The sequence below is a fragment of the Streptomyces sp. CB02366 genome (assembly GCF_001905905.1).
Taxonomy (GTDB): domain Bacteria; phylum Actinomycetota; class Actinomycetes; order Streptomycetales; family Streptomycetaceae; genus Streptomyces.
The window spans coordinates 656,652-714,322 of the sequence record NZ_LIVT01000002.1; the positions used below are offsets into that span (position 1 = coordinate 656,652).

Below are 57,671 nucleotides of genomic sequence, written 5' to 3' on the forward strand. Positions count from 1 at the left end.
CCCTGGTCGCCACCGCCCTGGTCGCCACCGCCCTGGTCGCCACCGCCCTGGTCGCCACCGCCCTGGTCGCCGCCGCCCTGGTCGCCACCGCCCTGGTCGCCACCACCCTGGTCGCCACCACCCTGGTCGCCACCGCCGACGTCAGCGCCACCGAGCGGGTTCTCGTTGCCCTCGGAGGCACCGCTGTCGTCCCCGCCCAGCACACCCGCCTGGACCTCGACGTCGGCGATGCCGCTGTCGACGCCGATGCCGACGGCCTGGGCCGCGCCGGCCGCGGTCAGCGAGGCGCCCGCGGCGATGACCGCGCCAGCGGCGATCCGCGCGACGCGCACACGCGTCTTCTTCGTCATGTGTTGCTACCCCCAGTAGCTGAATCTCGTCATGGAGCAGCGGTATGCGGGCCGTGGGCCCTGCGGGGCATCGCTCTCGGCAAGGCCACGTCGTGCCGTGGTCTCTCCGCCCGCCCCCTGGTTCGCACCCGTCCCGGACATACGCATGCTGCTCTAGCACCCTGGCCAGAGTTAAGGACTACGTCAAGGCCGTTCCGTGCACTAGACGCCGGTATGAGGGGTGTTGACGGCTATTCGGAAGCACGACTGTGACGCATCGGGCACCGTTCCTCCCCAACGCGGAAGGGCCCGGACAGTCGCCTGTCCGGGCCCGGCCTCCGTAGCGCGGAGGCTACTTCTCGCTCTGCTTGCGCCAGCGGATGCCGGCTTCGACGAAGCCGTCGATCTCGCCGTTGAAGACCGCTTCGGGGTTGCCCATCTCGAAGTCGGTGCGCAGGTCCTTGACCATCTGGTACGGGTGCAGGACGTACGAACGCATCTGGTTGCCCCAGGAGTTGCCGCCGTCTCCCTTGAGGGCGTTCATCTTGGCCTGCTCCTCCTGGCGGCGGCGCTCGAGGAGCTTCGCCTGGAGGACGTTCATCGCGGACGCCTTGTTCTGGATCTGCGAGCGCTCGTTCTGGCAGGAGACGACGATGCCGGTGGGCAGGTGGGTCAGACGGACCGCGGAGTCCGTGGTGTTGACGCCCTGTCCGCCGGGGCCCGAGGAGCGGTACACGTCCACGCGCAGCTCGGACTCGTCGATCTCGATGTGGTCGGTCTGCTCGACCACCGGCAGGACCTCGACGCCCGCGAAGGACGTCTGGCGGCGGCCCTGGTTGTCGAAGGGCGAGATCCGCACGAGGCGGTGGGTGCCCTGCTCGACGGAGAGCGTGCCGTAGGCGTACGGCACCTCCACCGCGAAGGTGGTCGACTTGATGCCGGCCTCTTCGGCGTACGCGGTCTCGTAGACCTCGGTCTTGTAGTTGTGCCGCTCCGCCCAGCGGAGGTACATGCGCTGGAGCTTCTCGGCGAAGTCCGCGGCGTCGACGCCGCCGGCCTCGGCCCGGATGGTGACCAGGGCCTCGCGCGCGTCGTACTCGCCGGAGAGGAGCGTGCGGACCTCCATCTCGTCCAGCGCCTTGCGGACGGACACCAGCTCGGTCTCCGCCTCCGCGAGCGCATCGGCGTCACCCTCGTCCTCGGCGAGCTCGAACATGATGCCGAGATCGTCGATACGGCTTCGCAGGGCTTCGGCCTTACGGACCTCGGCCTGGAGGTGCGAAAGCTTGCTGGTGATCTTCTGCGCCGCCTCCGGGTCGTCCCAGAGGGACGGCGCCGCCGCCTGCTCCTCGAGCGCGGCGATGTCGGCCCTCAGCGCATCCAGGTCCAGGACGGCCTCGATCGACCCCATGGTCGAGGAGAGGGACTTCAGCTCTTCGGAAATATCGACGACTGCCACGGGACCAGCGTAACGGCATGGCGGCTGAAGCTCGCCCTCCCCCGGGAACAGGTCCGGGAACGGGTGGGGGAACAGGCCCGGGAGCGGGTCCGGGCGCCGGGGGCGCTCACGGGGCCGCGGGGGCCGAGTTCCCGCCGTCCCGGGGGGCCGGGTCGCCGTCGCCGTCGCCGCCGGAGGCCAGCCGGCCGCCGACCGCGATGGCGGCGCAGAGGGCGACGGCGGCGGCGGCGAGGGCGAGGCGGCGCTTGCGGACGGCGGCCGCCTTGTTGCGGGCGGACCCGGGCCGGGGCTTCCCGGGGGCCCGGGGGGCGCGGGCGGTGCCGAGGGGGCCTCCCGCCAGCTCGTCGGGGGCCGGGACGCGCATGCTGGTGTGGGTGTCGCGGTTGGAGTCGGGTGCGGAGCCGGGCACCAGCGGGACCGCGCCGCGGCGGCGGGGCTCCTCGGCGGCCGGGGTGTACTGCTGCTCGTCGTAGGCGTCGGGCCGCTGGTCGTTCTCATCGGGCTCGTCGGGGCCGGGCTCGTCGACCTCCAGCGGGGGTATCCCGGCCAGCAGGGGCAGCAGGTCGCGCAGCCGTACGGCCAGCTCCGAGGCGCGCAGCCGGGAGGCGGGGGCCTTGGCCAGGCACTGGACCAGGAGCTGCCACAGCTCCTCGGGGATGCCGGGGAGGGGGACGACGGTCTCGGTGACATGGCGGCGCAGCACCGCGCCGGGGTGGCCGCCGCCGAAGGGGGTGAACCCGGCGAGCAGCTCGTAGAGCACGGTGGCCAGGGCGTAGATGTCGACGGCGGCGCGCGGCGGAAGGCCCTCGACGATCTCGGGGGCCAGGTAGTCCGGCGTGCCGATGATCTTCGTGGCCTTGGTGCGGCGCGGGGTGTCGATGAGCTTGGCGACGCCGAAGTCGGTGAGCAGGGCGGGGTGGGCGCCGCCGGGGCCGAGCGGACCCTCCATGTCGAGCAGGATGTTCTCCGGCTTCACGTCCCGGTGGACGATCTGGGCCCTGTGCGCGGCGGCCAGGCCGTCGGCGACGTCCGCGACGATCGCGACGGCGGCCTCGGGGGCGAGCCGGCGCTCGCGGTCCAGGCGGGTGCGCAGGTCGGTGCCGCGCACGAGGGTCATGACCAGGGCCAGGTCGTTGCCGTCCACCACGAGGTCCCGGACGGCGACCACGTGCGGGTGGTCGAGCCCGAGCAGGGCGGTGCGCTCCTGTACGAAGCGGCCCACGAGCTCCTGGTCGGACGCGAGGTCCTCACGCAGCAGCTTGATGGCCACCGGGCCCTCGGGCCCTTCGCCGAGCCATACCGTGCCGGCGCTGCCGCGCCCCAGGATCTGGTGGGCCGTGTACCGGCTGCCGATATTCCGTGCCACGACTGCTCCCTCAGCGGCTGGCGGTGGACCCCCGGTCGACAAAGTTACGCGGCGTTCGGGGTGTCGCGCGCCCAGGATGGCGTCGACCTCGGCTTCTGCGGGCGGAATGGGCCCGGGGAAGTCGACAAAGGGACAGGATGACGGGCGGATCCGTGCCCAGGCGGCCGCGGGCCCGGTCCCCGCCGAAGGGCCGGGACCGGGCCCGCCCCAGGCCGTTGCGGGCCCGGGGTCCGCCGGGGCGCGGCGGCGGGCGGAGGCCGCCCCGCCGCTCGCGGATCGGGCCCCGCGAAAGCGCGGGATCGGGCCCGTGAGGGCGGGGGCTCGGCCCTCCGCCCGGGCGCGGGGCCAGGCCCTGCGGGAGCGGCCGGGCCCTGTGAAGGCGTGGGCTCAAGCCCCCTGCCCGGGCGCGGGGCCGGGCCCCGCGAAGGCGACGGCTCAGGCCCCGCCCGGGCCTTCGGTGCTTTCGCCGAGCTGGGAGATCCAGTCGGTGACCGTGCCGATCGCGTCGCCGATGGCCTCCCAGTAGCCCTTGCCCTGGGCGACCCAGTCCTGGAGCGGGGTCAGCTCCCAGATGAGCCAGCCGGCGACGACCAGGAGCACCACGGTGAACAGGCAGCCCTTGAGGCAGCCGAGGCCGGGGATGCGCATCGGGTTGGCGCTGCGCTGCCGCGGCGGGCGCGGCTCGCGCGGCGGTCGCGGAGCCGGCGGCTGCGGCTGCTGGGGCTGTGGCGCGTACTGCTGCTGCCGCTGGGGCTGGGGCGGCTGCTGGTAGCGCTGCGGCTGGGGCTGCTGGTGCTGCCGCTGCGGCGGGTACTGCTGGTGCTGCGGAGGCGGCTGGCGGCGCTGCTGCTGCGGCTGCTGAGGCGGCTGCTGGCGCTGGGGACGGCGGCGCAGGGGGTCCTGGCTCGGGTCCAGGTACTGCACCTGGGTCTGCTCGTTGCGGTCGCGGGCCGCCTGGAGCTGCGACTGCCAGGGGTGCGGTCCGTCCGGCTGCGGCGGCCCGTCCGGGCGCTGCGGGACGGGCGGCATGACGGCGGTCGGGTCGGCGTCGGGCCCCTGGCCCGGCCCGCCCCGGCCGCCCTGGCCGGTCTGCGGGAGCACGCTGGTGGCGGCGGCCGGGTCGAAGGAGCCCGCGTTGCCCGGGAGCACCTGCGTGGGGTCGGCCGCGCCCGGGGTGTCCGGGACGGCGGTGGGCGCCGGGTCGGGGGCGAGCAGGGCTCCCACGCCGTCGGCGGCGGCGATCTGGGCGGAGTTGGCGTGGACGCCGATGCCCGCGGCGACCGTACGCAGACCGCGGGCCAGGTTCTCGGCGCTGGGCCGCCGGCCCGGGTCCTTGCTCAGGCAGCGCTCTATGACCGTCCACAGCGGGGCGGGGACGGTGGAGGGCCGGCGGGGCTCCTCGCTGAGGTGCTGGTGCAGGACCTCCAGGGCGGTGGCCCCGGCGAACGGCGGGCGACCGGTGACCAGCTCGTACAGCAGGATGCCGGCGCCGTAGATGTCGACGGCGGAGGTCTGGGGGCGGCCCTCGGCGGACTCCGGCGCCACGTAGGCGGGCGTGCCGACGAACTCGTGGGTCCGGGTCAGGCCCGGGGAGTCGGCCAGGCGCGCGATGCCGAAGTCGGTGAGCATCGGGGTCATGCCGCCGTCGCGCTCGTCGAGCAGCACGTTGGCCGGCTTGAGGTCGCGGTGGACGACGCCGTCGGCGTGGCTGGCGGCGAGCGCGTCCGCGATCTGCGCGGTGAGCAGGGCGGCGGCGACCGGGGTGAGCGGGCCGTTCTGGCGGAGGTAGCGATGCAGGTCGGGACCGTCGATCAGGTCCATCACCAGGGCGAGGAGATCGCCCTCGACGACCAGGTCGCGGGTGCGCACGATGTTGGGGTGGGTGAGCCGCAGCAGGACGGAGCGCTCCCGCAGGAACCGCATCACGACGTCGGCGTCGTTGGCCAGCTCCTCCTTGAGGACCTTGATGGCCACGGTCTCGCCGGGCTGCCCCGCGACGGCCGCCTCGGCGCCCGCGGTCTCCCGCTGGCGGGCTCGCCAGACGGTGCCCGTGGCGCCGCGTCCCAGCGGCTCCTCGAGCAGGTATTTGCTGCCTACCGGCCGCACGTCATGCGCTCCCTGCTGATCGTGGTGCTCACGCCCCTCCGGGGCCCGGATGTTCCGGCCCACTGTAATGCCGCCGAACGGGGCGCAGGGGGCTCACGTTTCGGGGAAAGACGCGCAGACCGGGCCGAAGGTTGCCGCACGGGCGGCCGGACATCGGGCGAGCGTTCGATCACGTGTGCGGGTTTCCGGCCGGAACAGGGTCGCCTACCCACCAGAAGCCCCTTCGAGCAGCGGAATCCGGACGCAAGCAGGCAGTTTTGCGCCCACAGCCGACCATTCAAGATCATTTGAAGGCGGCCGTCGGGCGTGTTGTCAGCGGCAGGTGCGAGGATGCCTGCAGCACGGATCTGCGGACGCGGAGTCCCGCGGTCCGTGACGACCTGTACGGACGACGTGTCCGTGCCGGGTGGGGGGAACCACCGGGCGTTTCCCCTGCCGGGCACCCTCGCGCAGAAGGGACCGCTGACGGCGATGCAGATCCGGCTGACCGTCCTCGCGCCGCGCAGCGGCCAGACCCCGGCGCGCACCTGCGACGTGCTCGTCACCGCCCCCGCCGGGACGGCGCTGGCCGCCGTCGCCTCGCAGCTGGCCGCCGCCGTGTCGGGCCCCGACAGCTCCCAGGGCGGCGGGGCCGTCGTGCTCTTCGCCGGGCGGGAGCGGCTGGACGGGCACCGCATCGCGCTGGGCGAACCGCCGCTGGTGGACGGCGCGGTCCTCTCGCTCCAGGTCCCCGGGGACGACGAGGCGACGGACGACGCGGTTCCGGCCCAGCTCCACGTGGTGGCGGGGCCGGACGCGGGCGGGGTCCACCTGCTGCACGGCGGGCAGATCCGGATCGGCCGCTCCGCGGACGCGGACGTCCCCCTCGACGACCCGGACGTCTCCCGGCTGCACTGCGCGGTGACGGTCTCCGACGACGGCCGGGTCTCGGTCGCCGACCTCGGTTCGACGAACGGCACCTCGCTGGACGGCGTCGAAGTGCGCGAGCGGCCGGTCCGCCTCGCCCCCGGCGCGCTGCTGCGGCTCGGCGAGTCCGCCCTCCGCCTCGCCCCGGGCTCCCGGCCCCCGAGGCTGACGACCGCCCCGGACGGCGAGGGGCACCTGCGGGTGACCCGCGCCGAGAGGGGCCGCTCCGCCGGTACGCCCTTCGGGCCGGGCGCCCCCGAGCAGGACGGCCCCGGGTACGCCGCGGCCTCGTCCGGGCCCCCGTTCTCCGCCGCCTCCCCCTCCCCGTCCCGCGCCTCCGCCGCCCCGGCGCCGGAGAGGGCCGGGGCGTACGACGACGCGGAGTCGTGGCCGGAGCGGGCGGAGTCCGGGGCGGGCGGCGGGCGCTCCGAGTCCGGCACCCGTGCCCGCGGCGAGCGGTTCGCCGGGCCCCCCGCGCCCCGGCGCGGCATAGGGGCCTGGGCGAGGCGGTTCAAGGGCGGCGCGAAGGACGAGCAGGCGACGGGCCCCGAGCCGGGCGCCGACGGGCCCGCCGCCCCGGACGCGTACGCCGCCTCCCGCGCCCCGGGCGATCCGGCGCCGGCCGCCGGACCGACGGGTCACGGCTTCGATACGGGCCCCCAGGGCTCCCCGAGCGGCTTCGACGATCCCCCGGGCGGCCCTTCGGGGGCCGGGCACCTCGCCTCCCCCGCCTCCCCCGGCTCCCCTTTCTCCGCCCGGCCGTCCGCCCCCGAGGGCACCTGGCCCGACCCGGCCGCCGTGCTGCTGACCGCGCTCGGCCCCGGGCCCCGGCTCTGGGAGCGCCACCCGGACCACCCCGAGGCCCTGGTGGTGCGGCTCGGCACCACGGACCGGGCCGAGGTGCCCGCCGTACCGGTGACCGTGGGGCTGCGGGAGGCCGGTTCGCTCGGTCTCGCCGGCCCGCGCGCCCGGCTGGCGGGGCTGGCCCGCGCGACGGTGGCGCAGCTCGCCGCGCTGCACTCGCCCTTCGACCTGGAGATCGTCCTCATCAGCACGGACCGCTCCCGCCCGCTGGAGGAGCGGCGGCGCGAGTGGTCCTGGCTGGGGTGGCTGCCGCACCTGCGCCCGACGCACGGCCAGGACTGCCGTCTCCTCCTCGCCTACGAGCGGGAGCAGGCGGAAGCCCGTACGGCGGAGCTGGTGCGCCGTCTCGACGAGGGCCCCCTCGGCCCGGGCTGGCCGCACCTGGACCGGGCCTCCCTGACCGAGGCCGCCCGCGCCCACACGGGGCCGCACACGGTGGTCGTCCTGGACGGCGACCCCGGTACGGCGTTCCTGCGCGAGACCACGGCGCGGCTGGCCGGGGCGGGCGCGGCGGGCGGTGTCCACCTGATCTGCCTGGCCGAGACCCCGGCCGCCTCCCCCACCTCTCCGGTGGCCGCGACGTACGAGGCGGCCTGCCGGGCGTCCATAGCGTTCCGGGAGTGCGGGGCGGTCGCCCTGCTGAGCGGGGACGTCGCCACGGCGTTGCGCCTGCTGCGCACGGCGGGCGGGCAAGCCGCGGGGCACGGCACGGTGGCCGCGGTGGACGCGGTGTCGGCGGCCTGGGCCGAGCGGTTCGGGCGGGCCCTGGCGCCCCTGCGCGAGGAGGGTTCGACCGCGCTGGCGGGCCGCCCGACGACGGCGGCGCTGCCGCCGTCCGCCCGGTTGCTGGACGAGCTGGGCCTGGCCCGCGCCACACCGGCCTCCCTGATGGCCCGCTGGGCGTCCACGGCGGAGGCCCGGCCCGGCGCCACGGCGCCCCGGGTCGCGGCGGCGCCGTCCCGTTCGGAGGCGGACAGCCCGAACTCCGGGCGCACCCTCAGCGCGGGCCCGCGCGTCGGCCCCCAGCGCACCGCGGCCTCCTCCCCGCACCACGATTCCGGCCGCACGCCGTACCCGGCCGCCGGCGCCCCCGACCCGGACCGCACGCCGTACCCGCCGCCGGACGCACGCGACTCGGGCCGCACGCCGTATCCGTCCCTCGACTCCCGGGACTCGGGACGCGTGCCCCAGCTGGGCGCTCAGCGTTCCGCGTCGGGCCCGGGGGCCGGGCAGGCCGGGCCGGGGCGCGGCCCGGCCTCCGCCGCGGCCGTGTCCCCCGGGGCCGACGGGGCCGACGGAGCCGCCCCGGGCCGGGCCGCCGTGCCCGGCGCCGCGCGGCCCGTGCTCGTGCTCGGCGCGGGGCCCCGGGGCCCCCTCAGCGTCGATCTCGCCGATGAGGGCCCGCACCTGCTGATCGAGGGCCCGCCGGGCAGCGGCCGCACCGAACTGCTCCGGGCCGTCGCCGCCTCGCTCGCCTCCGCGGCCCGGCCCGACCGGCTCGGGATCCTGCTGGTCGACGGTGCCGGCGGCGAGCAGGGCGACCGCGGCGAGGGGCTGCTCCCCTGTACGGAGCTGCCGCACGTCTTCGGCCACCTCAGGGCGTACGACCCGGTCCGGATGCGGCAGTTCGCCCAGGCGCTGGGCGGCGAACTGAAGCGGCGCGCGGAGCTGCTCGGCGACCTGGACTTCGCGGCCTGGCACGAGCGGCACGCCCGGCAGGAGAGCCGGGCGGAGTCCGGACGCGTGGTGGGCCGCCGTCCGCCGTCCGGCGCCGAGCGCCTGGGCGACCTGGACTCCCCGGCCACCGGCACCCTGCGGCTGCGCCCGGCCGCGGCCCGCCCGGCCGACCCGGGCCCGTCCCCGCTGCCCCGCCTCGTCGTCCTCGCCGACGACTTCGACGCGCTGGTCGCCCCCGCGCTCGGCTCCCCCGGCCGGCCCGCCGCCGGCTCGGTGGTGCGGGCGCTGGAGGCCGTGGCCCGGGACGGCGGACGGCTCGGCGTCCACCTGGTCGCCGCCTCCGCGCGCCCCGACCGCACCGAGGACACCGAGTTGGCCCGGGGCGCCCGGCTGCGCATCGTGCTGGACGCCCCGGTGCTGCCGCCGTCCCCGGACGAACCGGCTCCCGGGCGGGGGCGGTTGGGGCACCCGGACGGGCGGGTGACGCCGTTCCAGGGAGGCCGGGTCACCGGTCGCATCCCGCGCACGGCGACGCTGCGGCCCACCGTCGTACCCCTGGAGTGGGAGCGGATGGGCGACCCGCCGGCCCGGCGCCCGGTGCGGGAGCTGGGCAACGGACCGACCGACCTGGCGCTGCTCGCCAGCGCGCTGGAGCGGGCGGCCCGCTCGGTGAACGCCGAACGCCTGCCCGCGCTCGTGCCGTTCACCCCCTGAGGCCGACCGCTCCCCGGCTCCAGCCCGTTCACCCGGCGGTGGGCCAACGCCCTTTCCCGCTCCGCCCGTTCACCGTGCCCGGCCGAATCCCCGCGGGGCGTCGCCCCCCCTTCGGGCACGGCTGTGGGAGGCCCGCTCCTACCCCTTCCCCAGCGGAGTTCCGACATGCCCTGACATGACGTCACGAGGCCATCACGATCACCCCGTCGGCCCCTTCCGCGGTATTGCGGGGCCGGTGCGCCCGGCGTAGGACTGTGCGCACGGACGACGCGGTCCGGCCACGTCGACGGGGCCGGACTCGTACGGAAGAGACGGGGCAGGAATGAGCACAACCTTCTCGATACGCAGGGCCGCCCTCGTGTTCACGGCGGTCGGCGCTCTGGCGCTCACCGGCTGCGGAGGCGACGGCGACGGCAAGAAGAAGACGGACGGCGGTTCCGGGAAGGGCACGGACAGCGCGCCCACGGTGAGCCTGCCGAAGCTGGACGGGGAGAACGTCTCCGTCGCCGCGGTCTGGACCGGGCCCGAGCAGGAGAACTTCACCAAGGTCCTGGACGAGTTCGAGAAGCGCACGGGCGCGAGCGTGACGTTCGTCCCGGCGCAGGACCCGATCATCAACTTCCTGGGGACCAAGATCGCGGGCCAGCAGCCGCCGGACGTGGCGATGATCCCGCAGGTGGGCGCCATCCAGCAGGCGGCCGCGAAGAAGTGGGCCAAGCCGGTCGGGGCCGAGGCGAAGGCCCAGCTGGAGAAGAACTACGCGAAGGTCTGGCAGGACCTCGGCGCGGTGGACGGCACCCAGTACGGGGTGTACTTCAAGGCCGCCAACAAGTCGCTGATCTGGTACAACGCCGCCGCGTTCGACAACGCGGGGGCGAGCGAGCCGAAGACCTGGAAGGACTTCCTGACGGCGGCGGAGACCGTCTCCGCCTCGGGCGTCACCCCGGTCTCGGTGGGCGGCGCGGACGGCTGGACCCTCACCGACTGGTTCGAGAACGTCTACCTCTCGCAGGCGGGCCCGGAGAAGTACGACCAGTTGGCGAAGCACGAGATCCCGTGGACCGACCCGTCCGTGAAGGACGCGCTGACCACGCTGGCCGAGCTGTTCGGCAGGCCGGAGCTGATCGCGGGCGGTGCGGACGGGGCGCTCCAGACGGAGTTCCCGGCATCGGTGACCCAGACCTTCACCGGGGGCGACCAGCCCAAGGGCGCGATGGTCTTCGAGGGCGACTTCGTCTCCATCAACATCGCGCAGACCGAGGCGAAGATCGGTACGGACGCCAAGGTCTTCCCCTTCCCGGCGGTCGGCGCGGACTCCCCCGTCGTGACCGGCGGCGACGCGGCCGTGGCGCTGAAGGAGACCAAGGGCGCGCAGGCGCTGCTGACCTGGCTGGCGTCGGCGGACGCGGCGAAGATCTGGGCCGAGGCGGGCGGCTTCATCTCCCCGAACAAGGGCCTGGACCTGAAGGCGTACCCGAACGACGTGCAGCGCACGATGGCGCAGGCGCTGATCGACGCGGGTGACGACGTCCGGTTCGACATGTCCGACCAGGCCCCGCAGTCGTTCGGCGGAACCCCCGGCAAGGGCGAGTGGAAGATCCTCCAGGACTTCCTGAAGAATCCGAAGGACATCGCGGGGGCCCAGAAGCAGCTGGAGGCCGAAGCGGCCAAGGCGTACAAGAGCTGACGCCGTGACGACAGCGACCGCGGGAGGCGCCGGTGCGGCGCCTCCCGCCGACGAGACGAGTCCGCGCCCGTCCCCCGGCCCGGAGAAGCCGGGCCGGGGGGTGACGGGCACCCGCAGAGTCATCGCGGCGGCGTTCCTGCTGCCCGCCCTGGTGCTGCTCGGGGCGCTGGTGGTCTACCCGATCGGCTACTCCGTCTACCGGTCCTTCTTCGACCAGGCCGGTACGGGCTTCGCCGGGTTCGACAACTACACCGCCCTGTTCACCGACGACACCATCCTCACGGCGGTGAAGAACAACGCGATCTGGGTGGTCTTCGCCCCCACGGTCGCCACCGCGCTGGGCCTGGTCTTCGCGGTGCTGACCGAACGGATCCGCTGGGGCACCGCGTTCAAGCTGATCGTCTTCATGCCGATGGCGATCTCGATGCTGGCGGCGGGCATCATCTTCCGGCTGGTGTACGACCAGGCCCCCGAGCGGGGCGTCGCCAACGCGGTGGCGGTGAGCGTGCACGACACGTTCAACGCCTCCGCCGGCTTCCCCAAGGCCCGCCCGCTGCCCGTGCACCCGCTGGAGAAGGGCGAGGGCGGGACGTACGTGTCCAAGGAGCCGATTCGGGCGGACCGCCCGCTGCTGGTTCCGCTGGTGGGCGTGGCCCCGGCGAAGATGCCGGGCGACGCGCGGCCGGCCCGGGGGTCTTCGGCCGCCTCCGGGGAGGAGATCACCGGGACGGCCTGGCTGGACTTCACCCGGGGCGGAGGCGGGAAGCCGAACGTCGTCGACCCGAAGGAGCTGGGGCTCAAGGGCCTCACGGTCGAGGCGGTGAGGGACGGGAAGGTCGTCGCCTCGGCGACGGCGGGGGCGGACGGCGTGTTCACCCTGCCCGCCTCGGCGGACGGGGCACAGCTCCGGCTGCCCGCCGACAACTTCCGCGAGCCCTACAACGGCGTCGACTGGCTCGGACCGTCCCTGGTGACGCCCGGGATCATCGGCAGTTACGTGTGGATGTGGGCCGGGTTCGCGATGGTGCTGATCGCGGCGGGCCTGGCCGGTCTGCCGCGCGAACTGCTGGAGGCGGCCCGGGTGGACGGGGCCAACGAGTGGCAGGTGTTCCGCCGGATCACGGTGCCGATGCTGGCGCCGGTGCTGGCGGTGGTCCTGGTGACGCTGATGATCAACGTGCTGAAGGTCTTCGACCTCGTGTTCATCATCGCGCCGGGCTCCTCCCAGGACGACGCGAACGTCCTGGCGCTCCAGCTGTACCGGTCCTCGTTCGGCACGGACGCGGATCTCGGGATCGGCAGCGCGATCGCGGTGCTCCTGCTGCTGCTGGTGATCCCGGTGATGCTGTTCAACATCCGCCGCATCCGGAAGGAGGGACGGCGATGAGCAGTGCACCGAAAGCGGACGCCGCGCGCATCGGCCGCCGGAGGGCGGGGGCCCCGGACGCCGGGCGGGCCGAGGCCCCCAGGGCCGGGCGGTCCCCCGCCGCGCGGATCGCCGCCAAGGCCGGCGGCGGGGTGATGCGGGTCTTCCTGATCCTGGTCGCCCTGTTCTGGCTGATGCCCACCATCGGCCTGCTGCTGTCCTCGCTGCGCGGGCCGCAGGACATCGCGGCGACCGGCTGGTGGAAGGTCTTCACCGCCCCGTCCGAGCTGACCTTCGACAACTACCAGCGGATTCTGGACAATTCGACGATCACCGGATCGCTGTTCAGCACGGTCATGATCACCGTGCCGTCCACCCTGCTGGTGGTGGTGATCGGCTCCCTCGCCGGGTACGCCTTCGCGTGGATGGAGTTCCCGGGCCGGGACTGGTGGTTCCTGCTGGTCGTCGGGTTGCTGGTGGTGCCGGTGCAGGTCGCCCTGATCCCGGTCTCCGAGCTGTTCGGGACCATCGGGATCTTCGAGACGACGTTCGGGGTGGTGCTGTTCCACACGGCGTTCGGCCTGCCGTTCGCGATCTTCCTGCTGCGGAACTTCTTCGCGGAGATCCCCCGGGAACTCCTGGAGGCCGCCCGGCTCGACGGGGCGGGCGAGATCCGTCTCTTCACCCGGGTCGTGATGCCGCTGGGCGGTCCGGCGATCGCCTCGCTCGGGATCTTCCAGTTCCTGTGGGTGTGGAACGACATGCTGGTCGCCCTGATCTTCGCGGACTCCGGGTCGCCGCCGATCACCGTGGCACTCCAGCAGCAGGTACGCCAGTTCGGCAACAACATCGACGTGCTCGCACCCGGCGCGTTCGTGTCGATGGTGATCCCGCTGGTGGTGTTCTTCGCCTTCCAGCGGCAGTTCGTCTCCGGGGTGATGGCGGGCGCGGTCAAGTAGCCGGCGTCCCGCGGCCGTACGCCGTCCCGTACGTACGCCCCCGGAACGCACAGACGTACGTCAACACGCGGCGGCCCGGTTCCCCGGAACCGGGCCGCTTCGGCGTCCGCGTCCCCCGATTGCCACGTCCGACGTAACCCTGTCATTCCATCCGACGTTTGCGCTCTGCCTGGTTCCCGCGAACGATCGACCCATGGATGTGTAGTGCCCCGGTTCTCCGTCATCGTGCCCGCGTTCCGGGTCCAGGCGTATCTGCACGCGTGTCTGGATTCGGTACTGGCCCAGTCCTTCAAGGACTACGAGATCATCGTGGTCGACGACTGCTCCCCCGACGCCTGCGGGCCGATCGCCGACGAGTACGCCCGCCGGGATCCCCGCGTCACCGCGCTCCACCTGCCCCGCAACAGGGGCCTGGGGCCGGCCCGCAACGCCGGGCTGGGCCGGGCGTCCGGCGACTACCTGATCTTCCTCGACGGCGACGACACCCTGCTGCCGGACGCGCTCCAGGCCATCGCCGACCGGATCGACGCGACCGGCGAGCCCGACGTCCTGATGTACGACTACGCCCGTACGTACTGGACGGGCCGCAGCGTCCGCAACGTCCTGGGCGGCCTTCTCCACGAGGCCGGCCCCGCCCGCTTCCGGCTCACCGACCGCCCCGAGCTGCTGCGGCTCCTCATGGTCGTCTGGAACAAGGCGTACCGCCGCGCCTTCGTCGAGGCCGAGGGGTTCGCCTTCCCGCCCGGCTACTACGAGGACACCCCCTGGACCTACCCGGTGCTGATGTCGGCCGGGTCGATCGCGGTGCTCGACGCGGTCTGCGTCTCCTACCGGCAGCGGCGCCGCGGCAACATCCTCTCCACCACCAGCGAGAGGCACTTCGACGTCTTCGACCAGTACGACCGGGTCTTCGCGTTCATCGACGCGCGCCCGGAACTCGCCCGGTGGCGACCGGTGATATTCCGGCGCATGCTGGACCACTTCACCGCCCTGTACGCCTCCCGGGACCGGCTGCCGCCCCACAGCCGCGCCGCGTTCTTCCGCCGGGCCACCGCCTCCTGCCGCCGCTACCGCACCCCCGGCGCCCCGGCCTCCCGCCGCGCGCTGCTGCGCCACGGACTGCTGCGGCTCGGCGCGCGGCGCACCTACCAGGCCCTGTCGGGCGCCCAGCACCTCGGCGGCCGGCTGCGCACGGGCGCGGCGGCCGCCCGCCGGGCGGTGCGGTCCGCGGCGCTGCGGGCGCACTACCGGATCCAGTCGCGGCTCCCGCTGCGCACCCGGGACGCGGTGTTCACCGCCCGAAGCGGCCGGGGGTACACGGGCAGCCCCGCGGCGATCGAGGCGAAGGTCCGCGAGCTGGTGCCGGGTATGCGGACGTCCTGGATCTGCCGGCCCGCCGACGCCCACACCGTGCCGACCGGCGCCCGGCACCTCGCGCCCGGCACGTTCGCCCACTGGACGGCGCTGGCCCGCTCGGCCTATCTGGTGAACGACGGCTCCTTCGACCGGGGGCTGGTCAAGCGGCGGGGCCAGACCGTGCTGCAGACGCACGAGGGCACGCCGCTGGGGACCGTGGGCGTCGATCTGCTGGACCGGCCCGCCGCCGCCCGGGGCGCCGACTTCGAGGAGCTGCTGCGTTCGGCCGACACCTGGGACTTCTCCCTCTCGGCGAACCCGCACTCCACCCTCGTACGGGAGCGGGCCTATCCGTCCGCGTACACGACGCTGGAGTACGGCTCACCGCGCAACGACGTGTACCACTGCACCGGCGCGGGCGACGTGGCGCGGCTGCGGGAGACGCTGGGCGTCCCGGAGGGCGCGACCGCCCTGCTGTACGCCCCGGCGCCCCGCGACTACCGGCGGATCCAGCGGCCCGGCCTCGACCTGGAGCGGCTGCTGGGGCTGCTGGGCCCGCGGTTCGTGGTCCTGTCCCGGGCGCCCCGCCCGGCGGACCCCGCCGGCCGCGCACCGCACCCCCGGATCATCGACGTCGGCGCCCACCGGTCGGTGGAGACGCTGGCGCTCGCCTCGGACGCGCTGATCACCGACTACGCGTCGCTGATGTTCGACTACGTCAACCTGGACCGCCCGGTGGTGCTGCACCTCGACGACGTCGAGGCGTACGAGGCGGCCCGGGGCACGTACTTCGACATCACCGCCTTCCCGCCCGGCATCGTGGTCCGGAGCCAGGACGAGCTGGTCGACGTCTTCACCACGGACCACTGGCGCGGCGCCCACGCGGCGCAGTTGCGGGCCGCGTTCCGGGCCCGGTTCTGCCCGTACGACGACGGGTACGCCGCCGAGCGGGTGGTGCGGCGGGTCTTCCTCGGGGAGACGGACGGTCTGCCGCTGCCGGTGCCGTACGCCGCCCGCCGGACGCCCGCGGCGCTGCCCGCGCAGGACGGGGCCGTGGGGGCGGTCCGGGGCTGAGGCCCGGACCGCACCGCGGCACGGGTGCTCGGCCCCGGACCGCCCCCGCGGCACGGGTGCTCAGCGTTCGAGGAACGCGAACAGCTCCTCCCAGCGGCGCAGCGTCTCCGGCTCGGAGAACCGCTGGACGCCGGACCGGGCGCGCGCCCCCATCGCGTCGCGCAGGCGGGGGTTGCCGGTGAGCCGCAGCAGCCGGTCCGCGAGGGCGTCGACGTCCCCGGCGGGGGCCAGGAGCCCGTCCTCGCCGTCGCGGACGATCTCGCGGACGCCGGGCGCGCAGTCGAAGGCCGCGCAGGGCACGCCGCTGGCCATCGCCTCCAGCAGGGCGAGCGGGAAGCCCTCGCCGCGGGAGGACTGCACGAAGACGGACGCGTCGGCGAGGGCCCCCTCCACGTCGTCGGTGCGGCCCATCCACTCCACGGAACCGTCGAGGCCGAGGCCTGTGCACTGGGCCTTGAGCGCGGCTTCGTCCTCGCCCGCCCCGTAGACGCGCAGCCGCCAGTCGGGGCGGGCGGGGGCGACCAGCGCCCAGGTGTCCAGGAGGAGGTCGATGCCCTTCTGGTCGCTGAGCCGCCCGATACTGGCGACCGTCCTCCCGCTGCGCGGGGAGGGGACGGCGGGGAGGCGGGCGAGGGCGTTGGGCAGGAAGCCGACGTTGTTCATGCCGTCCCCGGCCCACCGGTCGGCGTCCTCCTCGGTGAGGACGAGCCAGTGGTCGAGGTCCTTGTAGTGGTTCTTGATCCAGCGGTAGCGGTGGCTCGCGCGGGAGTAGTCGTAGGACTCGTGGCTCATCCCGATGACGCGCAGCCCGGTGGTGTCGGCCTCCCCGACCCATTCCATCGCCCAGACCTGGGTGACGATGACGACCGCGCCGGGGCGGGCCCCGGCGAAGATCCCGGAGAGCCGGGCGACCGCCCGTTTCTTCGCGGCGGCCCGGGCGGCCTCCTTGCGCCGGGTGGGGAGGCGGAAGCGGTCGCGGACGCCGTGGGGCGTCCAGGGGGTCGGGGGGTGGGCGGGGTAGAGGGCGGTGACGGGGTGGGCGGGCTGCTCGGGCAGCGCCATCTTCAGGTCGGAGGCGTGGATGCCGATGGCGTGGACCCGGTGGCCGCGGTCGGCGAAGAGGCGGGCGGTCTGGTGCATCCAGCCGGTGACGCCGCCGAGTTCGTCGGTGCTGTTGGAGACGATGAAGATGTCGCGGCTCATCGGCCGGCCCCCCGGTCGTGGTCGGTGATGTGGCGGGCGTCCCGGCAGACCTTGGGCCCGAAGACGGCGGCGACGGTCCTGCGGGCGGCGTCGCCCCGGTCGTAGGGCCCGAACCGCCGGACGAACTCCCGGCGCCGGTCGGCCCACCGGACATCGGTCCTCTTCAGCTCCGCGAGGATCTCGAACAGTTCCTCCCGGGTCGCGGCGACCGGCCCCGGCGCCTTCTCCCGCAGGTCGAAGTAGCTGCCGCGCTCGGCCGCGTACGCGTCGAGGTCGGGGGCGAACAGCACGACGGGCCGGTCCAGGAGGGCGAAGTCGAACATGATGGAGGAGTAGTCGGTGATCAACACGTCGGTGATCGCGAGGAGTTCGCTGGTGTCGTGGTGGCGGGAGACGTCCACGACGGTTCCGGGCGGACAGACGGGCAGCCGCGCGGACTCCAGGTAGTGGGAGCGCACCAGCAGGGTGTGGGTGTCGCCGAACCGCTCGGCGAACTCCCTTACGTCCAGCAGGAGTCGGCTCCTGTGCTGCTTGCCGGGCCCGCCCCGGAAGGTCGGGGCGTACAGCACGGTCCTGCGGTGGTCGTCCAGCCCCAGTTCCGCCGCGAGCGCCGGGCGGGGCAGCCGTCCTTCGGTCTCCGCCCGGTGGCGCTCGGCGATCAGGGCGTCGTTGCGCGGGTAGCCGGTGCGCAGGAGGCGTTCCTCCGGGAGGCGGTAGGCGCGGGCGAGGGTGGCCACGTCGTGCTCGGAGCGGACGAGGAAGTGGTCGAAGCGGTCCACGGCCTGTCGGAGCCGGTCGCGCTGCGGGGCGTTCTGGAGCCGTACGCGGGTCTCGTCGAAGCCCATCCGCTTGTACGCGGAGCCGTGCCAGGTCTGGAGGTACGTGGTGTGCCGGGGCTTGCGCAGGTGCTGCGGGAAGCCCTGGTTGTCGACCCAGTACTCGGCGCGGGCCAGCGCCCACAGATAGCGCCAGGACCAGCGGCGTACGAGGCGGGCGCCGTCCGGGAAACCGGCCGGGGAGGGGTCGTAGGACCAGGTGGCGCGGAGCTTCAGGCGTTGGCGACGGATCTCCTCGTACAGGGCGCGCGGGCTGTCGCCGTAGCAGGTGCCCATGTGGCTCTCGAAGACGACGGAGCCCCGGCGGACGGGGAGGCGGGTGAGCCAGGTGTTGTAGACGGGGGCCTTGAAGCCGCGGGAGCGGTAGCGGTCCAGCCGCTTGCGCAGGGCCCGGACGAGGAGCTTGGCCTTGCGGGCGGGGCGGAAGCGGGTGGCGTAGCGGACCAGGCGGTGGACGGTGCGGGCCGGGCGGCGGCGGGCGGTCAGCCGGAGCGCGAAGTGGTCCTTGAGCGTGACGTAGGGCTCCCAGGTGTCCCCGGCGAGCCGCCCCAGGCGGGGGCGGGCGGCGAACCGGTCCCCCGGCGCCACCTGGTCCTGCGGGGCGAACAGATCGCTGACGGACCGGGGGCCGTCGGCGCCCCCCGCCCGCACGGTCAGCCGCGCGTCCCACGCCGTGTCGCGGAGGCCGAGGGGGCGCAGGCGGCGCGTGACGTCGATCCGCGCGCGCCACGTGATCCCGTCGCCGTCGTGGCGGACGTCCTCGACCGGGAACGCGACGGCGCGCGCCCCGCCCCGGGCCCGGAACTCCAGGGTTGCGGCGAGGGGGTCGCCGGGGCCGGGGCCGGTGTGGCCGGGCAGTACGAGGCGGCCTTCGAGCAGCAGGTCCCCCTCCTCGGCGGCGGCGCGGGTGAGCCGGTTCATCAGCCGCATCTCGCCGAACCTGCGGTACTGGTGGCCGAGGCCGGTGACGTCGAAGGCGGGGTCCTCCGGGTCGCCGCCCCAGGCGATCCGCCCGCCCGGCCCCGCCGTCAGGGGCGCGCACACGATGGCGGGCCGGCTCAGCGCGTAGGCCGCGGCGAGGACCCCTTCGGCGTCGCCCCGGGCCAGCAGGGCGACGGCGACCCGCTCCAGCGGCGGCAGCTCCGGCACGCCCGAGCGGAAGGGCCCGGTCAGCACGCGGGCGGCGGTGGCGGCGGCCCGCTCGCGGCGGGCGGCGGGCAGCCGGGGGAAGGACCGGGCGAGCGGCACCAGGTGGTCGCGGGCGAACGCCGTCTCCCGTTCCGCCCGCAGGCCGGGCAGTCCGTGGGCGAGGAGGGTGTTGGCGACCCGGTGGTGGGCCTCGACGAGGGCGGCGAGGTCGCGGGCCCGGTCCGGGACGGCCCGGCCGGTCACGATCAACCGGCGGACCAGGGCGATCCGGCCGACCGAGGCGGCGGCGAGCGGCCCGAACAGGATCTCGCCGTGCGCCAGGTCCTCCTCGTACCGCAGCCCGTGCCGCCGGGCGGCCTCGCGACGCAGGCAGAAACCGGTCACCAGGGCGTCCCTGACCACGAGCCCGGGCGCCTCGGTGAAGCGGTTGAGGGTGCGGGAGCGGGCGTACAACTCGCCCTGCCAGGACGGCTCCCGCTCCTTGCCGCCCTCGTCGGCGGCCCGGCTCCAGCGACCGGCGACCAGGTCGGCGCGGCTGGTCTCGCCGGCCTGCCAGAGGTTGCGGCAGGCGTGGAGGTGGAGGCGTTCGCCGGGGGCGAGGACCAGGAGGTACCGGCCGGTCGCGGCGTCGAGGCCCGCGTTGCGCAGGGCCCCGGCGGTGCGGGCCGCGGGGTCGGCGTGGACGAGGCGGACCCGGTCGGGGGACCGGTCCGCGAGGGCGCGGGCGGCGGTGCGGACGGCCGGGTCGGCGGTGGAGGCGAGGACCACGACGGCCTCGGACCCGCGCAGCGACTGGCCGAGCACGGACGCGACGGAGGCACGCAGGGCGTCCGCGCCGCCCGGCCCTTCGCCCTCGCCGGTGATGACGCAGCTGAAGTCGCTCACGCCTCTCCCCCCTCGGGCGTCCGGTCTCCCTTGAGCATCCGGTCGACGACCGCGGCGGCGGCGGTCCCGTCGTCGAGGTCGCAGAACGCCTCGCGGAACCGTTCGTAGGCGTCGCGGTGCCCGGCGGTGGCGGCCTCCGGGTCGCGCAGGGCGGCGACGACGCCGGCGGAGTCGGGGATCAGGGGCCCGGGGGCGCGGCGCTCGAAGTCGAAGCAGAAGCCGCGCAGGGTGTCGCGGTAGTGGGCCAGGTCGTGGGTGTGGAAGAGCATGGGGCGGCCGGTCTGTGCGAAGTCGAACATGATCGAGGAGTAGTCCGTCACCAAGACGTCGCTGACCAGCAGCAGTTCGGCCGCGTCCGGATAGCGGGAGACGTCCCGGACGAACGCGGTGTCGGGGACGCTCCCGCCGACGAGGTAGTGCCGCCGGACCAGCAGGACGTGGTCGTCGCCGAGGGCCCGGCGGGCCTGTTCCAGGTCCAGGGGGAGGTCGGGGGCGTACCGCCCGCCCTGCCGGGGCCGGTCCTCGCGCCAGGTGGGGGCGTACAGGACCACCCGCCGCCCCTCGGGGATCGCGAGCCTCTCCCGTACGGCGGCGGCGACCTTGCCCCGGTCGGGGGCGTACAGCAGGTCGTTGCGCGGGTAGCCGCACTCCAGGACCTCGCCGGAGTAGCCGAAGGCGCGGCGCAGGACCGGGGTGGAGAAGCTGTTGGGGGAGACCAGGACGTTCCACTGGGCGGACCGGTGCTCCATGGACGCCATGTAGGCGGCGTCCGCGTGCGGGGTGCCCGCGAGGTCGCGGCCGATGCGCTTGAGGGGGGTGCCGTGCCAGGTCTGGACGACGCACTGCCCCTCGGCGCGCTCGAACCACTGCGGCAGGTGGGTGTTGGTGACGATCCACCGGCTGCGGGCCAGCGCCTCGTGCCATTCCGCGCTGTGCAGGGCGATGGGCCGGACCCCTTCGGGTACGGCGGCCTGCTGGTCGCGTACCACCCACAGGTACTCGATGTCCCTTCCGCGCGCCGCCAGTTCGCGGTGGACGGCGCGCGGCGAGTCGGAGAACTGGCGGCCGTCGAAACTGGAGAGGAGGACGGCGGGGCGCAGTTCGTCCGCCGCGCGGGCCCGGAGCGCGGCGTACCGTTCGCGCTGGACCCGCTGTCCGTACGCGCCCCGCTCCGCGGCGGGGAGGGCGCTGCCGGACTCCAGGACGAGCCGGTCGTGGTAGCGCCGCTGGAGGACGAAGTCCCGCCCGCCGACGTGCTCGCGCCTCGGCAGGGAACGGTGGAGGGCCGTGCTCGGGCGGAGCGGCCGGTACGCCTCCGGGGACCGCTCCCCCGGTACGCGCAGGAAGAGGTACCAGCGCCCCTCGGCCAACGGCAGGGCTCCGCCGAGTCCTTCGACGGCGGCGGGGGCGAGCACGGCGCGGAAGCCGTCGCCGTCCGCCCGTTCCAGGGGGACGGCGGCCTCCTCGTGGTGGCCGCTGTGGCGCAGGACGAGTTCATGGGCGGCGCCGGTGGGCTCGGGGAAGGTTCCCGCGAGGACCAGTGCGCCCGGCTCCGCCCAGTCGGCGGAGGTGACGACGGGCTGGACGGGCCGGTCGGTGAGGACGAGGTCGCCGGAGGGGTTGGGGGCCGCGGACAGCTCCCGCCCGCCCGGCAGCGGATAGCGCCCGTCCGGCCCCTCCGGCCGGGCGGCGACCGTCAGCGGCCGTCCCTCCGTGACGAGGCGGACGCCCCAGACGTCGTCCTCGCCCCGGAAGGCGCTGAGCGGGACGTCGGCCGAACGGGTGCCGGCAGAGCCGCGCAGGGCGAACTCCCGGGTCTCCTTGGTGCGCCACTCGGTGAGCCGGAGGGCGACCGGTCCGGCGGTCCCGAGGATCTTCACCTCCAGGCGCACCGCGTCCCCGACCGCCGACTGCCCGGTCAGGACGGCGTCCACGCGTTCGGTGCGCAGCTCCAGTTTGTTGCCGGAGAGGACGGGGACGACCCGGGTCCGCTCGTCGGTGTACACCACGGCGGGCGGGGCCGGGGCGCCCACGAGCCGCATCGGCCCCCGGCGCGGGCGGCCCGCGCCGACGACGAGGGCCTCCAGCTTCCAGGTCGTGCGCCCGGGGCCCGCGGCGCCCCTGCCGGCCTTCGCCGCGAGGGCGCGCGGGTCGACGACGGCCTCGAAACCGGCGCGGTCGTAGCGGTGCAGGGAGCGGCCGGAGCGGGCGGTGGCCTCCTCGCCGCCGACGGGGCGCAGCCGCAGGGGGACGAGCCGTTTCCCGGCGCGCAGCCAGCCGATCCGGGGCGGTCCGCCGGGGGCGTTGCGCACATAGGCGTACCCGGTGAGGCGCAGCAGTCCGTCCCGCCAGACGGCCTCGGTGAGGTGGGCGTGGACGGGCAGGTCGGCGGAGGTCAGGGCGGTGGCGGCGGGCGGCAGCGGGGTACGGACGGCCGGGTGGTGGGCGCGGGGGCGGAGCCGTCCGCGGACGTGGAAGGCGTCCCGGTCCTCCTTCTCGTCCGCGAGGAGGGCGAGGAGTTCGGGGAGGCGGCGTTCGCGGATGAGCTGCCACTTGACCCGCAGGTGCAGGGGCAGGGATGCGAGGACGCCCGGCTCGACGGTGGCGGCGAAAGCGCCCGCGTGCTCCAGGAAGGCCTCGTGGAACTCCGCGTCGCCGTCCGGCAGGGCTTCGATGAACAGCCACAGGTCCCCGGAGAGGGCGTGCGCGTCGTACCGCCGCTTGGCCTCGGCCGCTCCCTTCGCCCCGCCCGTTCCCGCCGCTTCGAAACGCCCGGCGAGGAAGCGGCTGACGGTGGTGACGGCGGTGACCCGGTCGCGGATGCCCCGGGGCACGGCCCGCCGGGTGGTGATCGAGCCGTCGCGGTCGCGCCAGTGGTAGACGGGCTCCTCGACGACGTCCACCGACCGGGCCAGGAAGTGGGCGGGCAGGACGACGGCGATGTCCTCGTACAGCACGCCGGTGGGGAAGGCGAAGGCGTGCTCGTCCCAGAAGGCGCGGCGGAAGACCTTGTTGCAGGCGATGCGGTCCCCGAGCAGGATCCAGTCCCGCGTGACGTGGGTGGCCCGGCGCGCCTTCTCCATCGGCTTGCGGAACATCGGGGACTGCTCCAGCTCTCCGCCGGCCCGTAGCCGCAGCACGTTGCCGGTGGCGAAGTCGGAGGCGGAGGCGTCGAGTTCGGCCAGCATCCGGGCGTACGCGCCGGGCGGCACGACGTCGTCGCTGTCGACGAACGCCAGGAACTCCGCTTCGGGGCAGGCCTCGCGGATCCCGGTGTTGCGGGCCGCGCCGAGTCCGGCGTTCTCCTGCCGGATCAGCCGGAATCGGGGGTCGCGTTCGGTGAACTCCCGGGCGATCTCCGGGCCTTGGTCCGTGGAGCCGTCGTCGACGAGAACGACCTCCAGGTCGGGCATGGTCTGCTCGGCGAGCGAGGTCAGGCAGGCACCGAGGTACTCCTCGACGTTGTAGAGGGGGACGACGACGGTGAGACGGGGTGCCATCGCGGCGCACGATCCTTCCGGGGCGGACGACATCGGGGCGGATGAGCGTCGGTGGGCGGGGGTTCCGGCCCGGGGCGGGTGGGCCTTCGGGCACGGGATGCCACGGACGCGACGGGGCTTCGGGGCCGTTCGGGTCCACCGGGTACAACCCGCGCAGGATGGCCGGGTCACCCGAGGGGGTCCGTTCGGGTGACGGAGAGGGCGGAGTCACGCTCCCGGGGGCGCGCCCGGAGCGTGTTCGAGCCCCGTACCGGGAGGGGCACGGGGCTCGGTGCTCGGCGCGGCCCCGGAAAGGGGGGCGGGTCAGGGTTTGACGGCGATCCGGCCCTCGTCCATGCGGAGCAGGAGCAGCCGCTCCCCGGTCTTCTCCAGGAACTCGTCGACGGCCTGCCGCGACCCCTGCCAGTAGCCGTAGTCGTCGATCAGGAGCACCCCGCCGGGGACCAACCGGTCGTACAGGTGCTCCAGTTCGTGCTTGGTGGAGGCGTACCAGTCGGTGTCCAGGCGCAGGATCGCGATCTGCTCGGGGGCCTGGCCGGGAACGGTGTCCTCGACCCGGCCCCGTACGTAGTGCACGCGCTCCTTCGGGTACGGGACCTCCTCGAACCCCGCCTTGACGTCCTCCAGCGAGGCGACCGCCCAGATCGGCCGGTCCTTGCCCTGGGCGTCCAGCAGCTCCTGGGCCGTCCGACCGTCGCGCCGCAGGTCCTCGGCGGTGGGCGGGGTCATGCCCTCGTACGTGTCGAAGAGGTACAGGTCGCGCTCGGTCTCCCCGACGGACAGCAGGGTGCGGGCGCAGGCCTGCATGGAGCCGCCGCGCCAGACGCCGCACTCCACGACGGCGCCGGGGATGCCGTGCCGGGCGATGTACCGGGTGGCGAGGATGAAGGCGTTGAGCCGCTCCGGGGAGGTCATCGAGTACGGCTTGACCGCGCGGATGACGTCCTTCGCCTCGTCGTCGTAGTCCGCCGGGAACGCGGGGGCCGGCTTCTTCGCCTTGGGCCGCGCGGGGGCGGGGGCCGCCGGAGCGGGCGGCGCCGGGGCGGGGGCGGTGCGGGCGGCGGGCACGGTGACGCGCCTGAGCTGGTATCCGGTGAGCTGCTGAAGGACGCCGTTGACGGCGTTGCGCCAAGCCATGCCCCGGGACAGTACGCGCGCTTTGCGCCACATGTCATCTTTCGTCAACCTGCCATTGATCGGGGCGGCTCCTGTTCGAGTGAGGCCGTCTGCGCGGGCACGGACTTCGGACGGCCGCACTGTTCGCGGCCGTCCACCGGCGGGGGCAGCGGCACGCCGTCCACGCCGCCGACCCGGTTGGCCCACCAGACGGCCACCTCCCGCACCGCGAACATGGTCAGGCGGGGATAGCGCTCGGGCTTGCGGAAGACGCCCACGGAGTCGCCCCAGTAGGCGGCCTTCCCGTCGATGGCCCGGTAGTCGTGCCAGATGCCCTGCCGCGGCGGGAAGTCGGTGTACGCCTCGCGCAGTTCGAGCCGGGTGTGGGCGGCGAGGGCCCGGAAGCCGTCCGGGTAGTAGCGCCAGCAGTCCTGGGCGTCGTGGACGTGGCCGCGCGAGGGGGCGGTGATGAACGCGTGGCCGCCGGGCTTGAGCACCCGGGCGATCTCCAGCATCGAGGCCCAGAAGAACGGGATGTGCTCGAACGCCTGCCCGGACAGCACGACGTCGGCGCTGTTGGAGCGGGCCGGGATGCGGTACGGCTTCGCCATCACGGCGTCCACGTTGGGGCCGTCCTGCACGTCGACCCCGAAGTAGTCGACGGGGTGGCCGGCGAGGAGCGCCCGATGGGTGCGGGTCTGCTTGCCGGAGACGCGGGAGCCGAGGTCGACGACCCGGTACGTGCCGCTCCGGCGGGCGCCCCTGCCGGACGCGGGCCCCTCGACGGGCCCTTCGACGGGCAGGTACTCCTTGATGCAGAGTTCCATCTGCTCGTAGGCGGACCGGTGCATGGACGTCTCCCAACATGGCGGGGCGAGCGGGCTGTGGGGCTCAACGACCGTGCGGGGCGGAGGAATCGGGACCGGCGGCCGAATGAGCCATCCGGGTGGCGGTGCGGCCGGGGCCCTCTTCGGGCCGGGCGAAGAAGTGCCGTACGACGCGTTCGGCCGCGCGCCCGTCGTCGTACGGGCAGAACCGCTCACGGAACGCGGCGCGCAGCACGGCCGCCTCCGGCGAACACCACTCCCCCGTGCGGAACACGTCGGCCAGCTCGGCCGGGGTGGTGGTGACCGGTCCGGGGGTGTCGCCGGGACGGCCGGAGAGCAGGTCGAAGTAGGTCCCGCGTGCGGCCCGGTAGGCGGGCCAGTCGGGGGCGTGGACGACGATCGGGCGGTCCAGGCAGGCGTAGTCGAAGGTTAGGGAGGAGTAGTCGGTGATCAACGCGTCGGCGGCCAGGCACAGTTCTTCGACACGGGGGTGCCCGGTGACGTCGAGGACCCGCGACGCCCCGGGCGCGACGGCCCCGGCGTTCCGCCCGTAGAAGTAGTGGGCCCGCACCAGCACCACGTAGTCCGGACCCAGTTCGCGCGCCAGCCGCTCCGGGTCCAGGTCGGGGACGAAGCCCTCCCGGTAGTCGCGGTGGGTCGGGGCGTACAGCAGGGCGACCTGCCCCTCGGCGATGCCCAGTCCGGCCCGGATCCTCGCGATCTCCTCGGAAGTGGCGGTGAAGTACACGTCGTTGCGCGGATACCCGAGGTCGAGCCGCTCGTAGTCGCCCGGGTAGACGCGGTCCCAGACCCCGGTGGAGTGCGGGTTGGCGGAGAGGCTGGCGTCCCACTGGCCGACGTGGGCGAGGATCTTGCCGAAGTCGGTCTTCCGGGCGAGGGCGGGGTACGCGCGCTGGTCGAGCCCCATGGTCTTGAGGGGGGTTCCGTGGTGGGTCTGGAGGTAGCGCTGGCCGGGCCGTTTGACGAAACCGCCGGGGAAGCTGGAGTTGTTGACCAGGTAGGTGGCCGTGGCCATGGCCCGCCAGTAGGCGCGCGAGCCCTCGACGACGTACGGCGTACCGGGCGGCATCCGGTCGCGGTGCCGGGAGGAGACCACCCACAACCCCCTGATGTGGGGTGCCAGTTCGCGCGCCTTGGCGTGGATCGCGGCGGGATTGCAGGCGACGCCCCGGTTCCAGTACGCCCCGTAGACCGCGAGGCCGGGGTCGAGCGGGCGGCGCAGGTCGGTGCGGTAGACGGCCCGCAGGGCGTGGCTGCGGACATACCGCTTCACGGCGGCTCGGGTGGGCATGGGAGCCGAGCGTACTGGCGGGGCCGGACGGCGGGCGGGCCGCGTTCACCCGTTCGGGTCAGCGTCGGTGACCCCGGGACCGGCCCCGTGTTGACCAGGACATGAAGCCACTCCTCAGCGTCGTCGTCCCCGTCCACAACGTGGAGGGCTACCTCCAGGACTGCCTGCGGTCGGTGGCGGACCAGACCCTCGAAGCGATCGAGGTGATCATGGTCGACGACGGCTCGACGGACGCCAGCGGCCGGATCGCGGCGGAGTTCGCCGCCCGGGACGACCGCTTCCGGCTGGTGCGGCAGGAGAACGCGGGGCTGAGCGCGGCCCGCAACACCGGCGTACGGCACACCACTCCCACCGTTCCGTACCTGGCGTTCGCGGACAGCGACGACGTCGTCGTGCACGACGCGTACGAGCGGATGACGGCCTCGCTGGAGTCGACCGGCTCCGACCTGGCGACCGGCAACGTGTGGCGGCTGACCGGGCGGGGGCGGCAGCAGGCGTGGCAGTACCGCTGGCTGACCGGCCCCCGGCCGCGTACCCACATCACCCGGGATCCGCGCCTGCTGGCCGACCGGGTGGCGTGGAACAAGGTGTTCCGCCGCTCCTTCTGGGACGCGCACGCCTTCGCCTTCCCCGAGGACAGGCTGTACGAGGACACCCCGGTGATGATCCCCGCGCACTACCTCGCCGGGGCCGTCGACGTCCTGCACGAGCACGTCTACTACTGGCGGGTGCGGGAGGGCTCGATCACCCGGCGGCGCACGGACGTCACGGGCGTACGGGACCGGATCGCCGCGTGCGAGCAGGTCAGCGCGTTCCTCGGCCGTCGGGACGCGGCACACCGGCGGGCCTACGACGCGTCCTGCCTGCGGGACGACTTCGGGTACTTCCTGGACGGCCTGCCGATGGGGGGCGCGGCCTACCGGGCGGCGTTCCTGGAGGGCGCGGGAGCCTTCGTCGACCGGGCGGGCGAGAGGGTGCTGGAGGGGCTGCCGGTGGAGCTGCGCGTCAAGTGGTCGCTGGTGCGGGAGCGGCGCATGGAGGAGCTGCTGGACCTGCTGGTCTTCGAACGGGCCAACGGGGCAGGCGTGTTCGCCGTCGAAGGGCCGCCGGGCCGACGACGGGCGGTGTACCCCGGCGTGCGCGGCGCGAGCGCCCGGCTCGCCCGCACGGACATCCCTGCCGTGGCGCGGCTCCTGGAGGCGCGGTGGGACGCGGACGGGAAGCTGCGGCTGCGCGGGTACGCCTATCTGCGCAACCTTCCCGCCGGTTCGGCGCACCGGCGGCTGACGGTGGGCGTGGTCCGGGCGGAGCGGGGCTCCCGGGTGCGGACGGTGCCGGTGCGGACCGTGGAGGCGCCCGAGGCGACGGTCGACTCCGGCCAGGAGCTGCACGGTTACGACCACGCGGGCTTCGAGATGGTCCTCGACCCGGGCCGGCTGCCCGCGACGGCGGAGGGCGGCTGGCTGGTGGGGCTGGTCCTCGCGGCCCCCGGGGCGGTACGCCGGGTCGCGGTCCGCGCCCGGGACGCGGGTGCGGACCAGCCGTCGGCACACGACCTGGGCGACGGACGACGGGCGGTGCTCGACTACCGGGGCGGCCGGCTCCGGCTGACCGTGTCCCCTCTGCGGGCCCGGGCGGACTCCCACCGGGCGGTCGGGGCGGCGGGGGAGGCCCTGGAGATCAGGGGCCGGCTGTTCGACGGGGTGAGGCCGACGGCGCTGCTGCTGGCCGGGGAGGGCGAGGGGGGCGACGAGGAGCGTTCCTGCCCCGTGGAGTACGCGGCGGATGCCGGTGGCGGTGCGGGGGGTGAGGACGGCGGCGAGGGAGCGGGCGGGGTCGCGTTCACCGTGCGCGTGCCGCTGGCCGAGCTGGCCGCCGTCCCGCCCGCTCCGCGCCGCGCCCCCCGCGAGGTCGAGGAGGAGGGCGGGACGCGGTGGCGGGCCCGGTTGCTGCTGCCGGACGGCGAGCGCGTCCCGCTGCCCGCCGCCCCGCACCTGCCGCCGCCCGCGCACGCGGACGCCGCGGGCGACCTGGTGCTGGACCCGGCGGGCCACCCGTACGCGGACCGCGTGGAGCTCACCCGGGAGGGGGGCCTGCGCATCTCGGGGACGTACGCGCCGGGGGCGCACGGGACGGGAAGGTGCACGCCGGGGGCGGCGGTCGCGCCCGGCAGCCGCCTCGTCCTGCGCCACGAGACGCTGCACGAGGAGGTGAGGGTCACGGAGGCCGCCGTGGACACGGAGGCCGGCGCGGACGCGGAGCCCGCCGTGGTCACGGAGGCCGTGGACGGTCCGGGTCCGGACGGCCTCCGGCACCCGGCCCCGGCCCCGGGCGGCCGTCGCCGCCGGTTCTCCGCCCTGATCGCGCCACCCCTCGCCGAGGGCCGCTGGGAGGTCCGCCTGGACGGTCTCCCCGTACGCGTCCTCGGCCCGCTCGCCGCGCCGTGGCCCGGCGCCGGGAGCGGGACCGCGCTGCGCCCGGAGCGGCGGCACGGAGACCGGCTGACCGTCGTCGCGGAACCCGGGCCCTCGGCCGCCGCCGGGCGGAGCGCGTACGGCAGGCGGCTCCTGCGCGCCGCGCACCACCCCGACCGGCGCACGCCCGCCCCGCGCCTCCCCGCCCGGCGTGCGCCGGGGAGGCCTCAGCTCCGGGACGCCGTCCTCTACGCGGGCGGCGACTCCCCGCGCGCCGTGCACGCCGAGCTGGTGCGCCGGGGCACGGAGGTCGAGCACCTGTGGACCACCGGCGCCGCCCCCGGCCGCACCACCCCCGTGCCGCCCGGCGCGCGGGCCGTCCCCGTGCACAGCGCCGACTGGTACGAGGCGCTGGCCCGCGCCCGCCGGATCGTCACGGACGGGCAGCTGCCCGCGTGGTTCGAACGGCGTCCCGGGCAGACGGTCGTCCAGACCTGGCACGGCACCCCGCTCGGCCGGTTCGGCGTCGGCCTGGCGGACACCCTTTACGCCGATCACCAGTACCTCGCCACCCTGCCGCAGCGGTCGGCCCAGTGGTCGGTCCTGATCTCCCCGAGCCGTTTCGCGACCCCGTGGCTGCGCCGGTCGCTCCGGTACGGGGGCGAGGTGCTGGAGGCCGGGTCGCCCGCCAACGACGTGCTGTTCCCGCCCGACCGGGACAAGGCCGCGGAGGAGGTCCGGCGCGGGCTCGGGGTGCCGGAGGGCCACCGCGTCGTGCTGTACGCCCCGACCTACCGCGACCACCTGGCCCACCCCCCGTCCGCCTCCCCGGACCGCACGGCCCCCGGCCCGTACCGCTGGGATCCGGCGCTCGACCCGCACGCGCTGGCCCGCGCGCTCGGCCCCGGCCACACGGTGCTGGTCCGCCGCCACCCCCTGGTCACCGGCGGGCTCCAGGACGGTCCCGGCGTGCTCGACGTGTCCGGACACCCGGGGGCGGCGGCCCTGCTCCTGGTCGCCGACGTCCTGGTGACGGACTACGCGGGGCTGATGTTCGACTTCGCTCTGACGGGCCGGCCGATGCTCTTCCACGCGTACGACCTGGAGCACTACCGCGACACCGTGCGCGGTTTCTGCCTGGACTTCGAGACCCGTGCGCCGGGGCCGCTGCTGGTCACGACGGACGAGGTGGCGCAGGCGCTGCGCGGTATCCGGGCGGTGGCGGCGCGGCACGCGGACGCCTACGCGAGCTTCCGCCGCGACTTCTGCGACCTGGACGACGGCGGCGCGGCGGCCCGGGTCGCGGACCGGCTGCTGGCGGACCCGGCGTAGCGCGCCCGCGGCTGCGGGCTCCCGCCCGCGAGCCCGTCGCACCGGCCCGGACGCCGCCCCGGCGATCCGCGGCGCGGAATCCCTCGGACGGGTGGCTGCGGGGAGAGCGGGCGCGTCGCACGGAACCCATGGGGTGTGCCCCTCTTCTCCGCTGCCTCCGCCCCGTCCTCCGCCCCCGATCTCCCGCCCGTCGCGACCGAGGGCGGCGGGACCGGCAAGGCCGCCGGGCCGCCCCTGTGGCTCCCCTCGCCGTACCTCGTGCTGGGCGGCCTGCTGTGGGCGGTGCTGTCCGCGGCGGCCTGGCGGGCCCCGCTGTGCTGCGAGGCCGGGCTCCAGGCGGCGATCGTCGAGCGGCTGCGGACGAGCCTGCTGCACCCGGCGTTCCCGATGACGGACCTGCCCGCCGTCGCGAGCGCGCACTACTCCCCGTACGCGCTGCTCCAGGGGCTGACGGCCCGCGCGACCGGGTTCTCCGGGCCGTCCGTCGTCGCGCTGGCCGCCTCGGCGAACCTGCTGCTCCTGCTCACCGGGATCGGACGGCTCACCCGGCTGCTGACCCCGAACCGCTGGGCGCCGGTCCTCGTGCTGGCGCCGCTGGCCCTGGTCCACTGGGCGGACCCGGCCCGCTGGAGCGCGCCGAGCACGTTCGCGGTGGCGGTGACCCTGCACCTGTGGGCGTGGACCGGTCGCGTGGCCGTCCGGTCCCCGCGCCCGGGCGCACCGAGGCCCGGCCGGACGCCCACGTGGTTCGAGGCGGCCGGGATCGGCGTGCTGCTCGGGCTCGTCCTGCTGGTCCATCCGCCCACGGCGATCGGCGCGGCCATCGGCTGCCTCGCCCTGATCGCGGTGCGGACGCGGACCCGGATCAGGCCGGTCGTGTGGCGGTGGGCGTCCGCCGCGGTGTGCGCGGTGGCCGTGGCGGCGGCGTGGCCGTACTACAACGGGCTCACCGCCCCGCGCACTCCACCCGAGGGCAGGACCACGCGGCCTCCGGCGATGGAGGGGGTCCGGGCGGCCGGGGAGCCGTACACCTGGGCGACGGCGTACGTGCCCCCGGGCGAGGTGGTCCTGACGGACAGCCGCCCGGCGATGTACGCGCTGGCCGGGCACGGGGCGTACGTCCTGGCCGACGCGCTGCCGGACGCGGGCCTGGCGGCCGCGGAGCGGCGGGAGCGGAGCCGGGCGGTGGCCGCCTACCTCGACACGGCGACCCCGCAGGCCCGGCGGGACGGGATCACTGGCCGGTACGGGGTGCGGTGGCTGCTGCTCACCCGTGAGCAGCGGCTGCCCGAGAACGCGACGGTGCTCGCGTTCAGCCCGCGCACGGGCGAGGTGCTGGCCCGGGTGCCGGCGGGCTGAGGGCTGTCCCGCGATTCCCGGTGGATCGGCGCGCGGCGTCGGACGCGGTGCACCGCAAGGCGGAGGGGCATCCGCATACCGGACGTACGGGGATGTTCCGACAACGCGGCGAGGCGCCGTAGCCGTCGTCGCGCGCCCGCCGGGAATCGCGGGACAGCCCTTAGGGGGTCTCCGTCGGCTCGTGGCCGGGGTGCTTGAGGGCGGCGACCGCCGATGCGGCCAGGTCGTCCAGGTACCCCTGCGGCAGCTCGCCGCGCACGACGACGAGCCGCCAGTACAGCGGGCCGACGATGAGGTCGAGCGCCCGGTCCGGATCGCTCCCCCGCGGTAGTTCGCCGCGGGCCACCGCCTCCCGGACCACCACGGCGGCGACGCCCTGCTGCTGGTCCAGGAGGGCGGCCTTGATCGCCTCGGAGATCTCCGGGTTGCGGGCCGCCTCCACCAGCAGGTCCGGGATGACCTGCGAGGCGACGGGGTGGCGCAGGGCGTAGGCGGCCAGTTCGAGGACGGCGCGCACGTCCCCGTACAGCGAACCGGTGGCGGGGGCGGGCATCCCCTGGGCGGCGACGGCCGCGACCAGGTCGAGGACGAGCGCCAGCTTGGACTTCCAGCGGCGGTACACGGCGGTCTTGCCGACCCCCGCGCGCCGGGCGATGCCCTCGATGGACATCCGGGCGAACCCCACGGCGGCGAGTTCCTCGAAGACGGCGGCACGGATGGCGTCCGTCACGTCCTCCCGCAGGACGGCGGCGCCCGCGGGGGCTCGGCGACGGGTTCCCCGTTCGGTGGTCATGGCCCGCATGATAGTCCGCCGCGACGAAACGGTTGCGTTGCGACGTAGAAGCGTCCTACCCTCGGCGTTACGACGATACGGTCCCGTCCCTACGGGGGCGTCCCCACGGGACCGTGTCGTTCCCCCTGCTCCACCCCTCCCCCTCTCCGCCCGATTCCCGACTCCCCCGCCCCTCTTCCCGCGTCCCCCTCCCCCCTCCCCTCCCCCTCCCCTCCCGCTTCCATCGAAAGCGATCGTTCGTGGTGAGCCAGACAGCAGCCCCACCGTCCTCGGCGCCGTCTCCGGCGAGCGCCTTCGACCAGTCCCCTCCCACCTACGCCCCCGGCGAGCTGGCGGCCCTGGCCGCCCGGCACGGCCTGACGGTCAGCGGGGCCCGGCCCTCCCTGCCCGCCTACGTCCGGCAGCTGTGGGGGCGGCGGCACTTCATCACGGCCTTCGCGACGGCCAAACTGACGGCCCAGTACAGCCAGGCGAAACTCGGCCAGATCTGGCAGATCATGACGCCGCTGCTGAACGCCGCGGTCTACTACTTCATCTTCGGCGTCCTCATGGACACCCGGCGCGGGGTGGAGGACTTCGTCCCGTTCCTGGTCACCGGGGTCTTCATCTGGACCTTCACCAGCAGCTCCATCACCGCCGGCACCCGGGCCGTCAGCGGCAACATCGGCCTGGTGCGGGCCCTGCACTTCCCGCGCGCCTCGCTGCCGGTGGCGCTGGCGCTCCAGCAGCTCCAGCAACTGCTGTTCTCGCTGGGCGCGCTGGCCCTGATCCTGCTGGTGTTCGGCCAGTACCCGCGCCCGGCCTGGCTGCTCGCCGTCCCGGCACTGGCGCTCCAGGCGCTGTTCAACACCGGCTTGTCGATGGCCATGGCCCGGCTGACCGCGCGAACCCCGGACATCGCCCAGCTGACCCCATTCGTGCTGCGGACCTGGATGTACGCGTCGGGCGTCATGTGGAGCCTGGACCACCTGCTGGCGGGCGACCGGGTGCCACGCGCGGTGCTGGTGGTGCTGGAGTACAACCCGGCGGCGCTCTTCATCAACCTCGTGCGGTACGCGCTCATCGACAGTTACTCCTGGGAGCAGCTGCCGCCCTTCGCCTGGGCGGCGGCGGCCGGCTGGGCGCTGCTGTGCGGCGTGGCGGGATTCGTGTACTTCTGGAAGGCCGAGGAGACGTACGGACGTGGCTGACGCCGAGGACATCCCCGAGGACCCGCGGGTTCCGACCGTCGTCGTCGACGACGTCCACATCACCTACACGGTCAACGGCGCGCGTACGGGCAGGGGTAGCGCGACCTCGGCGCTCAGCCGGCTCACCTCGCGCCGCCGTACCCCCGGCGCACGCGAGGTGCACGCCGTGAAGGGGGTGAGCTTCGCCGCGTACAAGGGTGAGGCCATCGGCCTGATCGGCTCCAACGGCTCCGGCAAGTCGACGCTGCTCAAGGCGATCGCGGGCCTGCTCCCGCCGAGCCGGGGCAGGGTCCACACCCAGGGTCAGCCGTCGCTGCTCGGCGTGAACGCGGCGCTGATGGGCGACCTGACCGGCGAGCGCAACGTGGTGCTGGGCGGGCTCGCGATGGGCATGACGCGCGCGCAGATCCGCGAACGCTACGACGCCATCGTCGACTTCTCCGGCATCAACGAGAAGGGCGACTTCATCACCCTGCCGATGCGCACGTACTCCTCGGGCATGGGCGCGCGGCTCCGCTTCTCCATCGCGGCGGCCAAGAGCCACGACGTGCTCCTGATCGACGAGGCGCTGTCCACGGGCGACGCGAAGTTCCAGCGCCGCAGCAAGGACCGCATCCAGGAGCTGCGCGCCGAGGCGGGCACGGTGTTCCTCGTCAGCCACAGCAACAAGTCGATCACCGAGACCTGTGACCGGGCCCTGTGGCTGGAGGCGGGCACTCTGAGGATGGACGGCCCGGCCAAGGACGTGGTGAAGGCGTACGAGGCCTTCACGAAGCGCAAGTAACCCCCGGCCCCGGTCCCGGCCCGGCCGCATCCGGGGCCCCGGCGGCCGGGGCGCCCGTTCGGTCCGCCCGGCGGCCGGGAGCGGCTTCCTCCGTCCGCCCGGCACATGAGGGCGAGGGCCCACGCCGAGGGGCCGGCACCCCGTCGGGTGCCGGCCCCTCGGACGTACCGGGGCTTACGCGTGCGTGCGCAGGAGCGTCCGCATCGTCCGCATCGCCACCGACAGGTTCGCCAGGTCGAACGCGTCCGACCCCTGGATCTCCTCCAGCGTCGCCCGCGAGCGGGCCAGGATCGCCGCGTTCTTCTCCTCCCACGCCCGGAACCGCTCCTCCGGCGTGGACGAGCCGTTGCCCACGCTGAGCACGTCCGAGGTGAGCGCCGCGTGCGCCGCGTACAGGTCCTCGCGGATGGAGGCCCGGGCCATCGACTGCCAGCGGTCGTCCCGGGGCAGCTCGATGATCCGGTCCATGAGCTGGGTGATCCGCAGCCGGTCCGCGAGGTCGTAGTAGACCTCGGCGACCTCCAGCGGCTCCTTGCCCGTGCGGTCGGCGATGGCCACGATGTCCAGCGCCGGGAAGGCCGAGGAGAACCCGGCGACCCGCACGGCCAGCTCGTCCGGCACGCCCGCGGCCGTCAGCTCCTCCAGGATCGAGTGGTACCAGTCCAGGTCCGCGCCCTTGAGCAGCTTGGGCAGCTCGTCCCAGACCCGCGCCACGCCGTCCCGGAAGCTCCCGATGGTCTCCGCGATGGCGACGGGCTGCGGCCGGTTGCCCAGCAGCCAGCGTGAACCGCGCTCGACCAGCCGCCGCGAGTGCAGCCGGATCCGGGTCTGGACGTCGGCGGCGACCTTGTTGTCGAGCGCCTCGACGGCGTCCCACACCTGGGAGAGGCCGAAGATCTCACGGGCGGTGAACTGGGCCCGCACGATCTCCTCGATCGACGCCCCGGTCTCCTCCCGCAGCCGGTGCAGGAACGTCGAACCGGCGGTGTTCACCGTGTCGTTGACCAGGACCGTCGTGATGATCTCCCGGCGCAGCGCGTGCCCGTCGACCGCCTCGGGGAACCGCTCGCGCAGCTGGCTGGGGAAGTAGGCGTGGACCAGCTTCTGCAGGTGCGGGTCGTCCGGCAGCACGGTGGAGATCAGCTCGTCCGCCGCCGTGATCTTCGTGTAGGCGATCAGGACGGCCAACTCGGGCTGGGTGAGCCCCTTCCCGTTGTTCAGCAGCTCCCGGATGTGCCGGTCGGCGGGCAGGAACTCCAGGGCCCGGTCGAGCGCGCCGTCGCGCTCCAGGCGGCGCATGAAGCGCTGCTGGGCGTGGAGCAGGGACGGGGCCTGGGCGGAGGCGTTGGAGAGCGCGACGTTCTGCGCGTAGTTGTTGCGCAGGACGAGCGCGCCGACCTCGTCGGTCATCTCCGCGAGCAGCTTGTTGCGCTGCTTGACGGTCATGTCGCCGTCGCGGACCAGGCCGTTGAGCAGGATCTTGATGTTCACCTCGTGGTCGGAGGTGTCCACACCGGCGCTGTTGTCGATCGCGTCGGTGTTGATCCGGCCGCCGCTGCGCGCGAACTCGATCCGTCCGAGCTGGGTCGCGCCGAGGTTGCCGCCCTCGCCGACGACCTTGGCCCGCAGGTCCTCGCCGTTGACGCGGATCGCGTCGTTGGCCTTGTCCCCGACGTCGGCGTTCGACTCGGAGACGGCCTTGACGTACGTGCCGATGCCGCCGTTCCACACCAGGTCCACGGGGGCCTTGAGGATGGCCTGCATCAGGTCGGCGGGCGTCATCTTGCTCACCGACGCGTCGATGCCGAGCGCCTCGCGGACGTGCGGGTTGAGCGGGATCGACTTGGCGCTGCGCGGGTGGACGCCGCCGCCCGCCGAGAGCAGGCCCTTGTCGTAGTCGGCCCAGGAGCTGCGCGGCAGGTCGAACAGGCGGCGCCGCTCGGCGTAGGACGTGGCGGCGTCCGGGTTCGGGTCGAGGAAGATGTGCCGGTGGTCGAAGGCGGCGACCAGGCGGATGTGCTCGGAGAGCAGCATGCCGTTGCCGAAGACGTCGCCGGACATGTCGCCGACGCCCACCACGGTGAAGTCCTCGGTCTGGGTGTCGTGGCCCAGCTCCCGGAAGTGCCGCTTGACCGACTCCCAGGCGCCCCGGGCGGTGATGCCCATGCCCTTGTGGTCGTAGCCGGCCGAGCCGCCGGAGGCGAACGCGTCCCCGAGCCAGAAGCCGTAGGCGACGGCGACCTCGTTGGCGATGTCGGAGAAGCTCGCGGTGCCCTTGTCGGCGGCGACGACGAGGTAGGTGTCGTCCTCGTCGTGCCGGACGACGTCGGCGGGCGGCACGACCTCGCCGGCCACCATGTTGTCGGTGATGTCCAGCAGCGCCGAGATGAACGTGCGGTACGCGGCGATGCCCTCGGCGAGCCAGGCGTCCCGGTCCACGGACGGGTCCGGGAGCTGCTTGGCGACGAAGCCGCCCTTGGCGCCGACGGGCACGATGACGGTGTTCTTCACCATCTGCGCCTTGACCAGCCCGAGGATCTCCGTGCGGAAGTCCTCGCGCCGGTCCGACCAGCGCAGACCGCCGCGCGCGACCTTGCCGAAGCGCAGGTGGACGCCTTCCACCCGCGGCGAGTAGACCCAGATCTCGAACGCCGGGCGGGGCGCGGGCAGATCCGGGATGGCCTGCGGGTCGAACTTCATCGAGACGTACGAGTGGGGCGTGCCCTCGTCCGTCCTCTGGAAGAAGTTGGTGCGCAGGGTGGCCTTGATGACGGTGAGGAAGGAGCGCAGGATGCGGTCCTCGTCGAGCGAGGCGACCTGGTCCAGGGCCCCGTCCAACTCCTCCAGGAGCCCGTCGGTCAGCTCGGTTCCGGCGCTCTGGCGGCCGGGCGACATGCGGGCCTCGAAGAGCGAGACGAGCAGGCGGGTGGTGTGGACGTTGTTGCGGAGCGTGGACTCCATGTAGTCCTGGCTGAACGTCGAACCGGCCTGCCGCAGGTACTTGGCGTACGCGCGCAGCACCATGGCCTGCCGCCAGGAGAGCCCGGCCCCCAGGACCAGCGCGTTGAAGCCGTCGTTCTCCGCCTCGCCCTTCCAGACGGCGGCGAACGCCTCCTGGAAGCGGGTGCGGGCGTCGTCGGCGAGGTGGCCGCCATTGCCCTCGGCCACCGGCATCCGCAGCCCGAAGTCGTAGATCCAGGCGTGCGTGCGGTCGGCGCAGCGCAGCTCGTACGGACGCTCGTCGACGACCTCGACGCCGAGCTGCTGGAGCGCCGGCAGGACGGCGGAGAGGGAGACCTGCTCACCGGTCCGGTAGATCTTGAAGCGGCGCTCGCCGGGGCCCGCGCCGACCGGCTCGTACAGGCTGAGGGCGAAGTCCTTCTCGCCCTCCTTGAGGGTTTCCAGGTGGACCAGGTCGGCGACGGCGGCGCGCGGCGAGTGGTCGGCCTTGTAACCCTCGGGGAAGGAGTGGCCGTACTGGCGCTGGAGCTCCGCGCCGCGCTCCTCGCCCAACTCGGCGGTGAGCGCCTCCTGGAAGCCGTCGGCCCAGGAGCGGGCGGCCTCCACGAGGCGGGCCTCGATGCGGTCGGCGTCGGCGTCGGTCAGGTGCGGCAGCTCGGTGCCGACCGGGACGCGGACGACGAAGTGCAGGCGGGAGAGGATCGACTCGGTGTTCCAGGCGGTGAAGTCGACGCTGGTGCCGCCGAGCTCCTCCTTGAGGATGTCGATCAGCCGCAGGCGCACGCCGGTGGTGTAACGGTCGCGCGGGAGGTAGACGATCGCGGAGTAGTAGCGCCCGTACTCGTCCTGGCGCAGGTAGAGCCGCAGCCGGCGACGCTCCTGGAGGTAGAGGACGGAGGTCACCACGGAGCGGAGCTGGTCGACGGGCGTCTGGAACAGCTCGTCGCGCGGGTAGGTCTCCAGGATCTGGAGCAGGTCGCGGCCGTCGTGGCTGTTGTACGAGAAGCCGGCGCCCTCGACGACCTCGGCGACCTTGCGGCGGATGACGGGCACCCGGCGCACGGACTCGGTGTAGGCGGCGGAGGAGAACAGCCCGAGGAAGCGGCGCTCGCCGACCACGTTGCCCTTGGCGTCGAACTTCTTCACGCCGACGTAGTCGAGGTAGCTGGGGCGGTGCACGGTGGCCCGGCTGTTGGCCTTCGTCAGGACGAGGAGCTTGTGCTCACGGGCCTTGGCGCGGGCGTCGGCGGGCAGCCGGTCGAAGGACGGGCTGACGGGGTGGGCCTCGTCCTCGCTGTGGTGCGGGTCGGAGCGCAGGATGCCGAGCCCGGTGCCGGGCACGGCGGCCAGGGCGTCGCTGTCCTTCAGCTCGTACTCGCGGTAGCCGAGGAAGGTGAAGTGGTCGGCGGCCAGCCAGCGCAGCAGCTCGCGGGCCTCCTCGACCTCCTCGTCGGCGAGGTCGTCGAGCGGTTCGCCGGGCAGGTCGTCGGCGATCCGGAGGGCGGCCTCGCGCATCTTCTGCCAGTCCTCGACGGCCTCGCGCACGTCGGACAGGACGCGGCGCAGGTCCGAGGTGATCTGCTGGAGGTCCGCGCGGTCGGTCTCGCGGTCGATCTCGACGTGGATCCAGGACTCGACGAGCGCGTCGTGCGGCAGCTCCGCCTTCGCCCCGGGCTTCGGGGCGCCGGGGCCGCCGGAAAGGATCTCGATGAGCCGGCCGGCGACGTCGCGGCGGACGGTGACCTGCGGGTGGATCACGACGTGGATGCCGCGCCCCTGCCGGGACAGCTCGTTGGTGACGGAGTCCACCAGGAAGGGCATGTCGTCGGTGACGACCTCGACGACGGAGTGGCTGCAGGTCCAGCCGTTCTCCTCGACGGTCGGGGTGTGCACCCGGACGTTGGCGGTGCCCTGCGGACGGTTCTCCGCCAACCGGTAGTGCGAGGCGGCGGCGCCGAAGACGTCGACCGGGTCACGGCCGCCGAGGTCCTCCGGAGCCGTGTGCAGGTAGTAACGCTGGAGGTAGGCGAGCACGGTCTCCTCGCCGGTGGAGGCGCTCTCATCGGCCCCGGCGGTCCTCGCCCGGGGGGCGCCTCCCGGCCCGTCGACACCACCGCCCGGACCGTTTTCAGCTACCTTGGCGGCCCCTTCGAGCAGCTCGGCCTTGGCTTCGTCCAGCTTGGTCTGCATGTCCTCTGGCTCCTGTCGCGCGCCGTTGCGTGACGTAGGTGAGAAAAGCGGTGTACCGCCACGACGCGGGGTTTCCGGTCTGGGTCGACGTTGTGCCGCTTCGAGAGATACCCCGGACCGTACGGGCCGTGGTCGGCAGGGGGACCGGGGTCGGGAGATCGCGGATCGCCCGGGTGCTGTGGCACTCCGGGCGGCAGGCGGGGGCTTCGCTGCCCCCGAGGCGTATCGCGCTGATCACGGCACCAGGCTATCGCCCTCGGGGCCCGTCACGTCATGAGCTGCTTGTGTACAAAAGAACCCCCCGAACTTTGACACTCCGGACAGTGCGCGACGCCCTCCACCGGTCCTCGTTCCCCGCCGTCGACCCGCCACTCCCCGCCGAACGCCCCTACGCGGCGAACGTCTCCGCCAGCGCCACCGCCTCCGCCAGGCTGTCCACCACCGGCGCCCCCGCGCCCTCCAGGCTGTTCCGGCTGTGCGATCCCCCGGTGTACAGCACCGCCCGGGCCCCCACGTGCGCCGCCGCGACGGCGTCGTCCAGCGCGTCCCCGATGACCACCGAGTTCTCCGGGAGGACCCCGTCCGCCCCGGCCAGCGCCTCGAAGTGCCGTTCCATGTGGAGCGCCTTGCTCCCGCCGGACGGTCCCGTGCGCCCCTCGACGCGGAGGAACCGCGGTTCGATCCCGTACCCCCGCACCACCGGCACCAGCTGCTCGTGCCCGTACATGCTCAGCAGCGACTGGCTGCGCCCGGCCCGCTGCCACTGGTGCAGCAGCTCCTCCGCCCCGGCGGTGAGTCCGCAGGCCGCCCGCTGCTCCGCGTAGTACCCGTGGAAGACGCCGTCCATCCGCTCCCACTCGGCCTCGGTGGGCAGCCGGCCCAGGAACCGCTCGTAGAAGCGGGGTATGGGGATGGTGTACATCTCCCGGTACTGCTCCAGCGTGATCGGCGCCAGCCCGACCTCCGCGAACGCGGCGTTCGTCGCCCGGATGACGGCGTGCGTGTCGTCGAGCAGCGTGCCGTTCCAGTCCCAGACCAGATGGGTGCGTGTCGTTCCGGAAGTCATGCGCAGAATCTACCGGGCGGGTCCGACAGTCCCGGTCCTCAGCCGATGAGCTGCGGGATCTCCTGGACGCCGAACCAGAGCAGCTCGTGGTCCTCGGCCCCGTCCACGGTGAACCGCGCGTCGTCGTCACCGAGGTCGGCCGCGCCCAGGGCGGCCGCCGCGGCGGCCACGTCCTCCTCCGCCTCGTCGGCGTCCACGTGCACCGCCGCCGCCTTGGCCAGCGGCAGCGGGGCGGCGATCCGCACCTCTCCGAGCGACGCCGCGCTCAGACCCTGGTCGGGGTCGGCGACGGCGGCTCCCTCCGGTACGTCCACGGCGACGACGACCCGGCGGCGCGCCTCCCCGGGGTCACCGGCGATCATCCGGAGCGAGGCGGCGGCGGCCCGGTTGAGCGCCGCGTACTCCAGCTCCTCGATGTCGTCGGAGACGTACCACTCGCGCAGCCCGGGGGTCACCGCGTAGGCGGTCAGCGGGCCGGGGCCGACCTCGCCCGCACCGTGCGCCGCTGCGAGACCGGAGAGGGTCAGGGGGACGTACACGCGCATGCCAGGCCGCTTTCGTAGGGGAAGACGTCCTCAGGATACGTGGGGGCCGTCCCCTTTCGGGTTTCGGCAACCGGGGGCGTCCGTTAACGGCCGCCGTCCCGTCACCCCCGCCGTCGCCCTTGTCGCACAAGGGGCTCGCCACGGATAGGTGAATCCACCCGTACCCGTTCGGCGACCGGAGGCCGGTTGCGGGGCTGACGACCGCACCCGTAGAAGATCCCCAACACAAGTTACCGCCCGGTACCGCCGGGCCCGGTCAACGGGGGCGATCGATCATGAGCACGGACAGGACGAGGCCCGCCGGCCGACGCGACCAGCGCGGTCCCCGGTCGGTACCTCCGCAGCGGTCCCGAGGGCGGCTGCCCCACCGGCCACAGCGGCCGCACCAGTGGTTCGCCGAGCGTCTGCTCGCGGTCCTCAGCGGCCAGCGCCCGGTGCACTGGATGCTCGGCCACACCATCGGCGAGGCGTACGACCAGCTTGCCGAACTGGCTCCCAGCACCCCGCTGGGAGCCGTCCGGGGCAGCCGCCCCGTCCTGCGCCACTGCCGCGGGGCGCAGCCCGCCATCGGCGTGGTCGAGGCGTTCGCCAGCATCGCCGCGGGCGACCGGGTCCGGGCGATGGCCTTCCGTCTGGAGCAGGGCCCCGACCGTCGCTGGCGCTGCGCCGCCGTGGAGCTGGGCGGCGAGCGCCTCACCGCCGCCGCTCCGGGGCCGCGGTGAGGCGGGGAACGCGGCGGGGGCCGGACACCCGGAGGTGTCCGGCCCCCGCCGGGGCGGCGGTGCCGCTACTTCTTGCGGCGGCGGCCGCCGCCACCGCTCTTCTGCGCCTTGCGGCGCTCCGCACGCGTCATGCCGTCGACGGAGCGGGTGGCGCCGGCGGCCTCGTCGTTGGCGAAGTCGCCCTCGACGACACCGCCCTCGCCGTCCACGGTGGGGGCGGAGAAGTGGAGCCGGTCCGGCCGCTGCGGGGCCTCCAGGCCCTTGGCGCGGATCTGCGGGGCGGTCTCCTTCTCCAGCGAGGGACGCTCGGCGCCGTCCTGCACCGGAACCTCCTCGACCTGCTGCTCGACCTGGACCTCCAGGTTGAACAGGTAGCCGACGGACTCCTCCTTGATGCCCTCCATCATGGCGTTGAACATGTCGAAGCCCTCGCGCTGGTACTCGACCAGCGGGTCCTTCTGGGCCATGGCCCGCAGGCCGATGCCCTCCTGGAGGTAGTCCATCTCGTAGAGGTGCTCGCGCCACTTGCGGTCGAGCACCGAGAGGACGACGCGTCGCTCCAGCTCACGCATGATGTCGGAGCCGAGGGTCTTCTCGCGCTCCTCGTACTGCTCGTGGATGTCGTTCTTGATCGACTCGGCGATGAAGTCGGCGGTGACGCCCGCCAGGTCGCCGGCCGCCTCCTCCAGCTCCTCGACGGTGACCTTCACCGGGTAGAGCTGCTTGAAGGCGCCCCACAGCCGGTCCAGGTCCCACTCCTCGGCGAAGCCCTCGGCGGTCTCCTGCCGGATGTAGTCGTCGATCGTGTCGTCCATGAAGTGCCGGATCTGGTCCTGGAGGTCCTCGCCCTCCAGGACGCGGCGGCGCTCGCCGTAGATGACCTCGCGCTGCCGGTTGAGCACCTCGTCGTACTTCAGGACGTTCTTACGCGTCTCGAAGTTCTGCTGCTCGACCTGCGACTGGGCGGAGGCGATGGCGCGGGTGACCATCTTGTTCTCGATCGGGACGTCGTCCGGGACGTTCGCCATCGACATGACGCGCTCGACCATCTGGGCCTTGAACAGGCGCATCAGGTCGTCGCCCAGCGACAGGTAGAAGCGGGACTCCCCCGGGTCGCCCTGACGGCCGGAACGGCCGCGCAGCTGGTTGTCGATACGGCGCGACTCGTGGCGCTCGGTGCCGAGCACGTAGAGCCCGCCGAGGTTCTTCACCTCTTCGAACTCGGCCTTCACGGCCGCCTCGGCCGCCTCCAACGCCGCGGGCAGCGCCGCCGCCCACTCCTCGACATTCTCCACCGGGTCGAGGCCGCGCTGGCGCAGCTCCGCCTCGGCGAGGTCGTCGGGGTTGCCGCCGAGCTTGATGTCGGTGCCTCGGCCGGCCATGTTCGTCGCGACGGTGACGGCGCCCTTGCGGCCCGCCTGGGCGACGATCGTCGCCTCCCGGTCGTGCTGCTTGGCGTTGAGGACCTCGTGCTGGACGCCGCGCTTGGAGAGCTGCTGCGAAAGGTACTCGGACTTCTCGACCGAGGTGGTGCCGACCAGGATCGGCTGGCCCTTCTCGTGCTTCTCGGCGATGTCGTCGACGACCGCGGCGAACTTGGCGACCTCGGTGCGGTAGATCAGGTCCGACTGGTCGACGCGGACCATCGGCCGGTTCGTCGGGATCGGCACCACGCCGAGCTTGTAGATCTGGTGGAACTCGGCGGCCTCGGTCATCGCCGTACCGGTCATGCCGGAGAGCTTGTCGTAGAGGCGGAAGAAGTTCTGCAGGGTGATCGTGGCGAGCGTCTGGTTCTCGTCCTTGATGTCCACCCCTTCCTTCGCCTCGATCGCCTGGTGCATGCCCTCGTTGTAGCGGCGGCCGGCGAGGATACGACCGGTGTGCTCGTCGACGATCATGACTTCGCCGTCGATGACGACGTAGTCCTTGTCCTTCTTGAACAGTTCCTTCGCCTTGATGGCGTTGTTCAGATAGCCGACGAGCGGGGTGTTGACCGACTCGTAGAGGTTGTCGATGCCGAGCCAGTCCTCGACCTTGGCGACGCCGGCCTCGTGGATGGCCACGGTCCGCTTCTTCTCGTCGACCTCGTAGTCGCCGGTCTCTTCGATGCCCTTGAGCTGGTTGCCCGCCTCACCCTTGGTGAGCCGCGTGACCAGCTTGGCGAAGTCGCCGTACCACTTGGTGGCCTGGTCGGCCGGGCCGGAGATGATCAGCGGCGTACGGGCCTCGTCGACGAGGATCGAGTCGACCTCGTCGACCACGGCGAAGTTGTGGCCGCGCTGGACGAGCTCGTCCTTGGACCACGCCATGTTGTCGCGGAGGTAGTCGAAGCCGAACTCGTTGTTCGTGCCGTAGGTGATGTCGCAGGCGTACTGCTCGCGGCGCTGGGCCGGGGTCATGTTGGCGACGATGCAGCCGACGGTCAGGCCCAGGAACTTGTGGACCCGGCCCATGAGCTCGGAGTCGCGCTCGGCGAGGTAGTCGTTGACCGTGATCAGGTGCACGCCCTTGCCGGAGAGCGCGTTCAGATACGCGGGCAGGGTGCCGACGAGGGTCTTGCCCTCACCGGTCTTCATCTCGGCCACGTAGCCGAGGTGCAGGGCGGCTCCGCCCATCATCTGTACGTCGTAGTGGCGCTGTCCGAGAACGCGCTTGGCGGCCTCGCGGACCGTGGCGAACGCTTCGGGAAGCAGGTCGTCCAGGCTCTCGCCGTCCGCGTACCGTTCCTTGTACTCGTCGGTGAGCGCCCGCAGCTCGGCGTCGGAGAGGTTGACGAAGTCCTCTTCGATGGAGCTGACCTGGTCCGCGATGCGGTGCAGTTTGCGCAGGATCTTGCCTTCGCCTGCACGCATGAGCTTGTTGAAGACGGACACTGAGGCTGGTCTCCTTGCCGGTCGGGCCTGGCACTGGGTCGTGTGATGGACACTGGCGCGGGCACGGCAGGTGGGCCCCACCGCAACGGCCATCGTAAGCGAGGACACCACCGCGTCGGGAGGGCTGCTGCCGCGTGGACCTCGCCACCCCCTCGTAGGACAACGGTCCGGGCGCGCGGAAGGTGCCGGGGAGCCCCGAAAGTGCTCGCGCCGAGGGAGCGGGCTCACGAGAATCGGACCATGGAGCCGATCACCCTCACCACGGAACGCCTGCTCCTGCGGCCCTTCGGTCCGCAGGACACCTTCCGGGTGCACGCCGCCTGCCAGGACCCGGACATCCAGCGCTGGACGGTGATCCCCTCCCCCTACCGCCTCACGGACGCGGAACTGTTCACCACACAGCTCGCCCCGGCGGGCTGGCGGGACGACTCCTCCTACGGTTTCGCCCTGGTCCTGCGGGAGACGGGGGCGCTCGTCGGCGCACTCGGCCTCGACCGCCGCAGCCGGCCGGGGACGTACGAGGTGGGCTACTGGTCCGCCAAGGAGCACCGCGGCCGCGGCCACGTCACCGAGGCGGTGCTCGCCTCCGCCCGCTGGGCCTTCGCCTCGCTCGGCGCGGAGCGGCTGGAGTGGCGGGCCGAGGTCGGCAACACGGCCTCGCGGGCCGTCGCCCTGCGGGCAGGGTTCCAGTTGGAGGGCGAGCAGCGGTCCGGGCTGCTCAACAAGGGTGTACGGCGCGACGCCTGGACGGCGGCCCTGCTCCCGTCCGACCTGGGGCTGGCCGGCACGCATCCGTACCTCCCCGGGTCGCGGGCCGGGGCCCCGTGACGCCGGGAATCCCGGGCGGAATCCGGGGCCGCGCTGTCAGTGGCGGCGTCTAGGGTTCGACGTATGACGCCTGTGCCTCCTCCCGCAGTCGAACTCTCCGCCGACCAGGCCCGCCGCATCGCGCTGCGCGCCCAGGGGCTCCTCGGGGCCCCGGACCGCCGGGCGGGGGTGCCGGGGGTGCTGCGCCGCCTCGGCGCGGTCCAGCTGGACACGATCTCGGTGCTGGCCCGCTCGCACGAGCTGGTCCCGTACGCCCGGCTCGGCGCGGTGGGCCGCCGGGCGGTGGAGGACGCCTACTGGTCGGGCGGCCGCACCTTCGAGTACTGGTCGCACGCCGCGTGCGTCCTCCCCGTCGAGGAGTGGCCGCACTTCGCGTTCCGCCGCCGCGCCTACCGCTCCCGTCCGCACTGGGGCCATGATCTGCCCGACGGCGTGTACGACACGGTGATCAAGCAGCTGCGCGACGAGGGCCCGCTGACGGCGACCGAGCTGGGCGGCGCCAAGAACGGCGGCGAGTGGTGGGACTGGTCGGCGTCCAAGGTCGCCGTCGAGCGGGCCCTGATGTACGGCGAGGTGGTCTGCACCGAGCGGCGCGGCTGGAAGCGGGTCTACGACCTGGCGGAGCGGGCCATTCCGGACGCCCTGCTCCACGACGACCTGAGCGACGCCGAGTGCCGGCGGCGGCTGGTCGCCCTGGCGGGCACGGCCCTAGGCGTGGGCACCCGGAGCGACATCGCGGACTACCACCGGTTGAAGGGCGAGGAGTTCGACGCGGTGGTGGCGAAGTCGGGGCTGGTCCCGGTCACGGTGGAGGGCTGGGCCAAGCCGGCCTGGGCGGCCCCGGAGGCGCTGGCCGGGGAGGTGCGCGGACGCCACCGCACGACGCTGCTCTCCCCGTTCGACTCCCTGATCTGGGAACGGGCGCGTACGGAGCGGATGTTCGGATTCACCCACCGGCTGGAGGCGTACGTGCCCAAGCAGAAGCGGATCCACGGGTACTTCGCGATGCCGCTGCTGGCGGGCGGGAAGCTTCAGGGCCGGGTCGACCCGGCGCGCGAGGGCGCCACGCTGGTCGCCAAGCAGGCGTCCCTGGCGGGCCCGAAGGCGGTGGCTCCGATGGCCGAGGCGCTGGTGGAGGCGGCGGCCTGGGTGGGCTGCACGGACATCCGGGTCGACCGGGTGGACGCCCCGGAGCTGCGCGAGCCGCTCAGGACGGAGATCGGCCACGCGCTCCGACGCGCCTCCCGCTGACCGGCAGTCGGCGCCGCCCCTACCTGATCTCCAGGATCTTCTCGCGCATGGCATAGACCACGGCTTCCATGCGGGAGTGCAGCTGGAGTTTCTCCAGGATATTGCGGACGTGGTTCTTCACCGTGTTCTCGGAAATGAACAACTCCTTGGCGATATCCCGGTTGTTCATACCGGTCGCCACGAGTTTCAGCACTTCCAGCTCGCGCTCGGTGAGCCGGGGCGCCGGGACCAGCCGCCGTTCGTCGGTGCGCTGGATCATCGATTTGAACTCGGTGAGCAACTTGGAGGCCATGGAAGGGCTGATCTGCGACTGCCCGTCGGCGACCGCGCGAATAGCGGTGGCCACCTCGTCGGTGGAGATCTCCTTGAGGAGGTACCCGGTCGCACCGGCCTTGATCGCCTCGTAGAGGTCGGCCTCCTCGTCGCTGATCGTCAACATGATGATCTTCGCGCTGGGGGCCACCTCCTTGATGGCGGTGCAGGCCTCGATGCCGCCGCGCTTGGGCATCCGCACATCCATCAGAACGATGTCGGGCAGCAGATCGGCCGCCTTGTCGACCGCCTCGGAGCCGTCCCCGGCCTCTCCGACGACCTGGATGTCCTCCTCCTGTGCGAGGACGATCTCCAGCCCCCTGCGGAAGAGGGCGTGGTCGTCGACCACCAGGACCCTGATGGGTTCCTTGCGCGAGGCGCCCTCCACGTCCGCTCCGGCATACGCGCCGGCGTCGGCGTCGGAGCCGTTCGCGCCGCGCACGGGCCCGAAGGTGTCCGCCATCGTTCCTCCCCCTGAAGGCCACGGCCTGAAGTGTCGGTCGTTCGCCAACGGCAGTTCGCGGAACACCGATTGGCTCGGGCGGCCATGATTCCATGCCCCGCCCCCGGCACGGTGGCGATGCGCCCGCGCGGGGGCGCCCCCGGTGGCGTGAAAACGCCGCGGGAGCGCCCCCGGACATCCGGGCTCAGCCGCCGAGCGCTCCGCCCGCGCCGCCGGCCTCGTCCGCGGCGAGCGGGTCGGTCCTCAGGTGGATGACGCCGTAGTCGTAAGCGTGTCGCCGGTAGACGACGCTGGGCTCCTTGGTCTCGGAGTCGACGAACAAGTAGAAGTCGTGACCGACCAGTTCCATCTCGTAGAGCGCCTGGTCGAGCGACATGGGTGCGGCGGTGTGGGTCTTCTCGCGCATCACGAGCGGCCCTTCGCCCTGCACTTCGAGCGAGCCGATCTTCGTGGTGGGGACGGGCGCCGACGACTGGTCGCCGACCAGCTCCCCGTCCTCGTCGAACGAAGCGACGCCGGGGACCACGTCCCCGACCTCGGCAGCCGACAGACGGCCGTTGCCACGGCGGCTGTAGCGCTTGTCGTGCTGCTTGCGCAGCCGGGCCTCCAGCTTTCCGGTGGCCAGATCGAGCGCTGCGTAAGGGTCGCCCGCCGCCGCCTCCGCCCGGATGACCGGCCCCCGCGAGCGAAGCGTGATCTCCACCCGGTCGGAACGGTCGGCCTGACGGGGATTCGGCTCCTTGGACACCTCGACGTCGAGGCTGATCACCTTGCCGTCGAACTTCTGGATCTTGTCCAGCTTCAGCTTCTCGGCCACGTGCTTGCGGAACCGCTCGGGCACCTCGGTCTTGCGGCCCTTGACGACGATGTCCACGCAGAACTCCGTTCCCGGATCGCCCCGCTCAACGGCGGAGCATCTCCCTTTTGCACCAGGCCCCGGAGATCACCAGGGCCTCGGACTCGGTGGCTTTCGCCTCCTCCTGCCCCGCCGGAGGGGTGTTGATCCCACCGACTCGTGCGCTGCTCCTACGGTGAGTTACCTGCCCGAAACCTCTTGGTGCATTCATCGAGGTTCGGCATTCACCGTTCCTCACCTCCGAACATAGCCTGCACAGCCGGGTCTCGGCACCCGCTACCGGCACGTACCTCCGTTCAGGGGGCATTGCCCTCTCTTTACCTGCAACGTCGCAGGTTCCCGGTCAGTTCCGGTTTATTTCGAAGGCGGACGGAGAGGCCGCCACGACGGCCGCCCCGCACGCTGCGCGCGCGGAGGGAGACCGGAGCCCGGCGCCCGCCTCCCCGAGGGCCCGTGCCGCCTCCGCCAGCGTCGATCCCGTCGTCAACAGATCGTCGACCAGGATCACCCGGCCGTGGTGGAACGGGCCGTGCCGCAGGAGCCTCCGGCCCCCGGCCGTGAGCTCCAGCGCCCCGGCCATATTCACCCGCCGCTGCCACGCCCGGAGGCCCGCCTGGTCGGCGACCGGGCGCCGGTGCCGCAACAGCGGAAGCACCTGGGCGGGCAGGCCGCGGTGCCGCAGGTCCCGCGCGGCCGCGGCGGCGATCCGTCGCACGGGGTCATGGCCGCGCGCGGCGGTCGAGGAACGCGCGGAGGGGACCGGGACCAGCAGCAGGGGCCCCGCACCGCGGGAACGCCCCGCTCCGGCCCGTACGCCCCCGGCCAGAGCCCGTCCGAGTGCGCCCGCGAGCCCGAGTGCCCCTCGCTCCTTGTGGGCCAGCAGAACCGCGCGTACGGCGTTCTCGTACGGGGCCGCCGCGAAGACCGCGGGAAGACCCGGGGGCCGGGGCGAGGGCCGGACGGGGCGGGCCGCACCGCCGTGCAGCGAGGTCGCGCAGGCCGGGCACAGCTCGGTACGCGGCCTGCCGCAGCCGGCGCAGGACACCGGCAGGAGCAGACCGGACAGCTCCCGCCACCCGTGCAGCATGGCCCCACTGTGCCGGGCACGCCGGGGCCGGTCCACCCCTGTGGACGACCCCGCCCCGCCCCGCCCTGCGGCCGGCCGCCCCGGTCAGCCGGGGTAGACCAGCGAGGTGCCCTGCTGGAGAACGGTCTGCCAGTTGTCCCCGGGCAGCAGCTTCACTATGCCGTCGTCCGCGGTCTCCGCCATCAGCGGAAGCAGCTCGTCGTCGGCCGCGGCGACCGACTGGACCTGGTTCACGCCGGGCAGCGCCCCGGAGCCCGAGGTGGAGCCGTCCGCCTGCACGTAACGCACCTGCTGGACCCCGCCCTCCTCCTTGCCGGCCACCACCAGCCGGCTGCGCCCCGACCAGGAGATGGCCGTCACGTCCGTGAGCTGGGGCGCGGCCTGGCGCAGGTCCTCGACCGAGAGCCGGGGAACCACGGAGGACCCGCCGCGCTCGACCCGGCCGATGTTCAGCGTCGTGCGGCCGTCCTTCGCCAGCAGCAGAGCTATCCGCACCCCGTCCGCGGACATCCTCAGCGCCTCGATCCGGGCGCCGTCGAGGCCCGGTACCCGGACCTCCTGCGGCTCCCCCGTTCCTCCGGCCAGCCGCAGCAGCCGGGGCCGGGCCGGATCCCGGTCGGCGACCCACAGGTCGCCGCGTCCGTCCCAGCTCGGCGGGGAGAGCCGGTCGGCGGCCTTCTTCGCGGTGCTGGTGACGAGAGGGGCGGGCAGCTCGCCCTCCTCCTCCAGGGAGGACACGTAGAGGCTCTGCCCCTGCGCGGAGACCGCGGCGGCCCGCTCCTCGTCCCGGGCCACCCCGACGGACCCCATCGGGACGGCGCCCGCCCCCAGCGGCCCGGTCACCGGCTCGGGCGTTCCGACGCCGTCGGGAGAGCCGGGGATCCGCTCCACCTGGCCCTTGCCGTTGATGAAGTACTGGCTGTCGGCCCCCTCCGAGCCGCGGTCGGCGGAGAAGTCCGACGCGTCCTCGGCGTCGAGCCCGCAGAGCGAACCCTTCCCGCCCTCCAGCTCCACCCGCTCGACCCGCGCCGAGGTGAGGTCGCGGAGCGTGTACAGCACCTGGGCGGCCATCATCCGGCACGCGCTGCGGCCGGCCTTGTCGGCCTTCCCGTTGAGCCGCACCCGCAGGACGTTCTGATCGTCCGGAGCCAGTGCGATGACGCCCTTGCGCAGGGCCGTCCCCTCCGGGAAGCGGGTGTCGACCACGGGCCGCAGCCAGTCCGTGGGCCCGGCGAGCAGCGTGCGGACGGTCTGGGCCGCGGTGTCCATCCGCGTGACCGGATCCGTGCGGTTGCGTACGTAGACGGGGTCCGCGACCAGCGTCGGCCGGCCGTCGGTGAGCCCGGTGGCGAAGAAGTACTTGTTCACCGAGCGGTAGAGCCGCTTGAAGTCGGACTGCCCGAGGACCAGGCCGTCCGGCACGACGTCGATGCGCCACTCCTGCTTCCCCTCCGCCACCTTCTCCTGCACCAGGTGCAGGTTCTGGGTGTAGTCGGTGGGGGCGAGGGGGCGGTACGAACTCTGGGCGTCGACCTCCGCCACCTTCTCGCCGGTCAGCGTGTAGGTGGCCTCCTTGTCCTGGTTGGCCCGGTTGGCTCCGTCGTGGATCAGGGGGCCGGTCCGGTTCGGCGCCTGGGCGAGCACCGTGGTGCCCCCGTCCGGCCGCCAGGTACGACGGGCTTCGGCGCTCAGATACTTCCGGGTGGTCGCGAACGCGGGGTCGTCGCTGGTCATCGACTCCAGGAAACCGTCGACGATCTCGGCGGGCGGCGCGCCTTCCCGGGGCGCCACCGCGTACACCTGCACCTGGGAATCCCCGGGCTGCGAGGCGTCGACCGCCTTGACGTCCCCGCTCACCGGCATGGAGCTGCATCCGGCCAGCACGACGATGCCGCAGCCGAGCAGCGCGGTGAACCGCACCGCCCCGGCACGGCCGCCCGGACGGCGGTCAGTACCCACGAGTGGTGTCCTCCTGGTCGGAATCCGGTAGGCCGGCGACCGCCCGCCCCCCGGGACGTTCCGGGGCGGGGCGCGCGACGACGCGCGCCCCGTTGCCGGGCAGCGCGGCGGGGTGCACCGACGCCGGGGCGGCGTGGTGGGCGGCGGGACCGCGCGGGGGCACGGGCAGCGGCGACCGCTCGCCGGACCCGGACTGGGCCGGCACGGACCTCAGCCGGTGGTCGTCCGATCCGCCCGCCCCGGCCTCGTGGCGTTCCCGCTCGTCCCGGTTGCGCCGCGAGTCCTCGGGCTCCAGCGGTATCGGCGAACCGCGCAGGGGTTCGTCCGCCGTACGCGGCAGGGTCAGCCGGAACTGCGATCCCCCGCCCGGCTCGCCCCACGCCTGGAGCCAGCCGCCGTGCAGCCGGGCGTCCTCCACCGCGATGGACAGGCCGAGGCCCGTACCGCCGGTCGTCCGGGCCCGTGCCGGGTCGGCCCGCCAGAACCGGTTGAAGACCCGGGTCGCCTCGCCGGGCTTGAGCCCGACCCCGTAGTCCCGCACGGCCACGGCGACCGCGCCCTGGGCCACGCCCATCCGCACGACGACGTCCCGGCCCTCACCGTGCTCGACGGCGTTGACCACCAGGTTGCGCAGGACGCGCTCGACCCGGCGGGCGTCGGCCTCGGCTATCACCGGCTGGTCGTCGCCGACGACGCGGATCCGGGTGCCCTTGCGTTCGGCGAGCGGCTCGGCGCCGCCGATCACCCGGTGCACCACGGTCCGCAGGTCTATCGGTTCGGCCTCCAGGGCGGCGGCGCCCGCGTCGAAGCGGCTGATCTCCAGCAGGTCGGAGAGCAGCGACTCGAAACGGTCGAGCTGGTCGCCCAGCAGTTCGGCGGAGCGGGCGGTGACGGGGTCGAAGTCGGCGCGCGCCTCGTGGATGACGTCGGCGGCCATCCTGACGGTGGTGAGCGGGGTACGCAGCTCGTGCGAGACGTCGGAGACGAACCGCCGCTGCATCCGGGAGAGCTCCTCCAGCTGCTGGATCTTCAGCTGGAGGTTCTGGGCCATCTTGTTGAAGGCTTCACCGAGCCGGGCGATGTCGTCCTCGCCGGTGACCTTCATCCGTTCCTGGAGCTTGCCGGCGGAGAGCCGTTCGGCGATGCCCGCCGCCATCCGCACCGGCGTGACGACCTGCCGCACCACGAACCAGGCGATGGCGCCGAGCAGCACGACGACGAACAGCCCGGCGGTGGCCAGGGTCGTCCTGACCAGCGACAGGGACTTCTCCTCCTGCGTGAGCGGGAAGAGGTAGTAGAGCTCGTAGGGCTGCTGGTCGATGTCGTAGAGCCGCTTGCCGACGACGAGCCCCGGCTGCGACTCCTTGCCGTACGAGTACCGGATCAGGGAGTACGTCTGGTACGCGCCCTGCCCCTCGCCCACGTTCCGGCGCAGACGGTCGGGCACGCTGGACGCCTCGACGCTGCCCGAACCGCGCGCGGCACGGCTGCTCGTCCCCTCGGAGACCGAGTCGACGCTGAGCGCCACCACGTTGAAGGCGTTCTTGCCGCCGCTGGCGAGCTGGTCGACGAGTTCGGTGCGCCAGGAGGTGCTGCCGGTCATGCCGTCCGCGTGCTCACCACTCTGCCCCTGGGGGACGAGGGGGGCGTTGGCCTTCTCCTGGGCCGCGGCGAAACCGCCGGCGGCCTGGGTCTGGGCGGCCTTGCCCTTCGCGTCGAGCAGGCCGTTGCGCACCTGTTCGACGACGACGAAGCCGAGCAGCAGCACGACCACGACCGACATCAGCAGCGTGCCCGCGACGACGCGCAGCTGCAGGTTGCGCCGCCACAGCCGGACGGCGGGCAGCAGGGGACGGCGCACCCACCGCATCAGCAGGCGCGGAACGGGCCCGCCGGGCGTTCGATCCTCGAACAGCCGGCCGACCCTCGGGAAACGGCTCATGCGTGGCGCCTTCCGCCCCGGGCCGGCAGCCCGCTCCGTACGGACTCCCGGCTCGCCGGGCCCCGGAGCAGCGCTGCCTCGGGGCATCTCAGCTCGGTCCGGCCTTGTAGCCGACGCCGCGGACCGTCACCACGATCTCCGGCCGCTCCGGGTCCTTCTCGACCTTGGAGCGCAGACGCTGGACATGCACGTTCACCAGGCGGGTGTCGGCCGCGTGGCGGTAGCCCCACACCTGTTCCAGCAGGACCTCACGGGTGAAGACCTGCCACGGCTTGCGGGCGAGCGCGACCAGCAGGTCGAACTCCAGCGGGGTCAGGGCGATGGACTGCCCCTCACGCTTCACGGAGTGGCCGGCCACGTCGATGACCAGGTCACCGATGGTCAACTGCTCCGGAGCGGGCTCTTCGGACCGCCGCAGACGTGCCCTGATCCGGGCGACCAACTCCTTGGGTTTGAACGGCTTGACGATGTAGTCGTCGGCCCCTGATTCCAGGCCGACCACGACGTCGACGGTGTCGCTCTTGGCGGTGAGCATGACGATCGGCACACCGGACTCGGCTCTGATCAGCCTGCACACCTCGATGCCGTCCCTTCCGGGCAGCATGAGGTCGAGCAGCACCAGGTCCGGCTTGGCCTCACGAAATGCGGCCAGTGCCTTGTCGCCGTCCGCTACGAACGACGGCTCGAAACCTTCTCCACGCAACACGATGCCGAGCATCTCGGCCAGTGCGGTGTCGTCGTCGACGACAAGGACGCGTCCCTTCATAATCGCCATCATCCCATCAGCCCATCGTTACCTGCGATGACCTGGCACACAGCTCGGCCAATGCGACCCCCGTGACCGGGGAAATCGAACCCTCCTCGGTGACGATCGCCGTGATCAGCTCCGGTGGCGTGACGTCGAAAGCCGGGTTGTACGCCGGGGCCCCGAGGGGCGCGAGCGCCCTCACGCCCCGATCGTCGCCCGGCACGCTCCCTGCGGGTGTGAGCTCCGTCACTTCCTTCCCGGAGCGCTGCTCGACCGTGATCGAAGCGCCGTCCGGGGTCTCCAGATCCACGGTCGTCGTCGGCGCCACCACGATGAACGGCACATGGTGGTACTTCGCGAGCACGGCCAGCGGGTAGCTCCCCACCTTGTTCGCCACCGAACCGTCGGCGGCGATGCGGTCGGCGCCTATGAGCACCGCGTCGACCTCTCCCGCCGCGAACAGCGACCCCGCCGCGTTGTCCGTGAGCAGGCTGTACGCCAGGCCGTTGCGGGCCGCCTCGTACGCGGTCAGCCGTGCCCCTTGGAGCAGCGGCCGCGTCTCGTCCACCCACAGCCGTCGCAACCGTCCCTGCCGGTGCACGCGCAACGCCACGGCGAACGCCGTCCCCTCGCCCCCGGAGACCAGCGCCCCGGTGTTGCAGTGGGTCAGCAGCTGGTACCCCCGGCCGGGCAGCAACTCCTCCAGCAGCGCCTCGCCGTACTCCGCCATACGCCCACTGGCCTGCGCGTCCTCCCGATGCAGGGCCCGCGCCCCGGCCAGCGCGGCCGCTGCTGCCGCCTCGGCCCCCGCCCCCTTCCGGACGGCCTCCCAGTAGGCCGCCGCCACCCGGCGCACCCCGTACGCGAGGTTCACCGCGGTGGGCCGCGCCCGCTCCAGCAGACCGGCCGCCTCCGCGACGTCGTAGCCCCGCGCCGCCGCGAGCGCCACTCCGTAGCCGCCCGCGATCCCGAGCAGCGGAGCCCCCCGCACCGCCAGAGTCCGGATCGCCTGCACCAGCGCGGGCACGTCGGTGCAGACCAGTTCGACCTCCTCGGCGGGCAGCCGGGTCTGGTCGAGGAGCACCAGTACGGGGCCCTCCGGGGGCTCTTCCCAACGGAGTACGGATAGCGGGGGAGGCTCGTAGCCCACCGGCGGTTGCGCGTCCTGATCAGCCATCCGTCCAGTCTGCCCGGTGGACGCCCCGCAGATGAAGGTGCGAAGGAGACGGAGCGGCCGGTCCGCGCCCGAAGGGCGCGTGGCACGATGGCTGCCAACCTGCCGCCCCGATGAGCGGTCAGGACGGTGAAGGAGCGAGAATGAACGACTCTCCGGGCTGGGCGTCGCCCGGATCTGCCCCCTCCGACGGCAAGGAGGCGGCGATTCCCCGTCCCTCCGACCCCCAGGACGGAAACGGCACGACGGGGCAGTGGTCCCCTGAGCAGCCGCCTCCCGGGCAGTGGTCCCCACCGAGCAGCCCCGGCGGCCCCGGAGCACGGCCGCCGGCCCCCGGCTGGGGCGGCGGCCCGCAGCGACAGGGCTGGGCGGCACCGCCGCCGGCCGCGAAGCCCGGCCTCGTCCCGCTGCGCCCCCTGAGCCTCGGCGAGATCCTGGACGGCTCCGTCTCCGCCCTGCGCGCCCACTGGCGCACCGCACTCGGCTTCAGCCTGGGGATCGCGGTGGTCACCCAGATCGCGCTCACGCTCCTGCAGCGTTATCTGCTGCCGAAGCCGACTTCCGTCGACCCGAACGCCACCGGTACCGAAGCGCTCCGCCAGGCGTCCGAGTCCGCCCGGTCGACGCTGCTCTCCATGGGCCCGGTCGTCTTCCTCACCATGATCGGCACGCTCTTCACCGCGTCGATCGTCGCCGTGGTGGTCAGCCGCTCCGTGCTGGGCCGGCCCACCACGCTCTCCGACACCTGGGCCGAGGTCCGCCCGCGGCTCCTCCCCCTGACCGGGCTGGCCCTGCTGCTGCCCCTGGTCATCATCGCCACGATGGCCGTGTGCATCGGCCCCGGGCTGCTGCTGGGCTCCGGGGCCGGCGCGGCGCTGGCTCTCCTCGGCTCCCTCGCGGCCTGCGTCCTCATCCCCTGGCTGTGGGTGAATTTCGCTCTCTCCGCCCCCGCGCTCGTACTGGAGCGCCAAGGCGTCGTCGCCGCGCTCCGCAGGTCGGCCAAGCTGGTCCGCGGGGCCTGGTGGCGCACCTTCGGCATCCTCGTGCTGACCCAGCTGATGATCCTCCTCCTGAGCCTGATCGTCTCCGTGCCCTTCGGAGCGATCGCGGTCATCGCCGACGGCACGGATCTCAGCGAGATCCTCGAAGGCGGCGGCTCCCCCTCCGGCTGGCCCTTCCTCATCGTCACGGGCATCGGTGAAGTGGTCATCTCGACGCTGGTCTATCCCTTCCTCGGCGGCGTGACGGCCCTGCTCTACGTGGACCAGCGCATCCGCCGCGAGGCCCTGGACCTCGACCTCGCACGGGCCGCGGGTCTTCCCGGCTACGGCGACACCCCCAGGAGCTGATGGGGTGTCGGGGGCGGGGGGCGCCATCATCGCGGCACGGGCCGACGGCGCGGCCGGCGGCATACCCGTGGACACGCCACGTCTCCCCGCCCGGGAGGCGGCGGAGAGCGAACTGTCCAAGCCGATGTACCACGAGAACGATCCGAACTTCTTCCAGCGCGCCCTGAATGATTTCTGGGACTGGATCTCCGGGGTGTTCGACGCCGCCGCGGGCGCCGCCCCCGGCGGGCCGGCCGGACTCATCGTCCTGGCCGTCCTCGTCATGGGCCTCGCCGCCGCCCTCTGGTGGCGGCTCGGCACCCCGCAGCGCTCCCCTCGGAGGACGGACACGCTCTTCGACGGCGACGGCCCCCGCAGCGCGGCCCAGCACCGCACCGCCGCCGAAGCCCACGCGGCGGCCCTGCGCTGGACCGAGGCCGTCCAGGAACGCATGCGCGCCATCGTGCGGTCCCTGGAAGAGCGCGCCCTGCTCGATCCGCGCCCCGGGCGCACCGCGGACGAAGCCGCCGCAGAAGCAGGACGCGCCCTGCCCGAGCACGCGGCCCGGCTGCGCGCCGCCGCCCGGAGCTTCGACGACGTGACGTACGGAGGCCGCACCGCGGACCAGCCCGCGTACCTGACCCTGCGCACCCTCGACCTCGATCTCGGCGAGGCCAAGCCGCTGCTGCCCGGAACGTCCCGAGGAGCCACCGGATGACCGCGGCGACCACCGCTTCCCCCACCTCGACGGCGGCAACCCCCGGCCAGGTGTGGACACGTGCCCGAGGCATCCTGGCGGCCGT

Annotated in this window: 36 protein-coding genes and 1 pseudogene (1 of these 37 only partly in view); 15 read left to right on the top strand and 22 right to left on the bottom strand. The window is 73.6% G+C overall.

Annotated features, from left to right (window positions below; genetic code table 11):
- From AMK24_RS34640 to AMK24_RS08425, 4 genes and pseudogenes are all read right to left on the bottom strand, one after another.
- A pseudogene (locus AMK24_RS34640) lies at positions 1–350 on the bottom strand (hypothetical protein); the annotation flags it as partial.
- 331 nt (positions 351–681) lie between these two features.
- Positions 682–1,788 (bottom strand): peptide chain release factor 2, encoded by a 1,107-nt coding sequence (prfB, locus tag AMK24_RS08415; protein ID WP_073766593.1) that lies wholly within the window; start codon positions 1,786–1,788, stop codon positions 682–684.
- 106 nt (positions 1,789–1,894) lie between these two features.
- Positions 1,895–3,154, bottom strand: a complete 1,260-nt coding sequence (locus tag AMK24_RS08420; RefSeq protein WP_073766595.1) for a serine/threonine-protein kinase — start codon at positions 3,152–3,154, stop codon at positions 1,895–1,897.
- 435 nt (positions 3,155–3,589) lie between these two features.
- Complete coding sequence (locus tag AMK24_RS08425) at positions 3,590–5,260, bottom strand: serine/threonine-protein kinase (protein ID WP_073766597.1); 1,671 nt, start codon at positions 5,258–5,260, stop codon at positions 3,590–3,592.
- Between the two features lie 471 nt (positions 5,261–5,731).
- Here AMK24_RS08425 and AMK24_RS08430 point away from each other — a divergent pair, with 471 nt between their 5' ends.
- The 5 genes from AMK24_RS08430 to AMK24_RS08450 all read left to right on the top strand — a co-directional run bounded on the left by AMK24_RS08430 (position 5,732) and on the right by AMK24_RS08450 (position 15,863).
- Positions 5,732–9,421 carry an FHA domain-containing protein gene (locus AMK24_RS08430; protein WP_073766767.1) on the top strand — a complete coding sequence of 1,230 codons (3,690 nt, stop codon included), beginning with the start codon at positions 5,732–5,734 and terminating at the stop codon, positions 9,419–9,421.
- Positions 9,422–9,743: 322 nt separating this feature from the next.
- The gene (locus tag AMK24_RS08435) at positions 9,744–11,108 is read left to right on the top strand and encodes an ABC transporter substrate-binding protein (protein WP_073766599.1); all 1,365 of its coding nucleotides are present in this window, start codon (positions 9,744–9,746) and stop codon (positions 11,106–11,108) included.
- Between the two features lie 100 nt (positions 11,109–11,208).
- Positions 11,209–12,495, top strand: coding sequence for a carbohydrate ABC transporter permease (locus AMK24_RS08440; RefSeq protein WP_073766601.1), 1,287 nt, complete (start codon positions 11,209–11,211; stop codon positions 12,493–12,495).
- A complete protein-coding gene (locus AMK24_RS08445; protein WP_073766603.1) occupies positions 12,492–13,433 on the top strand; it encodes a carbohydrate ABC transporter permease in 942 nt (313 codons plus the stop codon). Before AMK24_RS08440 ends, AMK24_RS08445 begins: the two co-directional genes overlap by 4 nt.
- 204 nt (positions 13,434–13,637) lie before the next feature.
- The gene (locus AMK24_RS08450; protein ID WP_073766605.1) at positions 13,638–15,863 is read left to right on the top strand and encodes a bifunctional glycosyltransferase/CDP-glycerol:glycerophosphate glycerophosphotransferase; all 2,226 of its coding nucleotides are present in this window, start codon (positions 13,638–13,640) and stop codon (positions 15,861–15,863) included.
- A 60-nt stretch (positions 15,864–15,923) separates the two neighbouring features.
- On the opposite strand, the gene AMK24_RS08455 is transcribed toward AMK24_RS08450, so the two are convergent.
- The 6 genes from AMK24_RS08455 to AMK24_RS08480 form a co-directional block, all read right to left on the bottom strand.
- Entirely contained in the window at positions 15,924–17,066 is a 1,143-nt protein-coding gene (locus AMK24_RS08455) for a glycosyltransferase (protein ID WP_073766607.1), read from the bottom strand.
- Positions 17,063–19,936 (bottom strand): bifunctional glycosyltransferase/CDP-glycerol:glycerophosphate glycerophosphotransferase, encoded by a 2,874-nt coding sequence (locus tag AMK24_RS08460; RefSeq protein ID WP_073766609.1) that lies wholly within the window; start codon positions 19,934–19,936, stop codon positions 17,063–17,065. The genes AMK24_RS08455 and AMK24_RS08460 overlap by 4 nt, the downstream gene beginning before the upstream one ends.
- Positions 19,933–23,436 (bottom strand): bifunctional glycosyltransferase/CDP-glycerol:glycerophosphate glycerophosphotransferase, encoded by a 3,504-nt coding sequence (locus AMK24_RS08465; protein WP_073766611.1) that lies wholly within the window; start codon positions 23,434–23,436, stop codon positions 19,933–19,935. The genes AMK24_RS08460 and AMK24_RS08465 overlap by 4 nt, the downstream gene beginning before the upstream one ends.
- Positions 23,437–23,739: 303 nt before the next feature.
- On the bottom strand, positions 23,740–24,606 hold the full coding sequence (locus AMK24_RS08470; protein ID WP_199876398.1) for a TylF/MycF/NovP-related O-methyltransferase: 867 nt from the start codon (positions 24,604–24,606) through the stop codon (positions 23,740–23,742).
- 11 nt (positions 24,607–24,617) lie between these two features.
- Entirely contained in the window at positions 24,618–25,403 is a 786-nt protein-coding gene (locus AMK24_RS08475) for a methyltransferase domain-containing protein (RefSeq protein ID WP_073766613.1), read from the bottom strand.
- 40 nt (positions 25,404–25,443) lie between these two features.
- Positions 25,444–26,691: a CDP-glycerol glycerophosphotransferase family protein gene (locus AMK24_RS08480; protein WP_079190459.1), complete on the bottom strand. Its 1,248-nt coding sequence runs from the start codon at positions 26,689–26,691 to the stop codon at positions 25,444–25,446.
- Between the two features lie 101 nt (positions 26,692–26,792).
- Between AMK24_RS08480 and AMK24_RS08485 the strand changes: the two genes are divergently transcribed.
- Both AMK24_RS08485 and AMK24_RS08490 read left to right on the top strand, forming a co-directional pair.
- A complete protein-coding gene (locus tag AMK24_RS08485; protein ID WP_073766615.1) occupies positions 26,793–30,437 on the top strand; it encodes a CDP-glycerol glycerophosphotransferase family protein in 3,645 nt (1,214 codons plus the stop codon).
- Between the two features lie 135 nt (positions 30,438–30,572).
- Positions 30,573–31,796 (top strand): hypothetical protein, encoded by a 1,224-nt coding sequence (locus tag AMK24_RS08490; protein ID WP_073766617.1) that lies wholly within the window; start codon positions 30,573–30,575, stop codon positions 31,794–31,796.
- Between the two features lie 160 nt (positions 31,797–31,956).
- Here the strand turns inward: AMK24_RS08490 and AMK24_RS08495 are convergent, their stop codons facing one another.
- Entirely contained in the window at positions 31,957–32,589 is a 633-nt protein-coding gene (locus tag AMK24_RS08495) for a TetR/AcrR family transcriptional regulator (protein ID WP_199876389.1), read from the bottom strand.
- A gap of 239 nt (positions 32,590–32,828) precedes the next feature.
- Here AMK24_RS08495 and AMK24_RS08500 point away from each other — a divergent pair, with 239 nt between their 5' ends.
- The gene (locus AMK24_RS08500; RefSeq protein WP_073766619.1) at positions 32,829–33,779 is read left to right on the top strand and encodes an ABC transporter permease; all 951 of its coding nucleotides are present in this window, start codon (positions 32,829–32,831) and stop codon (positions 33,777–33,779) included.
- Complete coding sequence (locus AMK24_RS08505; protein ID WP_073766621.1) at positions 33,772–34,563, top strand: ABC transporter ATP-binding protein; 792 nt, start codon at positions 33,772–33,774, stop codon at positions 34,561–34,563. Before AMK24_RS08500 ends, AMK24_RS08505 begins: the two co-directional genes overlap by 8 nt.
- Before the next feature lie 174 nt (positions 34,564–34,737).
- Here the strand turns inward: AMK24_RS08505 and AMK24_RS08510 are convergent, their stop codons facing one another.
- The 3 genes from AMK24_RS08510 to AMK24_RS08520 all read right to left on the bottom strand — a co-directional run bounded on the left by AMK24_RS08510 (position 34,738) and on the right by AMK24_RS08520 (position 41,325).
- Positions 34,738–39,714, bottom strand: coding sequence for an NAD-glutamate dehydrogenase (locus AMK24_RS08510; protein ID WP_073766623.1), 4,977 nt, complete (start codon positions 39,712–39,714; stop codon positions 34,738–34,740).
- A gap of 388 nt (positions 39,715–40,102) precedes the next feature.
- Positions 40,103–40,780, bottom strand: a complete 678-nt coding sequence (locus tag AMK24_RS08515) for an HAD family hydrolase (protein ID WP_073766625.1) — start codon at positions 40,778–40,780, stop codon at positions 40,103–40,105.
- Between the two features lie 38 nt (positions 40,781–40,818).
- Positions 40,819–41,325, bottom strand: coding sequence for a DUF6912 family protein (locus tag AMK24_RS08520; protein WP_073766627.1), 507 nt, complete (start codon positions 41,323–41,325; stop codon positions 40,819–40,821).
- 275 nt (positions 41,326–41,600) lie between these two features.
- On the opposite strand from AMK24_RS08520, the gene AMK24_RS08525 reads away from it, so the two are divergent.
- On the top strand, positions 41,601–42,047 hold the full coding sequence (locus tag AMK24_RS08525; protein ID WP_073766629.1) for an Rv3235 family protein: 447 nt from the start codon (positions 41,601–41,603) through the stop codon (positions 42,045–42,047).
- A 65-nt stretch (positions 42,048–42,112) separates the two neighbouring features.
- On the opposite strand, the gene secA is transcribed toward AMK24_RS08525, so the two are convergent.
- Positions 42,113–44,920 carry a preprotein translocase subunit SecA gene (gene secA, locus AMK24_RS08530; RefSeq protein ID WP_073766631.1) on the bottom strand — a complete coding sequence of 936 codons (2,808 nt, stop codon included), beginning with the start codon at positions 44,918–44,920 and terminating at the stop codon, positions 42,113–42,115.
- Between the two features lie 240 nt (positions 44,921–45,160).
- Between secA and AMK24_RS08535 the strand changes: the two genes are divergently transcribed.
- Together AMK24_RS08535 and AMK24_RS08540 are read left to right on the top strand one after the other, a co-directional pair.
- Positions 45,161–45,748, top strand: a complete 588-nt coding sequence (locus tag AMK24_RS08535; RefSeq protein ID WP_073766633.1) for a GNAT family N-acetyltransferase — start codon at positions 45,161–45,163, stop codon at positions 45,746–45,748.
- A 63-nt stretch (positions 45,749–45,811) separates the two neighbouring features.
- Positions 45,812–46,999, top strand: coding sequence for a winged helix-turn-helix domain-containing protein (locus tag AMK24_RS08540; protein WP_073766634.1), 1,188 nt, complete (start codon positions 45,812–45,814; stop codon positions 46,997–46,999).
- Positions 47,000–47,018: 19 nt separating this feature from the next.
- On the opposite strand, the gene AMK24_RS08545 is transcribed toward AMK24_RS08540, so the two are convergent.
- The 7 genes from AMK24_RS08545 to mtnA form a co-directional block, all read right to left on the bottom strand.
- Positions 47,019–47,774, bottom strand: a complete 756-nt coding sequence (locus AMK24_RS08545; RefSeq protein ID WP_073766636.1) for a response regulator — start codon at positions 47,772–47,774, stop codon at positions 47,019–47,021.
- Between the two features lie 184 nt (positions 47,775–47,958).
- Positions 47,959–48,648 carry a ribosome hibernation-promoting factor, HPF/YfiA family gene (gene hpf, locus AMK24_RS08550; RefSeq protein WP_030594812.1) on the bottom strand — a complete coding sequence of 230 codons (690 nt, stop codon included), beginning with the start codon at positions 48,646–48,648 and terminating at the stop codon, positions 47,959–47,961.
- 325 nt (positions 48,649–48,973) lie between these two features.
- The gene (locus tag AMK24_RS08555; RefSeq protein ID WP_073766638.1) at positions 48,974–49,717 is read right to left on the bottom strand and encodes a ComF family protein; all 744 of its coding nucleotides are present in this window, start codon (positions 49,715–49,717) and stop codon (positions 48,974–48,976) included.
- An 84-nt stretch (positions 49,718–49,801) separates the two neighbouring features.
- Entirely contained in the window at positions 49,802–51,637 is a 1,836-nt protein-coding gene (locus AMK24_RS08560; RefSeq protein WP_073766773.1) for an LpqB family beta-propeller domain-containing protein, read from the bottom strand.
- A gap of 28 nt (positions 51,638–51,665) precedes the next feature.
- Positions 51,666–53,705 (bottom strand): MtrAB system histidine kinase MtrB, encoded by a 2,040-nt coding sequence (gene mtrB, locus AMK24_RS08565; protein WP_073766640.1) that lies wholly within the window; start codon positions 53,703–53,705, stop codon positions 51,666–51,668.
- Position 53,706: 1 nt separating this feature from the next.
- Positions 53,707–54,396 (bottom strand): two-component system response regulator MtrA, encoded by a 690-nt coding sequence (gene mtrA, locus AMK24_RS08570; RefSeq protein ID WP_199876390.1) that lies wholly within the window; start codon positions 54,394–54,396, stop codon positions 53,707–53,709.
- A gap of 4 nt (positions 54,397–54,400) precedes the next feature.
- Positions 54,401–55,543, bottom strand: coding sequence for an S-methyl-5-thioribose-1-phosphate isomerase (gene mtnA, locus AMK24_RS08575; RefSeq protein WP_073766642.1), 1,143 nt, complete (start codon positions 55,541–55,543; stop codon positions 54,401–54,403).
- 140 nt (positions 55,544–55,683) lie between these two features.
- On the opposite strand from mtnA, the gene AMK24_RS08580 reads away from it, so the two are divergent.
- The 3 genes in view from AMK24_RS08580 to AMK24_RS08590 are tightly spaced (at most 4 nt apart) and all read left to right on the top strand, a layout consistent with a single transcriptional unit that may run on beyond the window.
- Positions 55,684–56,889: a hypothetical protein gene (locus AMK24_RS08580; protein ID WP_073766644.1), complete on the top strand. Its 1,206-nt coding sequence runs from the start codon at positions 55,684–55,686 to the stop codon at positions 56,887–56,889.
- A 4-nt stretch (positions 56,890–56,893) separates the two neighbouring features.
- On the top strand, positions 56,894–57,586 hold the full coding sequence (locus AMK24_RS08585) for a DUF4129 domain-containing protein (RefSeq protein ID WP_073766646.1): 693 nt from the start codon (positions 56,894–56,896) through the stop codon (positions 57,584–57,586).
- Positions 57,583–57,671, top strand: partial view of a DUF4350 domain-containing protein gene (locus AMK24_RS08590; protein WP_073766648.1) — the beginning only. 1,159 nt of this gene lie beyond the right edge of the window; 89 of the gene's 1,248 nt are visible here — the first part of the coding sequence; it begins with the start codon at positions 57,583–57,585; its stop codon lies off the right edge, out of view. The genes AMK24_RS08585 and AMK24_RS08590 overlap by 4 nt, the downstream gene beginning before the upstream one ends.

Excerpts from the sequence above, each read along its gene's own strand:
- AMK24_RS08430 (WP_073766767.1), top strand. The coding sequence starts at position 5,732 with ATGCAGATCCGGCTGACCGTCCTCGCGCCGCGCAGCGGCCAGACCCCG.
- AMK24_RS08485 (WP_073766615.1), top strand. The coding sequence starts at position 26,793 with ATGAAGCCACTCCTCAGCGTCGTCGTCCCCGTCCACAACGTGGAGGGC.
- mtrB (WP_073766640.1), bottom strand. The coding sequence starts at position 53,705 with ATGCCCCGAGGCAGCGCTGCTCCGGGGCCCGGCGAGCCGGGAGTCCGT.
- AMK24_RS08545 (WP_073766636.1), bottom strand. The coding sequence starts at position 47,774 with ATGGCGGACACCTTCGGGCCCGTGCGCGGCGCGAACGGCTCCGACGCC.
- AMK24_RS08555 (WP_073766638.1), bottom strand. The coding sequence starts at position 49,717 with ATGCTGCACGGGTGGCGGGAGCTGTCCGGTCTGCTCCTGCCGGTGTCC.
- AMK24_RS08510 (WP_073766623.1), bottom strand. The coding sequence starts at position 39,714 with ATGCAGACCAAGCTGGACGAAGCCAAGGCCGAGCTGCTCGAAGGGGCC.
- AMK24_RS08465 (WP_073766611.1), bottom strand. The coding sequence starts at position 23,436 with ATGGCACCCCGTCTCACCGTCGTCGTCCCCCTCTACAACGTCGAGGAG.
- AMK24_RS08480 (WP_079190459.1), bottom strand. The coding sequence starts at position 26,691 with ATGCCCACCCGAGCCGCCGTGAAGCGGTATGTCCGCAGCCACGCCCTG.
- AMK24_RS08475 (WP_073766613.1), bottom strand. The coding sequence starts at position 25,403 with ATGCACCGGTCCGCCTACGAGCAGATGGAACTCTGCATCAAGGAGTAC.
- AMK24_RS08455 (WP_073766607.1), bottom strand. The coding sequence starts at position 17,066 with ATGAGCCGCGACATCTTCATCGTCTCCAACAGCACCGACGAACTCGGC.
- AMK24_RS08535 (WP_073766633.1), top strand. The coding sequence starts at position 45,161 with ATGGAGCCGATCACCCTCACCACGGAACGCCTGCTCCTGCGGCCCTTC.
- AMK24_RS08470 (WP_199876398.1), bottom strand. The coding sequence starts at position 24,606 with ATGTGGCGCAAAGCGCGCGTACTGTCCCGGGGCATGGCTTGGCGCAAC.
- AMK24_RS08580 (WP_073766644.1), top strand. The coding sequence starts at position 55,684 with ATGAACGACTCTCCGGGCTGGGCGTCGCCCGGATCTGCCCCCTCCGAC.
- AMK24_RS08520 (WP_073766627.1), bottom strand. The coding sequence starts at position 41,325 with ATGCGCGTGTACGTCCCCCTGACCCTCTCCGGTCTCGCAGCGGCGCAC.
- AMK24_RS08540 (WP_073766634.1), top strand. The coding sequence starts at position 45,812 with ATGACGCCTGTGCCTCCTCCCGCAGTCGAACTCTCCGCCGACCAGGCC.
- AMK24_RS08445 (WP_073766603.1), top strand. The coding sequence starts at position 12,492 with ATGAGCAGTGCACCGAAAGCGGACGCCGCGCGCATCGGCCGCCGGAGG.
- AMK24_RS08435 (WP_073766599.1), top strand. The coding sequence starts at position 9,744 with ATGAGCACAACCTTCTCGATACGCAGGGCCGCCCTCGTGTTCACGGCG.
- mtnA (WP_073766642.1), bottom strand. The coding sequence starts at position 55,543 with ATGGCTGATCAGGACGCGCAACCGCCGGTGGGCTACGAGCCTCCCCCG.
- AMK24_RS08515 (WP_073766625.1), bottom strand. The coding sequence starts at position 40,780 with ATGACTTCCGGAACGACACGCACCCATCTGGTCTGGGACTGGAACGGC.
- AMK24_RS08495 (WP_199876389.1), bottom strand. The coding sequence starts at position 32,589 with ATGACCACCGAACGGGGAACCCGTCGCCGAGCCCCCGCGGGCGCCGCC.
- mtrA (WP_199876390.1), bottom strand. The coding sequence starts at position 54,396 with ATGATGGCGATTATGAAGGGACGCGTCCTTGTCGTCGACGACGACACC.
- AMK24_RS08525 (WP_073766629.1), top strand. The coding sequence starts at position 41,601 with ATGAGCACGGACAGGACGAGGCCCGCCGGCCGACGCGACCAGCGCGGT.